The organism is Komagataeibacter saccharivorans (genome assembly GCF_004348195.1).
Lineage (GTDB): Bacteria > Pseudomonadota > Alphaproteobacteria > Acetobacterales > Acetobacteraceae > Komagataeibacter > Komagataeibacter saccharivorans.
The window spans coordinates 114,447-172,117 of the sequence record NZ_CP036406.1; the positions used below are offsets into that span (position 1 = coordinate 114,447).

The window sequence follows — 57,671 nt, forward strand, 5'->3', positions numbered from 1 at the left end:
AACAATAATCTCGACATGTTTGACGAGATGAAGACGGCATCTCTACTCGCCAAGTTCTCAGCCCTAGATGCCGCGGCACTCGATGCATGGAGCATATGTCGGATGGCAACGATCGAGGGAGCTCGCGCGCTAGGCATGTCCAATGACATCGGTTCAATCGAGATTGGCAAGCAGGCCGATTTGATCGCGGTCCGTACCAGTACACCCCGTATGACCCCTTTGCTTGGGGGAAGCATGGGGAATCTTCATCACAATCTGGTACATGCCGTACAGGGCGGCGATGTTGTGATGACGATGGTACAGGGGCGTGTGGTCGTGGAGAATGGCTTGCTCGTCAACGGTATCCTAAGCGATCTGATCGCCGAAGCCAATGCTGCAGTACCTCCACTTTTTGCCCGACGCGCGCAATGGCTGGCGGATAACGATACGACGGCATCGCTAGGTCTTGTTTGAAGATCTGCGAACTTCGCTGTTCTTTGCCTTTTGCTATATTAGGGCCTGTTCCGTCTTTTTCTTCCATCCCTACAATATAGGAAGAATTTCAAGATCTAGCTGTCAGGTTGTGAGACGTCGTTGGGATGATGTAGCGTGGGCGATACCGCATTACGCTCCATGGTTTTCTTCCGTTTGCAGGGAGGACGAATGATGCTTGAGATCCACCCACAGGCCCGTACGACATCTGCAGTGCGGGCTGACTTCGCCCGCTCGTCGGAACCGACTTCCGTGCTCGCCAGACGCTACGGGATCAGCGATGAAACAGTCAGCAAGTGGGGGTCATTACATAAAACGGGCACAGATATACGCTAAGAGTTGATGCTGGGTATCGATGACGGAAAACATGTGTTTTCCGTCATTCTTTTCATGCCCGGAAACGATAGCCGCCAAAGTTACAAAAACTGCACGACAAACTCTGTCTGTTGATTTTCACTGAGAACTGGGCTCTTCCGCAAAGTATGTGGTGCGAGGACTTGTACTGCGGGAAAGAAGCTGAGAAATCCTGAAAATATGCAAATTTTGGGGATTTTTCTGTCGTGTCACGCTTCCGGTGCCTTGATCTTCCTCCCTCTCTCGTTGTTGATCAGGTCACGCCGAGCGACAATACGGTGCAGATAGAAGCGAGTTTGCGTGATCGCAGTGCTGTCTGTCCCGACTGTCATATCCGGACGCAACGGATCCATAGTCTTTATCGCCGCACATTGTCGGATCTGCCCTGGCAGGGCCGTCGTGTCACACTTCGGGTTTCCTCGTTCCGTCTTTACTGCAACACTGCTGGTTGTCGTCGCCGGACGTTTGTCATCCCGCTTTCTGATATGACCGTGCCTTATGGGCGGCATACCATGCGCCTGACAGACCTTCACCATTATGTGGCCCATGCCCTGGGTGGGTCTGCAGGCGAAAGAATGGCAGAACGCCTGCGTTGCCCGGTCAGCGCAGACACTCTGATCCGTAGGCTCCTTTCCAGAATGTCAGGGAAGCCCTCTGCGCGGTCTCCCCGTGTTCTGGGTGTGGATGACTGGGCCTGGCGTCGCGGGCATCATTACGGCACCATCCTGGTCGATCTGGAAAAAAAATGATGTGGTCAATCTGCTGCCAGACCGGCAGGCGGATACCCTTGCTGCATGGCTTGTGCAAAATCCCGGTATTGAGATCATTGCCAGAGACCGGGCTGGAGCATACGCGGATGCCTGTTACAGAGGCGCACCATCGGCCGTTCAGGTCACAGACAGATGGCATCTGCTCAGAAACCTCTCGGATGCCTTTGTGGCGGTTGTGGACCTACAGCCACGAAGATCTCGCAGAAACTCTGTCAGTCAGTCTCCACGGATACCGGGATGCGTGCCCAGCCATCATGCCTGCAAAAAGCGCAGGCGCCCACACGGAATGCGAGCCAGGCCGCACAGTCAAGGCGTGAAACCCGATTCAATGAAGCCCTTGCCCTGAAAGCCGAAGGGCATGGCCTTCAGGCCATAGCTGACATGATCGGTGTCGAGCGCAAGACCCTGCGGCGCTGGTTCAGGCTGGGGCACGCCCCGACATGGAAGCGTACCACGACAAAGCCCGGTATCCTCGCGCCTTATACGGATTATCTGGACAGGCGATGGCATGAAGGATGCCATACCGCCGCGACATTGTGGCGGGAGCTGGTCAGTCAGGGCTTTACCGGGAAATATGGGATTGTGTGGAAATGGTTGACGATACGACAGGCTACGTCTCCACAACAGCGCTCCCGACGCCATGCTGTGCCTCCCCTCGGACGGAAACTGGCACGCCTCCTGTTGACGGATCCTGGAACACTTGCCGATCAGCAGACCCTGTTTGTCAGAGAACTTCTTGCAGCAGAACCCCAACTGGAAAAAACGACCAGCTGGGTGAGGAAAATGCAAAATCTGCTCTGCAGGAAATCAGAAGATAACCTCAGGCTTTTACTGAAAGCAGGAAGGGATACGCTGCTCTCCCGTCTGGTTCCAGCCCTTGAACGGGATGCCGCAGCCATTCAGGCTTCTCTTGTGACATCGTGGACAACCAGCCCTGTCGAGGGGCAGATCAGTCGATTGAAAATGATAAAGCGCACCATGTTCGGGAGAGCAGGCTTCGAACTCCTCAGGGCACGTGTACTTCCAATCTCATAGCGCAAAAATCACCACACACTTTGCGGAAGAGCCCAGTTCTCAGTGAAAATCAACAGCCGGGCTTCAAGGTGTTGCCCCGGCGCTGGGTCTCGAGCGCACTTTCGGTTGGATGATGCGCTGGAAGCGCCTCGTTCGGGATTACGAGCAGAGGATCGACGTCTCGGAGGCAATGATCCATGTCGCTCTCGGTAGCCTCATGCTCCGCAGAATTGTCCACCCATGACCATTCTCAAACGGACTCTCAGCGCTGCATCGCTGTCTTCAGCGTCACGGGATTTCACGCCTGCCTGATATCGCAGGAGACAAGTATCCGTTGTGGTCAAGCGGCTTTTGGCATCCAAAGCCGCTTGACCACAACGGATACTCTTAGGGTGCAATAGGGTTGCAACGCCACCGCATGAAAGTTGGCGCTTACCCTAATTGTAGGCAGTTTTGAGGATTTTTAGGGCGTTCCCTCAATCTTTCTTCAAATCTGGAACATGCAATCCGTTGATAAACAATAATTTCTATTTTTGGCTTTTTCTCAAACTTTTCACACACTCACAATGGCATTACGCATCCTATGCGGGTGCCACATGCCGGACGGAGCACGCCCTTCCCGTCCGGCATGGCGACCCGGCAATTAACGATTTAATATGTTATTATATTTTTATTACATTAATTATTGACATAAATATGTCGCCATTATACGTGTTTGGCATAGTAAGAAAGATAAACCAAAACACGACAGAGCTTCACGTGTTATAAAATGAGTCATTTCGTGTTTTTTGCGCATATTGAACACTTATAAATAGTGAAAATAGTCCTGCACGATCCTGTTTCCCCGCAATAGATGACATCGCCCTCCAAGGACCGCTCATGCCCATAATGATGCAAATAAGACATACAACACTATTCATGTTGCATAAAACGCAAAAAAGATTGCGCCTGAACATAGGTACGATATCGTAACTAAGATCACACCTCTCGAGCGTAAGGCGCACGCGCGAAACATCCTTGAACATCAAGGCATCAATCAAAAAGGATTTCTGATGTCTGTATCCGTAGCAATCAGAATGGCGCCTCCATCCGACAGGCGTGTTCCCATTCCACTACGTCCGGACATGCCCCATCGGTATATGCAGGTGCTGTTCCTCGGGGCCATCTTTGTCCTGCCCGCAGGTGCGTTTGCGGCCCAGCCCGACCGGCCGGCACACCTGAAGAATGTCCACGGCAACGCGGCCCCGAAGCGCCCCCCCACCCATGAGACGGACATACCGCAGCAGCAGGAACACCTCAGTGTCAGCACATCGCGCCATACGGCAACGGGGGGCGGGCTTTTACCTCCCCAGACCGTGGCACGCGCCCAGAGCAGTGTAACGTCCGAATTCATCCAAAAGCAGTCACCCACCAGTAATACGCTCGGGCTGGTTACCATGCTGCCGGGCGCGGTCGTCGCTGATTCCGATCCACTTGGTATTTCCGACCGCAGCACGATCAGCCTGCGCGGCATGAATGGAAACGAAATTGGCTTCCTGTTTGAAGGCATGCCCGCGGCAGATGCCTTCTATAATCTGCCCGATACATCCGAATGGGCAGATTCCGAAAACATCGGCCGCATCGATGTAGCCCAGGGCAGTGCGTCCATTGCCGCTCCGGTCTATAACGCCGTGGGCGGAACAATAACCCAGCAGTTACGCGATCCCTCCGACAAAATGGGCGGGCAGTTCGGCTTCTCCATGGGGAACCACCTTACGAACAAGGATTTCCTGCGCTTTGATACCGGATCAATCGGTAATACGGGCATCCGTACGTTCACCTCGTTTTCCTATACGACCAACAATAACTGGCGCGGTCCCGGCACCAATAACCGCTACCATGTTGACTTCAAGGCAGTGAAGAACTGGGGAGCAGGCAATTCGGCAACTGTTGTCGTGACCTACAACCGCGCCTTTGCCGACAGGCTGACAAACCCGACCCTGGCGCAATGGCAGGAATACGGCAAATCGTACAACTATTCCGGAACCTATACCAACGGCGCGACCAATTACTATGGCCTGTATGGGCAGGACCGTTCCACCATGCGTATCTCCGCCCCGGTGCATCTGGTCGCGTCAAGGCAGGTCTCGTTTGATATCACGCCCTATTACATGTGGATGAGCGGTGCCGTTGACAGCGGCACCTCCCTCTCCAATACCGCAAGTTATAACGGCACGCAGCCTGCGGGCAATCTGGGCCTGACCAATCTGGTCAATGGAAAGGAGACCGTTGCTTCGGTGGCCGGGTATTCCCAGTATACCGCCGGCGTCTATGCGGCGCTGAACTACAGGACACATTACAATGACCTGTCGGTTGGTTACTGGTACAGCAACCTTACACAGTCATCCCTTACGTCCTATGTGCCCGTCTATGATGACGGCACCGTTACAAGCATGACCGGACGTGATCCCATCACCACCGCATCGGGTGACGTACTGGCCAGCAAGGACCTGCACTTCCACCAGAACCTGCACAGCTTTTTCATTCGCGATACCCTCAAGCTGCTGCATGACCGCCTGGAAATTACAGGGGGGTTCAAGCTTGTTTATCTCGACAGGACCGGAACCAATGAACTGATCGGTGCCCCTTACCGCATCCAGAGCAGTTCGACGACATATCTGCCGCGGCTGGAGATGATCTATCACATTGATCCTGACAATTCCGTTTTCTTTGATGCCAACACGAACTTCTCGGCCCCGACCACCGATGCGGCCTATTTCAGTTCCTATAATATTTCCACGGGCAAGATTGCTGTCACCGGCACGTCGAACCTCAAGAACGAATATTCGATTTCCGAGGAACTGGGTTTCCGGCACAGGGGATTTGTTACGGCATCCGTCTCCCTGTTCAACTACAACTTCACCAACCGCCAGATCTCGACCAGCACCTATCTTTCAGGTGCGCTGACAACCGCCTATCTCAATGCCGGCGGGCAGACCACACGTGGCATCTCGGCAGAGATCGGCCTGCGCCCGTGGCATCACTTTACGCCATACCTGTCTGGCCAGTACCTGCATGCCGTGCTGAACAACAACATCAACGTGGGCGGATACGACCTACCGACCGCAGGGAAAATCGCACCACTCAGCCCCAAATTCGTGGCCTCCGTGGGGCTGGCCTATGATGACGGGCACTTCTTCGGGAACATGAATTTTTCCTACATAGATTCACAGTATTCCACCTTCATGGATGATGAGAGCATCCCCGCACGCAAGACCGCCAACATCACACTGGGCTACAGGCTGAAAGATTACGCACGCCTTCATAACACCACCTTCCAGGTCAACCTGCTCAATGTGGGAGACAGCAATTATCTCTCGGGTGTGTACAGCATGAAGACGAACGCAAAGGCCGTTGTGGTCAATGGCCATACCGTTGCCGGTTCCGCGCCCACCTATTACCTTGGCGGGGCATTTGCCGTGGTCGCCAATTTCTCAACCGGTTTCTGATCCGGGGATCATGCCCCTATGCGCATCAGCAGGAGAATGTTCATGACAGGGTCCATTGTAACTGCGGCAGGTGCGACGCCTGCAATGCCCACACCGCCGGGCCATGCAGGTGGCCCATGGAAGCCGGAAACCATGCGTGTCAGGATCAATGGCGCCCTGCTGGCCATGTCATCCATCGGCCCACATGATGGCATGCCGCTAATTGTGCTGCATGGGGGGCGTGGTTTTGGAACGCATGATGGCGTGTTCAAAACCTATGCCCCTCTTGCCGGTCCCTTTCGTATCATCGGCTTTGACATGCGCGGGCATGGGGAATCCGAAGCCGTGCCCCCCTTCACCTTTGCCCAGATGGTAAGGGATATAGAAACCATCCGTCAGGAGTTGTGTGGGGGCAGGCGGATTGTCCTGCTTGGCGGCTCCTTTGGCGGGATGATCGCGCTGAGTTATGCCATTACCCATCCCGACCATCTGGCCGCCCTGATCCTGCGCGGTACCGCACCAAGCTGGCATCATGAAACCGAGGCGCTGGGAAGCTTCCGGGCCCGTGCTTCCAGGGCGCCAATGGCAACGGAAGGCATGCTGGACAGGCTGTTCACCCCGACCATTGAAAATGATGAGGAATTCCGCCTGATCATGTTCGCCCTCGCTCCCCTTTATGCCGAAGACCCGAAAACCGTTGATCTGGACAGGCTGCTTTCGCATGTCTCACGGGTGCGGTACAATGCCCGCGTACATAATGACCTGTTTGCCGATCATTCATACGATGTTGTTGATAGGCTGGGTTCCATCCCCTGCCCTACGCTTGTGTTCTGCGGGGCACAGGACTGGATCTGCCCGCCTGACCAGTCACGCCTGATCGCCAGCCGCATCCCGCATGCCATGCTAGAGATCGTAACCGACGCCAACCATGGCGTACCCGATCCTGTCGCGCTGCAACTGGTATCCGGTTTTCTGAAAAGGCAGGGACTGCCGGCCTGATTACGCCATCAGGTATCGAGCGGGCGGAGCACGGGATCCGTATCCTCGGACTCCCCATCGGGCAGGATGGTGCTGTCCCCGTCATGGAAGCGCACGTCGGGCAACATGGCCTGCGCTTCCTGCCGCAGCAGGCTGGTCAGTTCGGTGATGCCAGCGGATGACGCCACGCCGCCTGGTGTGACGACGGAAAAGAAATAAGGAATACGGACATTCAGAGGCCTGATGACAATGCCGGGATCCTTATGGCTCCTTGCCGTAACCGGATCGAGGATCGCAACACCCAGCCCCTCGCACGCGAAGCGGAACAGGATGATCGCCATGTTGGAATCCATGATGCCCGCGGGTACCACATTGCTCCGGGCCAGTGCGCGCTCTATGCGGCTGCGGATGCGGAACGGATCGGCCATCGTCAGTATCCGCCGCCCCGAAAGGCTAGCGACGTCTATTGTCTCGCACGCGGCCAGTTCATCATGGGCCGACAGCGCCACCACGCAGTCCGCCTCCCCTATCCATCCAAGTTCCACCCCGAGATTGTTGAATGGGAAACTCACAATCCCGAGGTTGGCTTCCTTGCGCGCCACCATGTGTATGACTTCCTGGGCGGATGCCGACTGGACATGCAGCGTGCCGGGCAGCAACGCCCTGGGCAGCCGGCCGATCGCCTGCGGGTACAGTCCGGCCGCCAGCGCGAATGTTCCGGCAATCAGCAGGGAACTTTCGGCATTGCGGGCTATGGCACGGGCATTTTCCTGCAACCTGTTGACCGTGCCCAGCAGCACCTGCGCTTCACGGTGAAAGCGGATTCCCTGATCGGTTGCCGTGATCCGTGGCCCGTTGCGATGGAACAGGGCAAAACCAAGGGAAATTTCCAGGTCCTGTATCAGGCGCGTGATCATTGACTGGGAACGCCCGAGCAGGTGCGCCCCCCCTGTCATGCTGCCTGACGTCATTACAGCGCAGTAGGCTTCAATCTGCCGCAAATCAGGGACATCTGCTACCATCGGAAAACGGTAGACCGGAAACAGGGCGCAGTAAAGACAGCACGTGTGCGGTAGGGCCGGGGCATGAAGGACTGTTCTCCCTTCTCCATGATGAGTTATATGCAACATAACTCTTTTATAATGATATATATGAATTATCATGTCTGTAGAAAACAGGCAGCACAGCACCATGCCTGGTGTGACCATCCACCCACCGTGTCCGGGGCCAGGTTTTGATAAAGGAATGAGAATGTCGATCCGTGAACCTGCAAAAAATCCTGCCGGGCTGGCGCAACTGAAAGATCGGGTCCGGCAGGACCTGTCATGGCTTGACCAGCCCTGCCGCTCCTGGGTGGTGCCCCACAGCGCCGATGGCGGGCGGGTCATGGATGTTGTCGTTATTGGCGGCGGCATGGCGGGACTGACCGTTTCAGGCTACCTGCGCCGTTATGGCGTGGACAACCATGTCGTCCTTGACCGTGCCCCTGCAGGGAGGGAGGGACCATGGCGCACCTATGCCCGCATGGAAACGCTCCGTTCACCCAAGACACTGGCAGGCCCGTGCATGGGCCTGGCCAGCCTGACGTTCCGCGCCTGGTACGAAGCCTGTTTTGGCGCCGCCGCGTGGGAAACGCTGGACCGGATTCCAACCGGCATGTGGATGGACTATCTGGTCTGGCTACGCGACATACTGGCGCTGCCGGTCCGCAATGGGGTTACACTCGATAATATTTCCCTGCGCGATGACGGACTTGTCTCCCTGCAACTGACAGCGGACGGCAGGCCCGAAACCCTTATATGTAGGCATGTTGTCCTGGCCACCGGCCGTGACGGACTAGGCGGGGGCTATGTGCCGCCGGTCATCGCGGCACTTCCACGCAACCTGTGGTCTCACTCCGCCGGCATGATCGATTTTGAAGCACTGAAGGGAAAGCGCATTGCTGTCGTGGGCGCGGGCGCCTCCGCCATGGACAATGCCGCCGTTGCGCTGGAAAGTGGTGCAGGCCGCGTGGACATGCTGATACGGCGCAGGGACCTGCCCCGGGTCAACAAATTCACCGGTATCGGCAGCATGGGCGTGGTGCTGGGGTTTGAAAGCCTGCCCGACGGGTGGAAGTGGCGGTTTCTGGACTGTGTCCTGTCCGCCCAGACCCCGCCGCCACGCTCCAGCGTGCTGCGTGTCTCGCGCCATCCCAACGGTTTCTTCCACCTCGGCTGCGAAATCCGCTCCCTTGCCGCTACGGCAGGGGGTGTAAGCATAAACACGTCACGCGGCACGATGGAGGCCGATTTCATCATCGCCGCGACAGGTTTCTGCATTGACCTGGCCAGACGGCCGGAACTGTTCGGTATCGCCAGATATATCCGCTTCTGGAAGGACCGCTTCACGCCAGAACCACAGGACATGCCATCTGGCACCCTCAATGCGGAACTGCAATATTCCCCTGACCTGGGAAAGGGATTTGAATTCCTTGAAAAAAATCCCGGTGAATGCCCGTCCCTGCGTTTCATTCACTGTTTCTGTTTCCCCGCAACGCTTTCCCATGGAAAGGTCAGCGGTGACATCCCCGCCATAAGCGACGGTGCCGAACGCCTGGTCAGGCATATCATCGGCTCCCTGTTCGTGGATGACCGCGCGACCTACTACAACAGCCTTGTCACGTTTGAGGATGCAGAACTGTCTGGTGATGAGTGGGTGGATTCCCCACTGCCGGTCTCCTGATGCGTCCGCCCCCCTCGCGCCATCGCCACGCAGGCCGTATGGGCCGTTTCATCTTCAGGAAGGTGGCGGAATCCCTGTTCTCGATATGGGGCGTGGTGACGGTCGTGTTTTTTGTCACCCGCATCATTGGGGACCCGGCAACGCTTTTCGTGCCCGTGGGCGCCAGCGATGCACAGGTCGCGGCCCTGAACCACCAGTTCGGCCTCGACCTGCCGCTATGGGCGCAGTACTTCCATTATATCGGCAGCATCATGCATGGTGATTTCGGCAACAGTTTCATCTTCAACCGCTCCGCCATGCAGGTTGTCATGGAGCGACTACCTGCAACCGTGCTGCTGGCGCTGTGTGCAATGGCGGCAGGCATGACACTGGGATGCACGGCAGGCGCCATTGCCGCCCTGCGCAAGGGCAGCATGACGGAACTCGTCATCATGACGCTTGCGCTGCTGGGACAGGCCACACCGGTCTTCTGGCTCGGGATCATGCTGATCCTGTGGTTCGCTGCCGACCTGCACTGGCTGCCTGCGGGGGGATACGGGCATCTTGCCAATCTGGTCCTGCCATGCGCCACGCTGGCGGTGTTTGTCAGCGCCTCGATCGCGCGCCTGCTGCGCTCTTCCATTCTGGACATCCTGAAGGAAGACTATATCCGCACGGCCCGCGCCAAGGGGCTTTATCCCGGCACGATCTTCCTGTGGCATATCGCGCGCAATGCGCTGATCCCTGTCGCGACAATGACCGCAATCCTTTCGGGAGAGTTGCTGGGCGGTTCCGTCGTGACGGAAACCGTGTTCGGCTGGCCAGGCATCGGGCGCCTTACCATCCAGGCGATCGAGGGCAATGATTTCCCGGTTATCCAGGCCGCCGTTTTTGTCGAGGCCACGATTTTCGTCCTTATCAACCTAGCGATCGAACTGCAGTATCGCCTGCTTGATCCACGCATCGGCCAGCAGCGCCAGGGGGCATGATGAAGACCTTCTTTTCCGCCCTCATCCGCTCACGCCCGGGCTTTGTTGGGTTCGGGCTCGTCTCCCTTTTCATCATGGTGTCCGTGCTGGCGCCGTGGAGCACGCTGCCAGACCCCACCCTGGTCGTGCTACGCGCACGCCTGACGCCACCGGACTGGATCGGGGCGCACCCTCTTGGCACGGATGCCGTGGGACGCGATATCCTCTCGCGCATCGCCTATGGCGGGCGCACGACCCTGATGGTGGCGATGGCCGCCGTCATGCTGGGTTCGGTCATGGGCACGACAGCGGGAATCATGTCCGGGTTCATGGGCGGTCTCATCGACCAGGCCATCATGCGGATCGTGGACATGCAACTGGCCTTCCCGCTCATGATGCTGGCACTCCTGATCGTGGCGGTGCTTGGCCCCTCGACGGGCAATGTCATCGTGGTCCTCGCCCTGACATCATGGACACGCTACGCCCGGATCATCCGCGCACAGGTAATCAGCCTGCGTGAGCGGGAATTCGTGCTGTCCGCGCGCGCGGTGGGTGCCTCGTCATGGTGGATCATGTCCCGGCACATCCTGCCCAATGTCCTGACCCCGGCCCTGGTGGTCGCAACGCTGGAACTGGCACGGCTCATCATCATGATCGCCGCCCTGTCCTTCCTCGGGCTAGGCGTGCAGCCCCCTGCCCCTGACTGGGGCCAGATCCTGGCCGAAGGGCGCGTCTACATTTCCACCGCCTGGTGGGTCGTCACCTTTCCCGGGCTTGCGATCGTGCTGAGCGTGCTGGGGATCAACCTTTTTGGTGACTGGCTGCGTGATTACCTCGACCCCAAGACATGGAGCAACCGATGACCGACCTGCATCCCCGCATCACGCGGCTCAAGACCGCCATGGCCGAAGCCGGCGTTGACGCCCTGATCTGTTTCAAGCCCGAGAATACGTTCTTCCTGACAGGCTTCAACCCGATCATCTATTCCCATCCGGTCGTGGTGCTCCTGCCACGCGACGGTGAACCGGTCCTCCTTGTCCATGCCCTGCGCGATGACCATGGACGCCGCGAGAGCTTTGTCAGCGATATCCGCCTTTATGGCGCATGGTCGACAAAGGTCACGATGGGGCCAACATGGATGGCGGCACTTGGCGGCATCCTTGCCGAAAAAAAACTGTCCGCCGGCCGTATCGCCCTAGAATATGACCACATGCCCGTTGCGCGCTATCGGGTAATGGAAGACTTCCTGCCCGATGCCCGCCTTGTCGATTCCAGCGCCATGATCGACCGGGTACGGCTGGTCAAGGATCCCGACGAGATCGCTCATGCCCGCATCGCCGCAACCCTAGCGGGCCGAGGCATGGAAGCGGCAGTCAGCGCCATGGCCGCGCGCGGGAATGAGCGCGAGGTTTCCACCGCCTCAATGGCCGCCATGAACAGGCTGTGGTGCGGAATGCCGGATGTGGAGGTAGCCGATTTCGGCACGCTGGAAGGGGGCGCGCAGAACGGCCTGTGGACATGGACGCTCTATGGCGAGCGCATGTTTGTCAATTGCGACAACCCCACCCTGCGCATGCCGGTCGAAGGGGAGGTCGGGGCGGTTTTCATCTGGGCTGTCGCCAACGGGGTCCATGCCGAAATCGAACGCACGGTGGCCTTTGGCCCGGTGCCTCCGGCGCAGCGCAGGGCCATCGATACCATTCTGGGCATCCGCGCAGAAATTGAAGGCGTGCTGAAACCCGGCATTCCCCTGTCCGAACTGTTCCACATTACAAAAAAGCGGCTTTCCAGCGCGGGGTACGCCGCCAACATTCCCGGGCGCATCGGTCATACCATCGGCCTGGGTGCACATGAGCATACCTCGCTCGATGCGCGAACGGACATCATACTCGAACCCGGCATGCTCTTTACGCTTGAACCCAACCTCCGCGTCCCGGCACAGGGCGTTGCAACTCAGATTTCCGATACCATCCTCATTACCGAAAACGGGCATGAATATCTGACACGCTATCCCGGCGGCTACCTGGAGGTCTGAGGTCACGACCATGATGTCTCCCCTGATCGAGATCCGCAACCTCAGCGTGGTGTTCGACACGCCGGCCGGCACGCTGCATGCGGTCAATGACCTGTCTTACAGCGTGATGCCGGGCGAGACACTCGGAATCGTGGGAGAGAGCGGGTCGGGCAAAAGCGTGCATGTCATGGCCATGCTGGGGCTGCTCTCCCCGCCTGCAGCCCGTGTCACATCGGGCGAGGTGCTGTTCCGCGGGCACGACCTGCTGCGCCTGCCAGAACGGGCGCTGCGCGACATACGGGGGCGGGACATCGGCATGGTCTTCCAGGACCCGATGTCCTCGCTCAACCCGGTCCTGACTGTAGGCCGCCAGATCAGGGAAGTTCTGCAGCGCCACACCGGCATAAACCGCCCGCAGGCCAACGCCCGTGCCGCCGAACTGCTGGAACTGGTCGGCATACCCGATCCTGCGGGCCGGCTGTCGCATTATCCGCATGAATTTTCAGGCGGCATGCGCCAGAGGGTCATGATTGCAATCGGCCTTGCCTGCAATCCCGCCCTTCTGATCGCCGATGAAGCGACCACGGCCCTTGATGTCACGATGCAGGCACAGGTGATTGATCTCATCCGCGACATCAGGCAACGCTTTGGCACGACCGTCATATGGATCACCCATGACATGGGCGTGGTGGCCGAACTCGCTGACACGATCCAGGTCATGTACGCCGGGCGCATCATGGAACGGGGACCGATCTCGCCCGTCTTTCATGATCCCCGTTCGGCCTATACCTGGGGACTCCTGCGCTGCATGCCCGGAGCGCTACCTGACAACGGGAGGCAACGCCTCTACCAGATCCCCGGCAGCCCCCCCAACATGGTCTATCCCCCCTCAGGGGACCCCTTTGCCCCGCGCAACCGGTTCGCGACCGAACGCTGCCACCGGACGGTGCCACCGCTGCGTCAGACTCCCGGCGGCGCGCCCGGCCATATGGTGGCGGCGTGGTACGACCTGCCGGAAATCCTGGCCACCCATCCGGAGTTGCACTGATGGCCTTCCCTGCACCGGTTGAAGCCGCTGCCCCCCTAGTTGAAGTCCGTGACCTTGTGCGCCGCTACACGAAGGGCTGGCTGGAGCGTAACAGCATTACGGCGCTCAATGGTGTCTCCCTGTGTGTCAGCAGGGGGGAGACCGTGGGGCTGGTAGGCGAGAGCGGCTCGGGCAAGAGCACGACGGGGCGCGTCCTGCTGGGTCTGGAACGCGCGGATGAAGGCGAGGTCTTCTTTGACGGCACAAGGATTTCCGGCCTGTCCGACCGTGAGATGAAACCATGGCGGCGGCGCATGCAGGCCATCTTCCAGGACCCGTACGGTGCCCTCAACCCGCGCCGACAGGTTGGCGGTTTTATTGCCGAACCCCTGCTGGTACAGGGGATATGCCGCAACAGGTCAGAAATACATGACCGGGTCGCAGCACTGTTGCGGCAGGTGGGGCTCGATCCTTCCTTCATGCGCCGTTACCCGCATGAGTTTTCCGGCGGGCAGCGGCAGCGCCTGTGCATTGCACGCGCACTGGCGCCGGAGCCGGAGTTCATCGTGGCCGATGAACCGATTACCGCACTTGACGTGTCCATCCAGGCGCAGATCGTCAACCTGTTCCAGGATCTCAGGCAAGAAATGGGCCTGTCCTATCTGTTCATTTCCCATGACCTTTCGATGATCCGCTACCTGTGCCACCGCGTGGCGGTCATGCTGCGGGGGCGGATTGTGGAACTTGCGCCCACGGAAGAGATTTTTTCCGATCCACGGCATCCCTACACCCGCTCCCTGCTGAGCGCGATCCCCATACCCGACCCTGATCACCCCCATGTCAGGCCCACCCGTTTCAACGCCGATGCGAACATACCGGACCGGATGGCGGAAATGGTCGAGGTCACGGCTGGTCATTTCGTGCTCGAACACTGATGCGCCCTGCAACAAACACGCCCCGGAACCGCCGCATGATCCGCCCCTCCTGCCTCTGGCTGCTTCTCGCAGGCGGCATGACAGCCCTCCCGCATCCGGCGTGCGCCAGCACGGTCACGATTGCCCTTGCGGGGGAAATCAATACCTTTGACCCCGACCAGACCAATTCGATCGGGACCGACCTGTCGGTCATGAGCAACATCTACCCCTCGCTCCTGCTGCGCGCACCGGATGGTGCGCTGGTCCCCGCGCTCGCGAGGGAATGGCATACCAGCAGTGATACGGTATGGCATTTCACCCTGCGCCCCGGCGCGCGGTTCATTGATGGGGAACCGATTGATGCGCATACCGTGAAATGGAACATCCAGCGCATCCTGAACCGACAGAAGGTTACGCCGGTTGCATCGTGGTACGCACAGATTGCCGATGTACAGGTCATTTCGCCAACACAGTTGGATATCAGGACATCATCGCCCTATCCGGCCCTGCCAGCACAACTGTCCATGATGTTCCTCCTGCCGCCGGAATGGGCGCGCACGCATGATCCGGCGCATGAGGTTTCATCCGGCGGTCCCTATATCGTGGATGAAATCGTTCCTGGCGACCATGTCAGCCTGCATGCCAATCCTGGTTATTACGGGCCACGCCCGGCATTCGACCGGGCCATCTATCGCATCATTCCCGAAACGAATACTGCATTGTATGCCCTGCAGGCGGGAGAGGTGGATTACGTTTCAAAATTTCCCACCAACCAGATCGGGCAGATTAACGGCCATGGTGTTGCCACTGCTGGGGCCGTACCCTCCAGCAGGACCGTGTTCATAAAACTGAATACGGAAAAACCACCTTTCAACAACGCAAAATTCAGGCAGGCCCTGAATTATGCCATTGATAAGCAGACAATTGCCGACACCATATTTGATGGCCACGCCACGCCCTCAGGCTGCGAGGTCCTGACGCCCGATTATTTTGGCTACAACAGGGACCTGCCGGGATATGGATATGACCCGGAACGGGCAAGGCGACTGATTGCCGAAAGCGGCGTGGACCTCTCCCGGTCCTTTGAATTCGACATCCCGCGCGGCAGCTACCTTCAGGGCGAGGAAGTGGCCCTTGCCATACAGGCCATGTTCCACGCCGTGGGGGTCAGCACACAGATCAGAATGATTGATTTCGCGACCTACCTAGCCCACTACAGGAAAGCGCATGACCTCTCCCCCGTCTCGTTGCTGGGACAGGCCTGGCCCACACTTGATGCCGCGGGTTTCCTAAAGCTGTTCCAGGGCGGGAATGCCTATTCCTACTGGAGCGACCCTGCATTCGACGCAGCGCTGAAGGCGGGAGAGTCCACACTCGACCAGACTATGCGCGAACAGGCCTATGCAACGGCAACCCGTACCATGTGCGCGCAGGCCCCGGCTGTCTTCCTCTATGTCGAACCGGCAACCTATGCCTATTCCAGGCGGATTTCCCTTGTTCCGCGCGGGGATGGCTGGGTACGCGCCTTTGACATGAAACCCGCCCGATAGGGCTCCTTCCTTACCCGGTTCATGGAGGCATACGATATGCAGGACACGATCGACATAGCGGCGGGCTTGGCATCGGACAGCAGGCTTTTTACCTTACGCCATGAACAGGCGGAGCTTGTTGCGGGCACACAGGCCTGCCAGCAGGCCGTGCTTGCGCCAGCGGACTGTCATGGCCTCGATACGGCTGTGCGCCTGGCGCTGGCGCACAGGATTGCCGTCCTGAACGATGATGAAGCACTGGCCCGCCTTTATGCCGACAGCCTGCACGCCCTTGCGCCGGACAGTCCTGTCCTTGCCCTGGCAGAGGGGCGCTCGGACATGGCCGAACCCTTTGCGGGCATGGCGCGGCAAGCCGATCTTGCCACGATGGACAATGCCGCGGCATCCGAAAGGCAACTCGCGGCCCTGGAAGCGGCGGGGCTGGACAGGCCACAGATCGTGGCCCTGTCGGAACTGATTGCCTTCGTCAATTACCAGTGCCGGATCACCGCCGGCCTGCGCCTACTCAAGGAGTGATGCCTGCCATGCTACCCAGAATTCGCATCAGGCCCCTGCAGTGGGAGCCTCATCTCGAACCCGTCAGGCTGGAAGAGGCGAGTGCGGCCCAACTGGAGGCGATGAAGGTCACCCCGTCCTCCACCAGGATCTCCCCCTATGTCCGCACGCTTGCGCATGACCCGGAAAGCTACAGGGCCAGAACGGAACTGTTCAATTCCATCATGTACGCCAGGGATGGCATTCCCCGCACGGAGCGCGAACTGGGCGCACTGGCGGCATCGGTGACCAATGGCTGCCGCTACTGCGCCATGATCCATGGCCGGCGCCTGGCCGAACTCATGAAAAGTGATGATGTCATCACGGCATTATGGCACAACCGCCCCGATCTCCTTTCCGCGCGTGAACAGGCGATATGGGCGTTTTCCTGCGCGCTCTCCCGCACGCCCCCGGCTGCAACGGGCGCACATGTATCAGCCTTGCGCAGGGCCGGCCTGTCGGATGGCGACATTCTCGACCTGATCCACGTCATCGCGATTTTTGGCTGGGCAAACCGGCTCATGCATCCGCTCGGTCGTGCCGTGCCCGGTGGCGCCCGGTCCTGACATGGCGCATGGGGCGGCCGCTTGCCAGCCGCCCGTGCCGGGCGCGCGTTCGGCCCGGAAGCATGCCGTCTTCGTATCACACATGTAGGCCCGCATCATGGTATCCGGGTTGCGGGCCAGTTCATCAACCGAACGGATGATGAAATCCGCTTTGTCATCTGTCATCAGCGCGCAGAAATTCAGGCGCGTCCAGCCCGGTTTGCGGATCTCCTCACCACTCAGGATCGCCTGGCGCAGGGTATCGGAATGCTCCTGACTGATATCAAGCAGGCTATGGGCATAGGGCCCGGTACAGGCACATCCGCCGCGGGCCTGGATTCCGTAAATATCGGACAGCATGCGGGTGAACAGTTGCTGGTGCACCGTCTCGCCCGCCCCGTTTGCATGGACACGGAAGGAGAAGATTGGCAGAGCGTGCCGTGCCTGCGCGTTGTCCATGATCTCGATATGCGGGTTGTGCCGCCAGACCCGGTCGGACCAGGCGCGCAGGGCGTTGTGGCGCGCATAGAGCCAGTCCTGCCCCATGGCCTCCTTGACCATAAAGGCCAGCGCGGCACGGATGTCACCAATGACATCGGGTGTGCCCGCTTCTTCCCGGCTTTCCAGAGAGGTGGAATAATCATGCCGCCAGGGCGAGACGAACCGCACCGTGCCACTGCCGGTAAAGACCGGGCGCGTGTGTACGGCCACCGCATTGCGTACGATCATGATGCCCGATGACGCAGGCCCGCCCACGAATTTATGCGCCGAGAGGACAACGGCGTCCTTCTCATACGGCGTGCCCGCCCGCATGCTGATGGGCAGGTAAGGCCCGCCGCCCGCGTAATCCCACACGGCCAGCGCGCCATGGGATCTGAGCACTGCTGTCACCGCATCCACATCGGTCACGATACCCGTAACATTTGATGCCGCCGAGAAGGCGCCGATCCGCAGGCGCGCCGGGTCGATTCCGGCCAGTGCCCAGTTGAGCTGCCCAAGGTCCGGGCCACCGCGTGCCGCCTCCATGTGACTCAGTGTCGCAGCCTGATCGGCAGACATGAAGACGCATATCAGGCAGGACAGGCGGCCAAACCCGAACTGATAGGGAAGCGGCGGAATCACGCCATGCCGGCACAGGATCTGCCAGACAGCCGCTTCACTCCAGGCATGTACCGGCCACTAGTGATCGATATGCCGTCGGACCCGACCATCACGACAGTCTGTCCGGTGCCGCTCAAAGACGGCGTAACGGGCACGGTTCGCGGATTCTATGCAGATCAGAGCAGACTTGATATCGCAGCCTGAGCGCTGAACAAATCGCTCTCCGGTAAACCCGGGGCAGTTCAGTCTGGGGGCCAGCGCAAAACCGAAGGCTTTTCCATGTCCATCAGCGATCACGCAGACTTTTGTGCCATAGCCGCCGCGAGAGCGGTCAGGTGCTTCACGATGGTCTCGCTCTTCGAAAGAGGCCCCTTTTTTTGGGCTCCCGCCGCTTTGTGGTGACCCTGATGCTCGTACCATCCAGAAAAGTCATTCCGAGTGCCACGCCCTGTTGGTCCTGAACCCGTTCGAGCAGGCGCTCCCACACACCCGGTTTCGCCCAGCGGATGAAAAGCTGTGCCACCCGCCACCATGGACCCAGTTTAGCGAAGATACTCCGCCATTTCGCACCATTCTCATGACGCCAGAAAATCGCGGATATCGTCCGCCGCAGATCATGTGGCGGCGTCATACCCCTCAGGCGAACCTCCTCGATCAGAGGTTCCCAGATCGCCCACGTCTCATCCGTAAAAGTGCCTGTTCCGTCTCCTTCTTCCATCCCTACAATATGGAAAGAATTTCAAGATCTAATAGGCCCTAGAACTCGGCCTTGATAGAGCCAAAAAACTGGCGTGGCGCACCTAACAAAATGGACTGGTTATTAAATGCATTCCCATTTGTATTGTCCATGGTAAAGCCGTTCTGTCCCATGGTGGAGACATAATGCGTATTGGCCAGATTGTAGATGTTGAAGGATAGTACGATCCTATGCACGGAATAGCCTTGACGCGCAAGACGCACGTTGCGGAAGGTGTAAGACATGCCGAGATCACTCATCCAGTAAGGGGCGATCTTGTAGTCGCCTACATAATCGAAACTGCGGCTACTGTAATATTGAGCATCGATATATGTCTGAAAATCATGCCAGTCATAGGACAGGCGTGATTTGTACATGAATTTGGGGTAGGCTACGACCTGACGGTTACGGGTATGATAGGTTACGCCGCCACTACTGATGTTCTGGTCATAGACTGAATGATTGTAACTGACACTGTTCAACAGGGCCAGGCCACGCACCGGCGTAAGTGTAAGACCGGCATCTACGCCATTCATGGTGACACCACCCACATTTTGTACCGTTGCCGTGGTGTTGGACAGGATCGCACCTGCGCCGGTATTGGCCAGTATCTGTTGCAGGCGGTTATTGAAATTGGTCCGGTACAGGTAAAGGCTACCTTGTACAAGTCGGTCGGTATAGCGATAGCCCATGGCATAGGTCCATGCTGTTTCAGGGCGCAGGGTATTCTTTACGGAGTCATAGGCTGCCTGCGAGACCGCCATCGGCGCATTGCTCGAGTTATAGCCCGATTGCGGGTAGGTATGCGCGTTCTCCGATATGTCCACAAAGACCTGATGGTGTCTGCCCAGGGTCCAGTCTGCACTGATATGGGGCAGGAAAGCCTTGGCTGTGGTCAGGCTGGCATTGGTGGTTAGCGTGGGGAAACGCAGTGACCAGTTTTGTGCATCGCCCACACGGGTCGTGCTGAGGATGGATTTGAACCCGAAATGCAGCGCGAGCGCGCGCACCGGGTGCCATGTATCCTGCACAAAGGCGGTAAAGGTATTGGTATTGTATTCCTGTCCCCATAACGTGCGGTGCGGCACGCCATTAAAGCTGCCAAACGGGTCGAGTGGCGCGCCCTCGCCGGGCAGGGGCTCCTGGTAAGCATAGGCATAAGTGGAATAATGGTTGTTCTCGTACCATACGCCTGTCGACAGCGCATGATGTCCTATATTGTAGCTGAATGACGATACGCCGCCAAAGCGCTCTACGGTGGGCTTGCGCACCTGTTCGAATATGCGCCCGCCATTCAGGCGGATCGTGTCATCTGCCACGGGGCAGGGGCTGGTGGTCGCATCCGTGCAGGCATAGGGACTGGCATAAGTGCCATGGCCAGTTTCCTCATGTCCATACAGCGTTGTTTTCCACCGTAGCCGGTTGGTCAGGGCAAGGTCTGCGGTTATGCCACCAAAGTAATCGCCCGATGTGGCTGTGCTTTCGTAATAGGAGGCATCCTTTGCATCCTGCACATTGCCGTAGGAGGCGGGGTATTTCCCCTCCGATGCCGCATAGGCATTGTTCCAGGCATTGGGCAGGCCATAAAAATTATCCAGATCATAGCCGTTATTCTGTAGCCAGTTGGGCGTGTAGTCCTGATAGTTGACCATCTGGAGCTGGTCCCAGTCGAAAAAGGCGGTGATTTCGCTCTGCGTGCCGATGGGCTGGACTAGCTTGGCGTTGACCTGTTGCATGAACTGGTCGCCGCCGCCCTTCCATTTATCGGTATCATTGCGCATGTAGGATACGAAAAATTTGGTGCCTGTACGGTTCAGCCTGCCCGAATCAAACCGGAAGAAGGAATGGAACAGGGCATTGCTGCCAAAGGTCTGGTTGATCTGGCCGCCGGTCTGGTCTCGTGGGTTGGTCGAGACATAATTGATGGTACCACCAAGGTTGTTGGTACTGGCCGTCGCTTCCGTGCCCGCGCTCTGGGTGACATCAAGCCGCTCGACATTTTCAGCCGAGATAGCCTGCAGGGGGTTAAGGCCATTATAATTACGGAATGTCGGTTCACCCAGCGGTATGCCATCAAGCGTCATGCCGATCTCGTTCTGAACAAAACCATGCATATAAAGCTGGGTTGAATAGGTATCGAGCCCCTGCGGGTCATCGGACTGGAATTGCACGCCGGGAAGCTGGGCCAGAACTTTCAAAGGGTTGGTGCCCGGCACCTGCTGTTCCATGACCTTGCGTGAAAGTGTAACCTGCGGGCCACGCAGCAGGTGATGGCTGCGGACTTCCAGCGTCTCGACCGGGTTGGCATGTCCCGCATGTCCGTGCGCCGGATGTTCGGGCTGTTTTTTCGGATCGGGAGAGAGAGAGGTGGCTCCCGCCGGTGATATGGCAATGACCGGCAGGGCTGCCAGCCCCAGCCAGAAAAGAGAATAGGTCGGTTTCATCGGGTCGCTCTTGGTCAGGGCTGAGATATGCATAATTAACTAACAAAAATAGTTATTTATCAATCAATTACAAAAAACACGTCTATATTCGACGTAAAATAATTTCAACATATCAAATCGTGCTAGAAAAGTTTACCCACGCGAATTTCAGGAACAGAACGCGAATATTTTTGCTATCTAATTGTTATATAACGATAACGTAAATATTCATAAAATTGGTATAATATTTGACTTACGATAAAAATTGTAATTATGCATGGGGACGATGCCCGGATAGCCGAAGGAGCCCAGAGTCATGTCCCCACCATCTTCCGCTAATATATTGGAAAAATTATCTTCTTCGTCATTCCCGCCATATTCGGAGGATATGACTTTCACTAATAGTGATTTAAGGTCCTATCGCCACAACCGGCAGGACTGGGTGGTGGAATGCCTGTCCCCCCATATAGGGGCGGTGGTGCATGGCCTTGATCTTGCAGCACCTCTCTCAGTCCCCGCGACGCAGGATATCAGGGAACTGCTGCTACGCCATCAGGTACTGTTCATGCGTGAACAGATGCTGACGCCACATCAGCATCGTGATTTTGCAAGCCACTTCGGCGCGCTGCATATCCACCCGGTCTTTCCCACCGTGCCGGAAGTACCTCAGGCAATCGTGCTCGATACGGCGCATAACGACCTGAGGGATAATGCGCTGTGGCATACGGATGTCACCTTCTCCCCAACACCGCCGCTGGGGGCTGTTCTGGTGGCGCGGGACCTGCCACGGGCGGGTGGTGGAGATACACTGTGGGCCAGCGCCACTGCGGCTTATGAGGCCCTTTCCGCCCCCATGAAGCAGCATCTTGAAGGTCTGACCGCCCTGCATGATTTCACCCGTTCCTTTCCCCTGTCGCGTTTTGGCCGGACGGAAGGCGAGCGTGCCCACTGGATGGAAACCCGCAACAGCCATCCGCCGGTAGAGCATCCTGTCATCCGCGTGCATCCCGAAACGGGGCAGCGTGCCATCTTTGTCAATGAAGGGTTCACGGTGGAAATCTGCGATGTGGAACCCGAGGAAAGCGCGGCCCTGCTGGCGTTTCTTTTCCGGCACGTGGCGCGGCCAGAATTTCATATGCGCTGGTCGTGGCGGGAAGGGGATGTGGCGTTTTGGGATAATCGTATTACACAGCATTATGCCGTTGATGATTATCGCCCTCACAGGCGCGTGATGCACCGGGTGACCATTATGGGTGACAGGCCGTTCGGCCCAGCCGGAATCACGGCTTCATGACCACGTCCACACCGGACAGGTCACCTGTCATACAGGGCGCGCGCAGGCTGGCGGGCTGGCATGTCTCGATGATTTCGGTGGGTGGGATTATCGGGGCCGGGCTGTTCGTCGGCACTTCCGCCACGATTGCAGCTTCTGGGCCTGCGGTGCTGCTGTCCTATCTGGGTGCGGGAGCGATCGTGTGGTGCGTCATGCTGGTGCTGGGTGACCTAACCCTGCGACATGATACGCGTGGTTCCTTCATTTCCCACATAGGTGCGGTGCTTGGGCAGAGCAGCGGTTTTGTAACCGGGTGGAGTTATGTCTTTTTATGGGTGGTGACGGGCGGCGCGCAGGCGGTTGCCGGTGGAATGATAATAAGTGACCTGTATGGCATTCATCCGTTGTCGGGTTCGATGGGGCTGGTCGCCGTGGCCCTGCTGCTCAACATGCTGCCGGTGCGCGCCTACGGCCGGAGCGAGGCTGTCCTGTCCATTCTCAAGCTGGTGGCGCTGGCGGCTTTCATGGTGCTGGGCGTTGCGTGGATGGTGCGTGCTCCGCACGCGGGCGGGCAGATACGTGAGAACCTGCTTGGGCATGGCGGCTTCTTTCCGCTTGGCACATGGGCAGTTCCGGCGGTCATCCCCATGATCGTGCAGACCTTTACCGGCTGTGAGATCGCCTTCGTGGCCTCGGTAGATAGCGCGGACCCGGCGCGCAACATCCGGCGTGCCATTACACGGCTACCCTTTATCGTGTTGCTGTTCTATCTGGGGTCCGTTCTCATGATCGTATGCCTGCGACCGTGGACGCAGATCGTGCCGGGTCATTCACCTTTCCTTCTGGTCATGCGTTATCTGGATATTCCCTTTGCGGAAAGTGTTGCCATTGGCATGACGCTGATGGCCGTCATGTCATGCCTTAATTCATCGAAATATGTTGTCTCGCGCATATTGCGAGAACTGGCCGGCCTTGGCTGTGCCCCGGCCCGGCTTGCGCGCGCAACGCCCGGCGGTGCGCCGGTCATGGCCGTTATCCTGACCACGTCACTGGAAGTCCTGATTATCCTGTCGGCCGCATGGTCGCCCTCACATGTTTACACGGTTTTGCTGGGGGCTTCGGGAAACCTGATCCTGTTCTGTTACTTCATGGCCTCACTGGCCTGCATGCGTATAGATCCTATGTGGCGAAGGACTCAAATTCTGGCGGCGTTGTGCATCATTATTATGGCATCACTATTCATATCTATTCCATTTTATCCAAACCTACGTTTTGAGGGCCTGATTGCGTTGATGATTATATTAATGATTTATGCTTCAGGATTTATTTTTAAATTAAAGCGAAAAAGAACGTATAGGCACAGCAATCATGACGCATTGTGAAACGATGCTAGGGCCTGTTAGGGCTTGATCCAGTCTGTTGCGGCAGCAATGTGGATGATGGATGACTGCAAGAAACGACGTTGCTGTTTTTTCATATCTGGTTGCGACAGCGCGCCACTCCTTGAGGCGAGCCTAGAGGTTCTCAACGAGATGCCGACACCGATAGGCCCATTTGGGGCAGACGACCGGGCCATCGCGTCGTTTCGCGGGAATGGCCGGCCGGGCGCCCATGTCCCATATCCTTTCACGAAAGGCGTTCGACGCGTAGCCCTTGTCCGCTACGACCCACAGGGGAATGGCGGGAGGCTGTCGAGCATGGGTGGTGCCAGAGGCAGTTCGTGAGCCTGTCCGAGAGCCAGTGCAAAACCGAAGGCTTTTCCATGTCCATCAGTGATCACGCAGACTTTTGTGCCATAGCCGTCGCGAGAACGGCCAGGTGCTTCACGATGGTCACGCTCTTCGAAATAGGCCCCTTTTTTGGGGGAGTGTCCTGAAGTCTGTGTATCTGGCCTGGCCCATGCGTTTTCAGATACTCAAGCGGCGAAGCGCTCGCCGAACATTATGGCGAGCTGGTTGCGGGCTGCAAACCATTCCCGAACATTGCGGCCATCTTGCTCGAAGCTGCGGATCGCCGGATCGGAAGCAGATTCAAGATCAGAAAGTTGATGACATCACCCGGGAATGGGACGCATTTATCCAGCGCGCAACAGGTTTCGATATCGAACACTTCGTCCTGTTTGCCTGCTTCCTGTTCGACGATGCTGATCTGGATCCTGTAGAGCATGCCACGCGGTTGGCATGCCGCAGTTTACTGATCTCGGACACCATTGATGGCGATGTCATCATTGGTTTTGCAACGAGACAGGGGATGGAAGATTTTATCGCCTGGGGAAACGAGGTTCTCTGTACACACCGTCTGGAATCCCCGAACGGCACAGACCCGGCGTCGGGCGAGAGATATTGAATAAATGGACAGATACTATTCAACTGAAGCACTTCTTCAGTTTCAGATAGAAATCATGGCCGCTGCCGCAGTGATATTCTGTCTTGCAGGGCTTGTTCCGAGAAAGCGCAGGACATGGCTGTCTGTTACCGCTGTTTCGTGGATAGCACTCCTTATCTATTATTGCGCATTTGAGCCATGGGGTATCCCAATATAGGCATTGCGCCAGAAAGTAAGCTCGGGCACGGTATTCGAAATTCCAGAGCTTAAAGAACAGGAGAATATTTCAGTGGATCAATCTGAAGGGGCCGATCATACCATCGTCACCGCCATGACGAGCATCGTTTCGGCGTATCTCGGCAATCCCCAGACAGTACTGACCCCGGATGCCATTCCAACTCTAATCCGTAATGTGATGGCTGCCGTGAGGGAAGATACTGCCAGTGGGACAGAAGTAAGCGTGTCTGCTTCCACCACGACGGCCACAAAGCCGGTGACCACCGTTCCTATCTCCGATTCCGTCTTCCCCGATTACATTGTCTGTCTTGAAGACGGGAAGAAATACAAGATGCTGAAGGGCCATCTCAAGCGGGCCTACCAGATGACACCCGAACAGTATCGCCGGAAATGGGGCCTGCCGCCGGACTACCCGATGACCGCGCCCGCCTATGCGGAACAACGCGCGAAACTGGCACGGAAAATGGGACTGGGACGCCAGCGGACGGAAAACACCGGACAGGTTTCAAAAACGCAGCGCAAGGGAGACGCTGCAGTCGCACTGACGGCTATAGGGAAAAGTGGTGCCATAATTCCGGAAGCCGGGAAGAGCGATCTCCGCAAAAAACCTGAAACATGGGCACGGGACAGATTCCAGCCCAAACGCGACCGGGAGCCTCGGAGGAATTCTGGCGTGGAAGAAGCAGACAAACCGCCTCAGCCCCGGAAAACCCGCCGCAAGGCAACGACCGACACGCAGGCCTGATCCCCCCTCACGCATTTTCCGCTTTACAAGATCATTTCGCGTTCTCTAAGTGTTCCCTTAAGGGAGGAGAACATGGCGCGAACACAGGACAACGATACCGTCGCCGTTCTCCGGGCGCAGATCCTGCGGATTGAACGGCGGTCAGGCGTGCTGGCGCATGATGCCGCACGACTGGCCTGCGGCGCCACCAAAATCGACGCCCATCTTTGTGGTGGTCTGGAGCAGGGCACGACCCACGAAGTGATGGGCCGGGGGGCGGACACGTCTCTTGGGTATTACCCGACCCGCTGGATCGCCACCATCCTGTCGCGCACGACCGGCCCTGTCGCATGGATTTATACCGGGTGCCTGAACCTACTGGCCGAAGGGCTGTTTCAGGCCGGACTTTCGCCCGATCGCCTGATCTGCCTTCACGCCGCTCCCGACCGGGTTCTCGGCATGACCGAGGATATTTTGCGTGAGACGGGTCTGGCCGCGGTCGTCACCGATTTCGACCGGTCGCTTGGCCTGACGGCGTCACGCCGCCTGCGGCTGGCGGCGGAAGGTTCCGGGCAGACCGCTTTCCTGCTGCGTCGCGCCTCGCGGATGGATGATACTGCCCTCCTGCACCCCACAGCCAGTTCCACGCGCTGGCGGGTAGGGCCTGCTCCCTATCCGGCCGGGGCTGCTCCGGTTGCTTTTCGACCCGGACGACCATGCATGCGTATCGAACTGCTGCGCCATCGGGGTGGCAGGGCAGGGGAATGGATCGTGGAGACGGAACATGCGCCGGATCATCTCGCTGTGGCTTCCTCACTGGCCGACCGACCGGTTGCGCCGACATGGATTGCGCCACCTGCCAGCCTCCCGGCCGCTGGTGACGCGCGTCCATGACGGGCGACGCTACATGATCGCTGCGGTCGACCGGGCAGCGATGGAGGCCGGAATCGGCCCCGGCACCCCACTGGCGCATGCGCAGGCCCTTGTGCCGGATCTCGCTGTCGCGCCCGCTGACCGGGATGGCGACGCGCAGGCGTTATCGCGGCTGGCGGAATGGTGCCTGTGGTGTGCGCCGCTGACATCCGCAACCGATCCTGATGGCATCTGGATTGACGCCACGGGGTGCGCACATCTTCATGGCGGCGAAACATCCATGCTCACGACCCTGCTTGAGCGTCTGTCCGGCATGGGCCTGACAGTGCGGGGTGCAATGGCGGATACGCCGGGCTGCGCCTGGGCGCTCGCGCATGCGGGCGGCCAGGCGGCGGAAGTCATCCCCGAACACGGGCAGGCGGCTGCGCTCGATCCTCTGCCGGTCGCGGCCCTGCGTCTGGACGCCGTAATCGTGAAGGGTCTGCTCCAGCTTGGTCTGGAACATATCGGGCTGCTACGGACTGCACCACGGGCGCCGCTGGTTCGTCGCTTTGGCCCGGATCTCATGCGACGCCTGGATCAGGCGCTTGGACTGCTACCGGAACCGGTCCGCCCTGTCCTGCCGCGCGATGCAGTACAGGACCGTCGCTCTTTTCTGGAACCGGTCTCCACGGCGGACGCCATCGCCACGGTTATCGGGGTGCTGGTGGAAACGGTATGCATGGAACTGGTAAAGCGGGGGGAGGGCGCAAGGCAGGCCGACCTTCTGTGTGAGCGGGTGGATGGCAGTGTGCAGGCAGTCCGGATCGGAACAGCCTCTCCGGTCTGCGACCCCGATCATATGGGGCGTCTGTTACGGGCGCGGATCGAGACAATCGAACCGGGGTTCGGCATCGAGGCGATGCAGCTCATTGTCAGGCAGTCGGAACGGCGCGCCGCACGACAGGTGACGGGCATGCCTGCAGACATGTCCCCGCAGGAGACGGGCGATGCAGAGCTGCTTGACCGGCTTGGCAACCGGGCTGCACTCGACGGCGTGCCGGTACGCATGGCACGGGCTGAAAGCCACATGCCGGAACGCAGGCAGGTGATGATGCCTGCGACACCCTCCATGAAATCCACGGACTGGTCATGCCAATGGCCACGTCCCGCGCGGCTGTTCGACCCGCCCGAACCGCTGGTGATGATCCGGCAGGATGCGGCTGGCGTGCCGCTGCAGGTGGTGTGGCGCGGTCATGCCTACGGAATCGTTGCATGCGACGGCCCCGAGCGCGTGCATGGTGAATGGTGGCACGATGCAAGCGAATACGGGCGCATCCGGAATTACTGGATCGCGGCGGAAAAAGGCGGCCTCCAGTTCTGGCTGTTCCAGTCCGTCCGCTGCGCGGGGACGCCTGATGCGGCCAGCCCGTGGTTTCTGCATGGTCTTTTCTGAGGAACGCGCAATGGTACAGGACAGCCCCCCCGATCTGCGCCCGGCCAGCCTGGAGGAAATCGAAGCCTCCCTGTCGCATGGCCTGCGCTATGACGGGCGCCGGAAGGTGCATACGGCCGACGAGATGATGGCGCGGATTACGGCCGAACGTCTTGTCGTCTATCTCCAGAGCTGCGGTTACGTCATCCTGCGGCGGGCCGGATCGCCCGCGCCCAGCACCAGCACGCACCGTCATCCGCACACGGATGCGGGGTAGGTGATGCCCGGCTATGTCCCGCTCCAGGTCGCGACAAACTATTCCTTCCTGCGGGGCGCAAGCCATCCCGACGAACTGTTCGGACGGGCAAAGGCGCTGGGGCTGCGGGCGATCGGCATCACGGATCACAACAGCCTCGCCGGGATCGTTCGGGCGCACCGGGCCGCGGGCGAACATGGCCTTCGCCTTGTCGTCGGCTGCCGTCTGGATCTGGAGGACATGCCGCCGGTTCTCGTCTATCCCACTGACCGCGAGGCCTATGGCCGTCTGTGCCGTCTCCTGACGCTGGGCAAGAAACGGGCGGGGAAGGGTGGCTTTTCCCTGACATGGCGCGATCTGGAACGTGAGGGTGCGGGCCTGCTCCTGATCCTGTTGCCGGATGCACCCGATACGACGCTTTCCGCTGCCCTGGCCCGCATGGAAGCGCATGCCCGCATGAATGGCCTGCCCGGTTATGTTGCCCTTGTCCGGCGCTACCGGCCGGGAGATGCAGCCCGTCTCGCCCGCATGGCCGACATGGCGATGACGGCGGGCCTGCGTCCCGTCGTAACCGGCGATGTCCTGTATCACAGCGCAGGGCGGCATATCCTGCAGGATGTGCTGGGCTGCATCCGTCATGGCTGCACGGTCGATCAGCTGGGCGACCGGCGTGAAACCTGTTCGGGACGGCATCTTGTCACGGAACGCGAGATCCGTGAGGACTATGCCGGACATGAGGCCGCGATTGCGCGCAGTGCCGAGATTGCCGCGCTGTGCCGCTTCTCGCTCGATGATCTGGCCTACCAGTATCCCGATGAAACCGACGCATCCGGGCAGACACCACAGGAAACCCTTGCAGCCCTTGTCCGGACGCATCTGAAAGACCGTTATCCAGCGAGCGCACCGGATGATGTGCTTGCCCAGTTGCGCCACGAACTCGATCTGATCGCCTCGCTGGATTACGCGCCATATTTCCTGACGGTCAACACGATCGTGCGGCATGCCCGCCAGCAGGGCATCGTCTGCCAGGGACGTGGTTCTGCCGCCAATTCCGCCGTCTGTTACGTTCTGGGCATCACTGCGATTGACCCCGTCCGGTCCGGCCTCCTGTTCGAGCGGTTTGTTTCGGCGGAACGCAGGGAGCCACCGGATATTGACGTGGACTTCGAGAGTGACCGGCGCGAGGAAGTGATCCAGTGGATCTACGCCCATTACGGGCGGGACCGGGCAGCCCTGTGCGCTACGGTAATGCGCTATCGCCGGAAGGGCGCGCTACGTGACGTGGGCAAGGCACTGGGTGTGCCCGAGGATGTCACGGCTGCCCTCTCGCGTCATCTGACCGGTCTGTCACCGGACGGCGATACGCTTGCGGACCGGGCGCGGGAACTGGGCCTGAACCTTGATGACCCGCGCCTGCGCCTGACGCTGCATCTGGCCGGGGAGCTGATCGGCTTCCCGCGCCAGCTTGGCACCCATCCGGGCGGCTTCGTACTGACGCGTGACCGGCTGGATGACCTTGTGCCCATCGAGCCCGCGGCGATGGAGGACCGCCAGATCATCGTCTGGGATAAGGACGACATCGATCAGCTGCGTTTCATGAAGGTCGATGTGCTGGGTCTGGGCATGCTGGGCTGCATGCGGCGTGCCTTCACACTGCTTGAGACCGCGCGGGGCACACGGATGGACATGGCCTCCATTCCGCCCGAAGACCCGGCCACCTACCGGATGATCGCCCGCGCGGATACGATCGGAACGTTCCAGATCGAAAGCCGCGCGCAGATGAGCATGCTGCCGCGCCTCAGGCCCCGCACCTTCTACGATCTGGTGGTGCAGGTGGCGATCGTCCGCCCCGGCCCCATACAGGGCGACATGGTGCATCCCTACCTGCTGCGTCGGGAAGGAAGACAGAAACCGGACTGCCCTTCACCGGCGCTGGAGCGCATCCTTGGCAAGACACTCGGCGTGCCGCTGTTTCAGGAACAGGCCATGCAGGTCGCCATCCACTGCGCCGGCTTCTCTCCCGGTGAAGCCGACCAGCTACGCCGCGCCATGGGAACATTCAGGGGAGAGGGAACGGTCACCTATTTCAGGGACCGTCTGGTCAATGGCATGACGGAGCGCGGCTATGACCCTGCGTTCGCCGAGCGCACCTTCGCGCAACTGGAAGGGTTTGGCTCCTACGGCTTTCCCGAAAGCCATGCGGCAAGCTTTGCCCTGATTGCCTATGCCTCGTCCTACATCAAATGCCACCATCCGGATGTCTTCTGCGCCGCCCTGCTCAATTCCCAGCCAATGGGGTTCTACGCACCGGCGCAGATTGTCGGGGATGCACGGCGGCATGGCGTTCCGGTCCGTCCGATCTGCGTCAACGCCAGCCGATGGGACTGCACGCTCGAGAAAGCTGGATCAGGGCGTCTCCTTGCCGTGCGGCTGGGGTTGCGGCTGGTGAAGGGACTATCGAACCACCAGGCGGCGAAACTGGTGGCATGCCGCTCCTCTGCCTATGAAAGCCCTGATGACGTCTGGAGGCGGGCCGGGCTGGATCAGCGCGCCCTGCAGGCGTTGGCCGAAGCCGACGCCTTTCATGCCCTCGGCAGGGACCGTCGGGGCGCCCTATGGGACATAAAAGCCATGGCGGATACCCCGATGCCACTTTTTGCAGCGGCTGACCGGCATCGCAACCGCCCGGAACCGGAGATTGTCGAGCCGGTTTTCATACTGCCGGAGATGACGGACGGGCAGAATGTCGTCGAGGACTACCACGCAGCCGGTCTGACGCTGCGCAGCCACCCTGTGGCCTTCGTGCGTGAAGAACTGGACTGTCGTGGAATTACCCGTTGTGGAGATCTCCCTGGCCTTGCTGACAGGCGGCGCGTCACCATTGCCGGCATTGTCATCATGCGCCAGCGCCCGGGCACGGCAAACGGCACCATGTTCCTCACGATCGAGGACGAAACCGGCATGGCCAACCTGATCCTGTGGCCGGACCGGATAGAGCGGCAGCGCCGTGTCGTGCTGTCGGCCAGCATGCTCGCCTGCCACGGAACCCTCCAGAAAGAAGGTGACGTCATTCACGTCGTTGTCAGGGAGCTGGATGACATGACGCAGCTGCTGGCGACGGTGGGGCAGTCCGAGAAAACGCTTGCCATTCGGTCGCGAGATTTTCACTGATTCGATATCGTGTAATTATGGAACCGCGCCGAATACTGGAATGCAACGCGCCACGTTAACCCGGACCCTATGGGAGGTACAGGCAGGAGACCCCTAGCTGGTTCCCTTTTTCCTGTTCCGCCAGCTACTCAGGGATACCACATTTCCATCCTGCACGACCTGTTCGGGTTGGGCAGGTGCGCTCACGGGCGCCTTCCCGGATTTCGTCTTCCGCACATGCCTGCCCGCCCGGAAACGTTCGAGATAGTCGATAACGACTTCCCATCCCCCGATGATCCGGCCATTCAGGATCCACGTCTCGATGACCTGCTGGGCGGCAAGCGCCCTCTGCTGCCGGTAGGACGCATCCATGAGCCTCTGTTCGACATTCGTGGCAAGGCGTATCTGCCGCTCCCGGATGATAAGGTCACGGGCTTCCGCCGTTTCGCTGATCGCGAGTGTCACGGCGGGCTGGAACCAGGCTCGCAGGGCATCCTCCAGTTCGGCTGCATCGGCGAAGGCGCTCAGGTCCCATTCCCTGAGACGGGAGCGGACCTCACGCGCCCCCTCCCGCTTCAATCTGGACAGGGCGTAGGGCGGCTTCTGCCCGGCCTCCTTCATCACTTCGGCCACGTCATCGCGTTCAAGGCCCAGCATCTGCATGAACTCGACCGAACGCGCCTTACGGCGTTCCAGCGGGAACCGCGAAACCGTCAGGGTATCGGCAATGGGTTCTACGGGAGCGGGCTTGTCCGTCATCACTACCTCGATCAGCGCATTTCACCGTCGCGCGACTGCCGCGCCAACGCTATCAGACCCTGCTGCGTTGCCGCCGCCCGGTCCATGGCATCCGCTACGGGCCGCACGCCGAAAACTTTTTCTACCCATCTGATATCACAGGTCCAGCCGGTGTGGCCGCTCCGCCAGTGCCACAGCGCCATGGCCTCATCCGCGCATACACGGGCCTCGGCGTATGTCCACCCATTGATCCATGCCAGCCAGCGCAGGACATGCTGTTCCTTTCCTGTCGCCATGCTGCGCCCCCAGTGCCGGACGGCGTGGCAATCGGGGCACAGGGCGATTACGCCCTTCAGGACCTGAACGAAGCGCGTGTCGTCGTAGGCCCAGCCTTCATCGGCTTCGACGGGATGGTCAGGGCCTGCACCGCCACAGATGCGGCACCGGTAGCCCGCGCGCCTGTAAGCATCGCGGCGGATCCTGTCCCAGTCTTCGCGACGCAGCATGGCGCGCAGGTTCCATCCCCACAGGGATTGCGGGACCATCCACGGTCGCACATAAGGCGGCCTGCGGTCCGGCCGGAAGCGAAATGGCAGGAACGCCCGGATCGGGGCATTTTCCGGAATGCTGGCGATACCGGAATCCCAAAAAAAGCAGCGTTGTCCCGCGTCCCATCGTGCACCGGTCCCGGCGGCCTGTTTCGCCCTGTCACGCGGGACGCACAGAGGGATGGGGCCATGGCCGCCCATCACTGCCGCAGGCCGACAGGGCATGAAGGTCGGGACGGACCGGGCGGACGTGTCATCCGGGCGCAGGCATCGCGCAGGGCATACAGGCTTCGGTCGAGATAGAGCGCACTGCGCGCCCCCCGGTCTACAAGGGAGCGAAAATAGGCATCCCGGTAGCGGATTGGTTCCCCTCGATGGAGGCGGGCGGCCATGATGATGGCGGTGATGCTCGCCTGCAGGCGGCCAAGGACCACGCAGGCCTGTCGCCATGCGTGATGGGTGATGCCGATCTGGCCGGAAAGATACTCCGCGGCATCCGTCAGCTGGGGCTGGGTCGGTTTTTCGGATGGACACAGGTCACGTAGCGGCGGGCAGATTTCGAGATAGAACGTCGATGTGGCGCGAAAACCGCGCAGGGCGGACAGGTCCGGTCCGGATGATGTGACGACTGGATCCGCTGGCGCTGCGCTCCGCATTGCTTCAATGCGATTGCGGCCTGTGGCCGCTACGTTGACTACTTTAATCTCGGATAGATTGTTTTTTGTATCTGTATAGTGGGTCCCGGAATTGGGGTCCATGGGTGCCACTTTCGGGGTCCATCGAGCATCTGGAGATGGGTTATCCACAGGGACCGGACATGCCTCCAGACGATGCCAGAGGGCTTTCATGTCGTCATGATAGACACTCAGTGTTTCGATGGATTCAGAGCGTAGCCGACGACGCATGATGCCGGATGCCTGCAGGATTGCCGCGTCATCACCCTGCTGCTCCGCGCGCTGGCGGATCACTCCGTTAAGGTCGGCGATCGCATCGCGCAGGAACCTGATCTGGCTGCGATGCCGCCGCTCCGCTTCCAGCATCTCCATGAAGCCGGGCCAGCGGTAGCGTAATGAGGCCAGACTGAACCCGACCCGGCTGGCATCCTCATCGCCCTGCCAGCGCCGTCCCCTCTGCCCGTTGCGGCCGTCATGAGCCGTCAGCATGCGCGCTTCGGCCAGATCGCGTATGGCTCGGCGCAGGGAGCTCAGGCACAGCCCCGTCCAGTTCAGCAGCGTGGTGTTATGGGCATAGATGAAGGGGGTCGCCCCTTTCTCCCAGTCTCCTGTCGCCGTGCGCTCGACCATGCACACCAGAAGCTCGAACGCGTTCCGGCTCAGGCCGAGTGGCCTGCGGAGCGCGCGCAGGACGCGCACAACGTCAAATTTGCCGGGGAAAGCCGGGGCTGGCCCGGCAAGTTCGGCCACGGCGTCGAGCATGGCGGGGGTAAGGGTCCGCTTTCCGCGCCGGCGCATCGGGCGCGCGTTATCACTGTGGTCGTGTATCACCATTCAAAAAAGTCCGGGAACCAGGAAGTTTTCAGGAGCCTCACGACCCGGACACCGGACAAACCATCCCCGTTCGCAATTTTGTCTTGCGTTCCGACGGGACTCTCATGTACGAGGAAATTGTCGCATTTCTCGTACATGAACTATGGTTTTGGGTGCCCTGGCTTTTCCGATTTGGCGATCGGGGGAGGCAGGGTTTCTCATATCTGGGCTAGGTCATCGGTGGGCCTCTGCAGTCGGGTGCCCGGTGTGCATGGCTATGCTGCCCGCGGCTCGAAAGCACCTTGCCCCGACTCATTCCGCACCACAAGCGAAACCTTGGTAAACCGCTGTTTTTCTTGCGTTTTTGTGTCCATTTTGGCACGGAAACCTGACAGTGTTTCATGTGCTGATGACCTGCTCCGAAGCCCCATTTCCCATGCGATTTGAAATGGTTGCGTAGTACTGACCCACCGTCCAGCCGCTCATGTTGTTGGCCGCAAGGGTGCTGGCGGACACAAACCTGCTCAATGGCGTGCTGCTGTCCGACTCGGTTGCGATTTCAGATCCGGCCTTTGTTCCGAACATGTAGGCGCCGTAGGTCTGCGCGGCCGTGGCACTCGTGCCGGTCGCTTTCGATACAGATGTGGCGTAATCGCTTATGACCGCGCTGGCGACTTCCGCCTGTACGGCCGGATCGCTCCTGTCGGCATCGCTGAGCCCCAGTTTCGCGGCATACTCATTCCATGTCCCGTTGGTGATCTGCCACACGCCTTCCGCCGAGGACGAGGCGTTGCCGACATTCTGGAAATGGCTCTCGATCTGTCCAAAAGCCGCCAGGGTATCGGGATTGATGCCTTCATCCTCGGCCGCAGTCACGGCATCCGAGCCGTAAGACCGGGCCAGAAGCGTGGACATTGCATCGGTCGTGCCCCATGCGCCCGTATAGGCCGTCGTGGTCGAAGACCCTCCCGAACCGGAAGATGTCCCCGCATAGACGAACTCCGGCGTACCGATCTCCGGGATGCCTGGCACGACCTGCTGGGGAACCTGCGCCATGGCTGCATGCAGCCACAGCGCGGGCGCCAGGGTGGACGCACAAAGGTAACGCCGCATCATCTGTCCGGATGGGAAAAGGCGATCATGCCGTTCGCCCTCTGCCCGGCTACCGTACAGCCTGTCGGATGGTCCGCAACAAGCGGACGGTAGGGCAGTACGTCCCGGGTCGGGATCCACGCAAGGGTATGTCCCGTCAGTTCGACCTGGGTCCAGCCGTCGTGGACAGTATCTGTTACGGCGATCTGGGGAGAGGCCACGCCAACCTGACGGGCGGTGCGCGCGGGTGCCGCGTAGAGTGGCTCGAAATCCGTGGCCGGGCTTCTGCATGTGGCCGGAACCGGCAGGGGCGAGAGAACCTGCGCCTGCGTGGGCGGATTGACCGGTGGTCCCCAGTTCCGGGAGCCGATCTCTCCCTGACGTTCCGCAGAAAGGCGGTCCAGGGCATCCGGCGGAAGATGCTGGGCACAGGCGGGCGTGGCTGCCAGCGCAAGACCGAGCATCAGGACAAAAGTGTTTCGCATGAAAGCCTCCGTGAGCGGTGCGTTCGTTACAGGCTGAAAGTGCCATGGTCGTTTGTGGGTGCGAACGCGGGGATGTAAACCGACCCACAACCGCGCATGGGATGGTGAAGGGATCACACTGGAGGACCCTTCATGCGACGCCTCATGCCCGCATTTGCCATCCTTGTCCTGCCCGGGCTCGCCCTGGCAGCACCACAATGCCCGGCCACCGCCGGCACACCTGCCGAACCCACTGCCATGCCTGTTCAACAGAAGGGCAGGCAGCCACAGCCCCGCCCCATCCTGCCCGACGAAATCACTGGAAGTCCCGCGCTCACGCGGATTGCAAGCCACGGAGCCGTCCTGTTCGATATTGGCAGGCCGGAAGATCAGCATGGCCTGCGCGCCGTCTATGCACGCAATGGGGACCATTTCCGGGTGTTTTACATCACACCCGATGGCGCGGCGGAAATTGGCGGCGTGATGTGGGATGCGTCCGGGCACAACCTGACCCGCGATGAGGTCGCCCCCATTCGGGGTACCATTCCAACGGTCGTCCTGAATGACCGGAACGGTCCCTCAAACGAAGCCACGGGAACTTCAGGGCCAGCAGTCAATCCGGTCAGACGGCTGTCAGCGGCGTCCTACGGCCTGTATGGCGGAAAGGAGGCGCCACGGGTCTATATGGTGGTTGACCCGCTCTGCCCGTATTCGACCCGGGCGTTGCAGACCCTCCAGCCCTATGTCGATGCTGGCATGCTGCAGCTCGCCATCGTGCCGATTTCCATAAACGACTATGAAAACCACGCGGCCAGCACCCCCGCGGCCATCGCCATGCTGAGTGTGCCGTCTGATGCAATGGTACCATTATGGCACCGCATCATGGCACAGGGTCACGCCCCGGCTGATGTGACGATCTCCGATAATGCACAAGCGACGCTGAAACTGAATCTCGACGCGGCTCATGCCATCGGTGTCCGTGGTACACCCACCATTGTCTGGAGTGATCGGAATGGTACGCCACATCAGGAAGCGGGGCTCCCTGACGATGTGGACCGGTTTGTCGCGGGCCTGCCCGTATGAATGACCCAAAACAGCAAGGACGTGTGGTCCGGGCAGTAAGATGGCTGTCCTTCCCGTTTCTGGTGCAGTTCGTCAGGAGCTACCAGGTCGCGCGTGACGGCATGCGCGCACTGGCCGACATGCGGCCGGATCAGGATATGCCAACCGCTGCCGCACAGTCGCAGATCGCGGACGATGCCATCCGGCGGCAGGCACGGAGCAGAACCCGGCGATACGGACGGTTCTGCGCCCTGTTGCTGAGCGTTGTGATCGCGATGTGGGGGCACGCCGTATTCTGGAACGGAGAGGGTATTCTCTCGCCTGCCAGCATCCGGTCGCTGGCGCTGACCCTCATACTGGGCACCCAGTATGTCAGCCTGTGCTTCTCAAACTGGCTGGCACGATCGCAAAGGCGAGGATCTTTCTCCGACTTTCTGCAGGGCGGACGTGAATTCTGGCCGCGATAACAGGGTTTACATTACAATGGCGGTGACTCACCCTCTGTCTATTATAAATAGAGGGTGAGAGCGGAATCCTTGTCTCCCGTGGCACGCGGCACCACATGGGATTTTCTGCTGGAAACCTTTGCATACACTTTACTGAGCACGGGTCTCCGTAAAAATTCATGGTCTTCCGCGGTGTCACATCGAATGACCGAGGGTGTCATACGTCGTTATGCATCTTTGCATAAACTGAAACTTGCCCCGTCTGGCTGATATAATCGGTGGAAGTAGTACACCGCTGTTTGAGACGACGTGCCGCATTGTGCGGCCTTATCCAAAACCATTTAAAATATATCATAGATTATATTCATATAACCTATCAATATTAACTAATTATAACAGATTTTGTTATAAAATAAAAAACCATACATCAAACGACGGAGTCACTATGATAAAAGTATTCAGTTACAATAATCGAAACATGCATATCGATTCATATGAAAAAATGCTCCGGGCACGCGCTCTCGTATTTGGAGAGCGTATGAAATGGGATGTTCAGATCGCAGATGGAAAAGAAGAAGATGAATATGACAGGAAACATAACCCACTCTATTTCATAGTAGAGCGCCCAGACGGAACACATGCGACCTCCATGCGCATCATTCCGACAACCGGACCGACAATGCTTCGTGACAAATTCCATAAATTTTTCCCAGAGTGCCCAGATATTTATAGTTCAACAATATGGGAAAGCACGCGTTACTGTGCAACATTGACCGCAGGTGAGATACATTACACTGCTGAACTTGCCCGCAACCTGTGTCAAACATGCCTTGAAAACGGGATTACCCACCTTACTGGTATCTTTTTTCACCCGATGCAAAGAATTTACGAACGTGCAGGCTGGCCACCAGAACCAATCATGAGCGCCAGGCTTGACGGAAAAATGATTACTCTGGCGACTTTTGATGTGTCGCAAGCTCGCCTTGATGAGATCAATAAGAAATTTACCTTAGCCGCTTAAAGCTCTATATACCAGCTAAGGACATCTTAGCTGGCTATGAATTAAAATGCTTCCGGATACACAAAACGCATTACTTCCACTGGGTTATACTCTTTTGGAGCGTATTCGTACATGTCAGAGTATATCCGTAATGCAGGATCTTGCGTTTGAAATTCGGGATCATGGCAACGCCGCTCATCTGACCTACCATTTTCTTTCAAACCCGTGGATTCGAGAAGGTGGAGAGCTAGGTGTTACGACCTACCCCATGTCATGGCAGAAATTATATACCGAGAAAAACTTGGTACATTCAGATCCGGTGGTCAGGATGGCTCATACTAGTGCTCTTCCTTTTTTATGGTCTGAAATTACGATCCTGTCTCATCAGGAGAGCCGGGTAATGCGCTTGTTTTCTGAGCAAAATCTGGGAAAAGACGGTATGTCCATTCCATTAAGAGGACTACGCGGCGAGTTGGGGCTTCTCACTATAACCAGTCGTAACATGAATGACTTCGGGCAAGGTCGACGCGGTGTTTATGCGGCAACGTTCTCGCAGATTGGTGCTTATATCCATGAATGGTTTGCCAATTATGGGGGACGTCGCGATCCCATGTCACCACCACGTCTATCAGCCCGTGAAAGAGAATGTCTTGCTTATCATGGTGAAGGGTTGATGACGCAAGAAGTATCTTACAGATTGAATATTTCTGAGGCCACAGTCAGGCTCTATCTTGCGACAGCCCGACATAAATTATGTTCGCAAACCACCTGTGGTGCGGTTGCCAAAGCAATCAAATTTGGTTTGATATGATTTCGACTTTCTTATGAAATCTGGAAAACTCAGACGAAATACCAGATAAGACGTTTTTTACATTTATGCACTGATAGTAAAACAACTGGGTTATGACTGTTGCGCCCTCACCGTTACCGGACAGCAAACGTCGAGGGCCTTCATATTCACCCTCCATTGATAGTTCACATATCCATCGTACGATAGAATTTAGAGCAATATATTTTCCAACATGGAAACCAAATGACACACAATCCGTATTGTCATTTTCTGAAGTGCCGCCGATATCGATCTCCGCGACTTCTGCGCAACCCGCATAGAGGACTATCGCATAGAGTAGCTGCCCAGCACTTATTGTTCCTATTCCCAGGTCTGGACTCAACTGGACAATATTAGCTGCAACGGCTCCCGCATCAGGGGGAGAAATTTTCTCTATCTCTTTCATCGCAAGATTCGCTATTTTTAACGCGAAGGCAGTCCGACGATTGGTGTCGCGATAGATTAAATTAATAAATTGACGTCGCCCCTGTTGATCGAGGTGTTTAACCGACGATGCGAGCACGTTAATCGCTTCACGAAGGAATGGCTTAATGTTCTGCTCGTATAAATTCTCTTTTCTCTTGAAGGAAGAATGCAACATGGCCGGCATCAGATATTCCCCACAAATTATACAAATAATTAAATGTTATTTATTTGCATATGGATACCTATCAAAATTGTTCTATCAATATCGATAGGCTGGCGCGGGAAACTTAAATATGTAAGCATTTATCAGATCTGTCTGTAATGCCTGAATGACAGCACGAGCGGCGTAGCTGCAGATGGCCAGAACTCAAGATTCTCCGTCAAGCTTTCATCCAGGCAGACACACGAACGGCCATTTGCCTATACTCTGCCTGATGATCTGTGACATCCACCGATTTATATCGTCTGCGATTGTGGGGATACCTCGCATAAATTCCGTGAGAATCTCTGGAACCGTGGACAGCGTTCTGTCATCCAGCCTGAGAACAATGCCCCAGAAATCGCCCGTTCCAGATGAGCTTACATCCACCGTCATCTGGTGAAAAACCGGTTAATAACGCCCAGGAAATAGCGGACTACGCAACACGATACAAGAAACAGATACGTCCTTTCTCGCCGTCATCCACATCTCGGCTACCGTATTACGCATTGTGTTATTCCTTAACAACGCGTATACAGTCGCGCGCGGCCTCGGTTCTGATCGACCTGACGTGCCCCCTTTTTTGTATCCACTCAAAAGGAGAGTTCCCGTTTTTTATGGCTTTGGGTTGATGGGATGACAAGTGTCTCGGGGGCATGCCCCCGAGACACTTGTCTGGCGACCTGATCCGGTGTCCTGCCACCCAGCTGGGAATGGGGGCGCACCGTATTGTAGTCTTCCCGCCAGTCAGCCAGAACCTGTCGGGCATGGCTGAGAGACGTGAACAGCGTCTCGTTGAGGCATTCATCCCTCAACCGGCCGTTGAAACTTTCGACAAAGCCGTTCTGTTGCGGTTTCCCGGGGGCGATATAGTGCCATTCAACCTTCATCTCATCCGCCCATTTCAGGATGGCATGGGATGTGAACTCCGTACCGTAGCACATCAGGAAGCGCCGGCATCGGTAATGCCGATCTGGCGACATGTCTCCATAGTGATGGTGTCCAGCCACACAGAGGAGACAACCGACCGTGACCAGATCCAATACTATACCAATGACTGCCGTCCTCGTCGCCATCGATGTCGCCAAATCCCGCAATGAGGTCCTGATCGAAATGCCCGGCAGCCGGCGGCGACGGCGCCTGACCGTGGCTAACACGCGCGTCGAGCATGACCGCTTCGTGGCAGAGCTCCAGGCTCTGGCGCCGCGACCGGTCATTGTTGGCTTCGAACCGACAGGCCATTATCATCGGCCACTGGCCTGGCGCCTGGTGCAGGCCGGGTTTGATACGCGCCTGATTTCTTCGGTCGCCCTCGCCCGCACACGAGAAGCTCTGCACAATGGCTGGGACAAGAATGATCCCAAGGATGCGCAGGTCATCCTGCACATGCTCCAGATCGGTGCGACCAAACCGTATCACGATCCGCTGGCCAACAGGATCAATGACGTCGAGGAATTGTCCGTTACGCACGAGGTGATTTCCCGTGCCAAAACTGAGGTCCAGCACCGGATCCTTACCCATTATCTGCCGCTTTATTTTCCGGAGATCGAACGTTTCAGGGGCAATACCCGCAGCGACTGGTTTTTCGCTCTGCTCGAGCAATTCCCGGTTCCCGCCAGCATCACGGTGCTCGGCAAAGATGCGTTTGTCGCGGCAGCCTGGGACGTCGTCGGTCGCAAGGTCAGCAAGTCTCGTCTGCTTGGCGACATCTGGGAAACAGCCCGGACATCCATCGCCTTGCCGATTGCCCCGGATGCTCCTGCGATCGGGATGTTCAGGCTGGTGTTGGGAGAGGCGCGGCGCCTGATTGCCCAGCGTGACGACATTGAGGCCGCGGCCATCGAACTGCTGGGCGAGCATGCTGATTTCCGGCGTCTGCAGCAGGTGCAAGGCATCGGGCCGATCCATGCCCTGACAATCCTGGCCGAGGCAGGTGATCTGAGACGTTTTCGTCATCATCGGCAATTTCTCAAATTCTGCGGTCTGGATCTGTCCACCTACCAGTCGGGTCAGTATCGCGGCAGAACGAAGCTGTCCAGGCGCGGTAATGCGCGCTTGCGTCGCACATTGTGGATGGCAGCTCAGGTCGCCATTCGTCAGCGCGAGAACAGCTTCCGTGACAAGTTCGATCGCTATGTGGCCAGGGACCGGCATGATCCGGACCTGCGCCGCAAGGCGTTCACAGCCATCACCGCAAAGATGGGACGTGTTGTGCACGCGATCATTAAACGCGGTGACGATTACCGGCCCTTCGTTGAGGGGCCGGTTCCAGGTGGAGGAACCCCTCTCACTCAGTGCCGTGAGGGCGCGTTCGCGACCCTGTAGATAATGTTTGGGTCCTCCACCTGGGTTATCGCATCCCATCTTCAGGACGGTTAGAGCCACGGCGCTGTCACGCCGCTCTGGACTCTGTGTTTGCTATGGCAGGGAGCACCTTATTTTGCGGTGGAGACCGCCTGGTTTTTGCTTGCAGTATTTTTCAACGACAGTGCAAACTGCCGATGGAGACGTGTTGCCAAATCGACCGGATGCTTCCCGATATAGGACGTTGTCGCTGACAATCATAAGGGGTTTGCCATATCGTTCCACCAGGGCCGTCAGTTCCCGCGCCACACGTCCACCTGATAATGACGTGTCGGCAACCAATGCCAGGTTCTTGCGACTGAAATCGTCGATAACAGCCAGAATGCGGAACCGGCTGGAGCCGTTTCGGCGCGCTTCAGACAGCACAACGAACGCCGCTCCATAATTTCGCAGATTGGTACAGTATTCATCACACGGCCTGAAAACCTTAGCGCCGTTGCAGCAAGAAAGAGGTTGTGGCAGCTTTTGCCCCGCATTGCTGCCGCTCAACGAACTGTCCGGCTTCTCTAATAGTGACCCATTGCCGGTTTTTCTTGACGTAGCGAGCGGGAGCGGTCAGCGGTGAGGGCATGGATACCATCAGCCTCCTCGCCCTGCTTCTGACGCTCTCGGCAGGGTTCAGTATTCTCAATCACCACACGTTTCGCCTTCCTGTGACGATCGGTGTGCTGGTCTTCTCACTGCTGGCTTCCCTGCTGGTCATGATCCTGAATCCATTGATACCGTCCTATGACCTTCAGGCTCTCCCACGGTCTGTGCTCGGAGCGATCAATCTCCCCACGGCCCTTCTGAATGGCGCGCTTTCCCTGCTTCTGTTTGCCGGGGCCATGCAGGTAAACGTCGGACATCTGCGCGCAAAGCTTGCCTCCGTGGCCGCTCTCTCTGTTTTGGGAACCGTTCTGGCCGTTGCCTTTCTGGCGATCGCGGCATGGTACGCCTTCCCCCTGTTGGGTCATACTATTCCTTTCACGTGGTGTATCGTCCTTGGGGCCATCCTCGCGCCAACTGATCCCGTTTCGGTTGTCGGTATGCTGAAACGTCTCGGACTGCCCGGCCCCCTTCAGGCCGTTTTCGCAGGGGAGAGTCTGTTCAATGACGGCGTGGGCGTGGTGATTTTCGGCGTCACGATCGGACTGGCAACCGGGGACAGTCAGGGGGTAACTGTCTCCGAGATCGCTCTCGGCCTCTGCCGCGAGGCGATCGGTGGCGGTCTGCTGGGTGCACTGACCGGATGGATCGCGCTTCGTGTGCTCAAGGGACAGCGGGATCCGAATATCGACCTGCTGACATCGCTGGCTCTGGCGACCGGAACCTTCAGTATCGCCAACCAGCGTGGCATGTCGGGTGCGATTGCCGTCGTCGTAGCGGGACTGTGCTTTGGAACAAGCTATAGCCATTCCGTTCTCGATGAGGCATCCCGAAAGGAACTCGATACCGCCTGGACACTCATTGACGAGGTGTTGAACGTCCTGCTGTTCATGCTGATCGGCTTTGAAATCCTTGAGATCACGCCGCCTCTGTTTACGGTGCTGGCGACACTTGCCGTGATCCCGCTGTCCATTGCCGTGCGGGCATTGAGCGTGCTGTTTTCAACGCTCCCGGTTCATCTCAGGCAATGGGAACGGGGCCGTGTTCTTGGGATCCTGACCTGGGGCGGTCTGCGTGGCGGCATTTCGGTTTCGCTGGCGCTTGGACTACCACCCGGAGACTTACGCGAATTGCTATTGCCGGTTTGTTATGGCGTGGTGGTGTTCACAATCATCGTACAAGGACTCACGATGGAATGGGTTGTTCGGAGACTGTTTCCCTCCACCCGCCTCTCAAACTCAGATGGGTAACTTCTCTTCGGGGGCAGATTCCTGTTTCGCGGGTATGGACTTTGGTAGTGTGGTGGGCTTGTCCATCGTTTCCAGAAATCTGTCGGCCAGGGCGGTATAAAGGGGTTGAGGACAGACAAGCCGGGAGACACCAAACGCCAGAAAGGCTGTTGCCATGAGTGCAAGTGTCACCTGCTGGTTATCGCAGATTTCCATGACGATGATCGTTGCTGTGAGAGGTGACTGTGCGACACCACAAAAATAGGCAACTGTTCCCAACAGCACAACCGCACCGGGTGTCGTATGCGGCAGGAACTGCTCGATCCATCCGCCGATGCCTGCTCCTATTGCAAGAGATGGCGCGAACATTCCCCCGGGAATTCCCGAACAGTACGAGACCAGCATTGAGAGATACTTCAGAATAAAGAACGAGGCAGGATAGTGGTCGGTCCCAGCAAAAATTGCCTGGGCCTGCACATAACCTGTTCCGTAAGTGTTGCCTTTGGAAATCAGGCCAATCACGGCGGTCAGCAGGCCGCATAGTGCTGAGAACATGACCGGACGCTGTTTGGCCAGTCGGCCGACAAACCCTGGTAAGCCTCTGGAGGCCCTAATGACGAGCGCGGCAAAGCTTCCCCCGGCCAGACCACCGACAATGCCGCAGACGAGAACGGCAATCCACGCTGTCCCAACTGGTATGTTGACATCAGCATGGCCAAAATAGGTATAGTTTCCCATCAGAGTGATAGCGGTGACACCTGAGATCACAACGATCGTCAATGTGCGACCTGAGGCTTTCTGCTCAAAGGAGTGAGAAAGCTCCTCAATCGCAAAGACGATTCCAGCCAGTGGCGTGTTGAACGCTGCTGCCATTCCAGCAGCGCCTCCCGCCAGAATCATGCTGCGCTTGGTCGCGATATTGGACTGCCCCAACAGACGGGAAAAGCCATGCATGATAGACGCCCCGATCTGCACGCTGGGACCTTCACGTCCGATGGACGCGCCGCAGACCAGGCCAAGGCAGGTCAGAATGATTTTCCCGACAGCAATCCGCAGCGTGAGGATACGGTCAACAACGTTGTAGTTCCCCATGTGGAGGATGGCGATCGTCTGCGGAATTCCTGATCCCTGTGACCCTTTGAAAAGGGTTCGCGTCATCCAGGTAGTGAAGGCGAAGCCTGCGGGCGCGAGAACGAGCATGAGCCAGGGATCCCACGTCACGAAACGCGTTCGCAGGTCCGCGCACTGATCACCGAGACGCGCGAATAAAACGGCTATCAGACCAACGAGGACAGCGCCGATCCAGTATAGACTCATCCGGCGCCAGCGTGCCGTCCTGACTCGTGCTATTCGTCTGAGAGACTGGATCCTGTCCTTGTAATGAGCAGATGGTTTCAACGGGGCAAAAGGCACATCAGACACAGAGAACGTCCATAGCAGTACTGTCAGTTTCCATAAGCGTCATGACGGCGACAGGATACCGGAATAAGAATGTCGTGCCAGATTTTTCTGGACCAGGTCAAATATCGGGATTCATCGAGAATGATCTCGACGGTCAGCTGAGGATGATACGCATGAGGACCATGTACGTGCCCCGGGCATGGTGGTCAGATACTCCTGCGGCTGAAGTCAACAAGCCAGTCACAGAACAGGTCAGCCTGACTATTACGCGGGGTACGGGCCGTCAGCACATAGCCTCGATGGCTTTTAAGTGGTTTCTCCCAGACTTTGACCAGCGCACCTTTTTCCATGCAGGTATCAACCAGCGGTCGCCACCCCAGGGCTATGCCTTCCCCCTGCATGGCGGACTGCAGCAACAGGGGATAATTGCCAAAAGCCCTAAAACGCGCCGTTTGCTGGCTACTCCGGGCTAACGGGTCCGGATTCATCCGGGCGAACCAGTCCGCCCATGTAAACCACAGGTTTTCATGTCCATTCAGGTGCAGGAGATGCGCTCGTCCCACATCGGCCAATGTGGTGAAGGGGCCATGGGTGTGCGCATAAGCGGGACTGCATACAGGATAGACTTCTTCCTCAAACAGTATCATGCGGTTTCCACCTGATTTACGGCCAGATGCTTCAAACAGAATGGAAACATCTGGTGTTATCCCCAAGGAAGGTCCGGTATGTAGCGCCTGGGTTGTCAGGATCTGGATTTTTACGTCTGGACAGATTTTTTCAAAATCCGGCAGGCGGGAGATCAGCCAGTTGGCGGCAAAACCATAATCGGTCAGCACATTCAGAACCTTTTCCCTGCTACCTGCCGTAGCCTCCTCCAGCGCGGTCCTGATGGTGGTCCGTGCTTCTGACGCTGCGGCGACCAGCGTGCGGCCAGCGTCATTCAGCGTAACTCCGCGATGCCTGCGCGTGAACAGCGGCATACCGACGACGCGTTCAATATGCCCGACCTGCTGGCTGACAGCAGGCTGGGTCATGCCCAGTTCGGCCGCAGCGGCGCTGAAACTGCCCAGGCGCCCTGCCGCTTCGAGCACCCGCACATTGCTCATAATGTAATCAACTATGATGTTTGTCATAATTATTAATTATACCATTCATAAGAACAAAATGACATCACAAATCACACTTAATATCGCATATTAAATTAATAACACAATTCACTATCGTAACACGTTATATATCCGCGAGATGAGAGCTATGCCCGTGCAGCCGTCCAATCGTCCCAATTTCCTTGTGGTCCTAGCAGATCAACTGACGGCAGCACTGCTTCCCGCCGTGCTGGGTGGCCGCGATCCATCGCCCGTCATCGCTCCCAACCTGACGGATCTGGCCGCGCAGGGGGTGGTGTTCAGTAATGCTTATACCAACAGTCCGTTATGCGGTCCGTCACGGGCCGCGTTCATGAGTGGCCTGCTGCCCACCATAAGCGGCGTATATGACAATGCTTGCGAATGGCATGCCGATACCCCGACATTCGGCCACCGGCTACGGCTTTCAGGGTACCGAACCATTCTTTCGGGCAAGATGCATTTTGTTGGGCCGGACCAATTGCACGGGTTTGAGGAGCGCCTGACAACCGATATCTACCCCGCTGATTTCAGCTGGGTGCCTGACTGGCTGCACCCTGAAATCCGGCCTGACTGGTATCATTCCATGGATTCAGTTCACCTGGCCGGTCCGGTCGTACGCAGCAACCAGATTGATTATGATGAGGAAGTCGCCTTCACCACCCGGCGTAAGCTGTATGATCTGGCCCGTGTGCGCGACGGGCGTCCGTTTTGCATGCTGGTATCCTTCACCCACCCGCATGATCCATTCAATATCGGGCAGGAATGGTGGGACCGGTATGCTGATGTTCCCATTCCATCGCCCCGGGTGGATATGATCCCCGATGATCACCCCTCAGTCACCCGCATACGCGAGACCTGCGGCATTGCCGCCGACCCCGCAACACCACAGGCCGTCGCGCGTGCGCGGCGGGCCTATTTCGGCGCGATTTCCTATATAGACCATCAGGTAGGACGGCTGCGTGCAGTGCTGCGGGAAACGGGGCTCGACCGCAACACGGTAATCGTATTCACCAGCGATCATGGTGAAATGCTGGGCGAGCATGGTCTGTGGTACAAGATGTCCTTTTATGAAGGGGCGTCACGCGTACCGCTTATATTCAGCGGCCCGGATTTTTTCCGTCCCCGTATCGTGCGCGACGCAGTTTCTCTGGTGGATGTGGGAGAAACGCTGTGCGGACTGTCAGGAGCCCCTCCTGCACCCCGCACTGATGGCCGCAGCCTGGTCCTCCATCTGAATGGATCAGGCGGCCATGATGGCGTGTTTGGTGAATATTGCGGAGAAGGTACGACAGCACCTGTGAGCATGATCCGCCGAGGGCGGTGGAAGTTCATCCATAGTCCTGGCGAACCCGATCAGCTTTTCGATCTCAGCGGTGATCCGGATGAAACCCACAACCTGAACGGCAGCAACGCTACGGCAGCCATACTGACCGCATTCAGCGAGGAAGCGCACAGGAAATGGGATTACGCCCGCATTACCCGTGCTGTCATCGCCAGCCAGCAACGACGGCGACTGGTCAGTCGCGCGCTGGCGATCGGGACCTGTACGCATTGGGACTATCAGCCCCCGCCCAATGCCCACAACGCATACATCCGCAATCACAAGCCTCTGGAAACACTTGAGGCTGAAGCGCGCCTTTATTCCCCCGGCGCCCGGTGAGACAATCGCTATGAACCGCATTCCCGCCCTGTCATACGTGACGACATTCGCCTTCGCCCTTTCGGCTGGTACGCTGTCCTGCGTCTGCGCGTCCTTTGCAGCAGACCTGACTGATACCCAACCCGCCGCAAAACGAGAAAAATTTCCGCGCCATGTGCCCGGCGCACCTTCGGCACGCGACAAAGCGGCGAGACCAGTAAAAGACGCTGGCGAGGTGGAGGAAATAACCGTTCGCTCCACGCGGCGGACCCAGCGGTCTAGCACCATTCCTGCCTCCATCGTTGCCCTGTCCGGCAGTGCGTTGCAGAGCACCGGCGTGCGGGACGCCCTGACCCTGGCCCACGACGTACCGGGGCTTATGGCCGAAACCACATCAGGCTCCGCCAATCCGCGCTACCGCCTGCGCGGTATCGGGACCAATGACTTCTCGGCCAACATGACCACGGCGGTCGGCGTGTCGGAAGATGACGTGTTTCTGGATAGTGGGGCCTCGCAGGGGGTGCCGATCTATGATCTGGACCATGTCGAAATATTTCGTGGCCCGCAGGGCACATTACAGGGCAAGAACACCACGGCGGGTACCGTCAACTACTATACCAAGCGGCCGACCAATCATCTGGATGGCTACGTTCGGGGCACGGCTGGCAATTACGGACGTCTGGGGGAAGAAGGAGCGATTGGCGGTCCCATCGTCAAGGATCGCCTGATGGCGCGCTTTGCCATTACCAACCAGGATTTTTCCGGCCAGTACCATGATAGTTACCGGAAGGAAGATGCCAACGGTTACCAGTATTACGACATGCGTGGCGAGATACTGGCCAAACCCGTTGATAACCTGAGCATACTGGTCAAAGGCCATATCGGGCGTAACAAGACCGATGTGGAACTGGACCATGTGGGCCTGCTGGCCGGGGGAAAGGACGATCAGGGCTATGCCCAGACATCCGCCCGCAACCTGCAGAACAATGGCCGCAGTGATGCGACAACACGGCGGTCTGGCCTGTCGGTCAATGCGCAGTATGCCTTTGCCCACGGCTGGACACTGACGGATATTTTCGGACTGGAATGGAATCATTTCAATGTCTTTTCCGATGATGATGCCAGTCCGGCTCCGATCGATTATCAGGAAAACATTGGCGGCGTCGCCCGCGTACTGAGCAACGAAATCCGGGTTGCATCGCCCCAGAACAAAAAAGTCCGCTACATCGGCGGTGTCTATTACATGCGCAACCTGACACAGTCCTACAGCCAGCAGCCGCTTTACAGCCCGGTTGCTTTTGGCGCGGGTGGCAATGCATCCAGTTTCAACATCAACACGCAGGATGCAGCCGTATTTTCCGCCATCTCGGTTGACCTGTTGCCCAGACTGACGCTTGATGTCGGTGCGCGTTTCACATCGGAAACCCGTCAGGCCAATGGCGAGGCATGGGCTTATGCCACGCAGGCTGGCAGTCCCTATAATACATCCGACCGCGTACTGACCTACATCAATACCAGCACGAACACCTATATCGATCCTGCGACCGGCAGCGCCATCAGCGGGCCGACACTGAAAAAGACATTCAACAGGGATAGCGAGGACGCCAGCCTCAAATACCGCTTCAACAGCAACATCATGGGCTATCTGCGCTATGCGCGGGGGTTCCGTACCGGCAATTACAATACCTATGTCGCCACGGCGTCGGATTTCAGCCTGTATAACCCGGAAACGCTGACAGATTACGAAGGCGGGGTCAAAGCCCGGCTGTGGAAAGGACGCGCCCAGATCAACCTGAGCGGCTTCCATTACGACTACGACAACATGCAGGTCACGATCCTGCAGAATACCGGCACACACACTACCAATGCGGCCAGCGCCGTATCCAACGGCTTCGAATTCGAGGGACAGGTGCGGCCCCTGGACAATTTCCTCGCAACATTTGGCGTGACCTATCAGGACGCCCATTACACCAGCTTTACCAACGCCAGTGCGCCGACGCCGTTCAATGGCGGTAATGCGGTCAACCTGTCCGGACAACCACTGGAGCGCGCACCGCGTGTCACCGCCAATCTGCTGCTCAGTTACACGTTGCCCGTCTCATTCGGTGACTTCGCTTTCCAGACAGACTGGCGCTACACCAGCCGTTACCGTTTTCAGGCATGGTCAGACGCCAGGCCCACGACACCGGGCGCACTGCTTTCATCCGCGCAGGCGCAGGCACTTGTCCGCAATGCCTTTTCACAGAAACCCATCCTGATGGGCAATGTGCGCGTGGCCTGGCATTCGCTGGACAAGAAAACGGAAGTGGCCTTCTGGATGCACAATCTGACCAACCAGTTGACCTATACCAATGCATTTGGAGAATTTTTTAACGGCAATATCAGCCGTTACCCCGGTGAGCTGCGCAGCTTTGGCTTCGAGGTCTCCCGTTCCCTATGACCAGTACCAACAAGCCCTGCGCGTTAGAAGGGAATGTCGGACGGTGGGAATGGGTCGGCATCAGCGCCGCCGACTGCGCGGCTCACAGCATGAACTCGCTTGGGCCCTTTGCGGTCAGCGCACTCATGGCCGATCTGCATCTTAACACCTTTCAGGCAGGAGTCTGGAGCACGTTCGAAATGCTGGCCTATGCCGGGGCTATGTTCGGTATTTCGCCATGGGCCGCACGTCTGCGTCTGCGGCGGGTGGCGCTTGTGGCTGGTGTCATGGTTGTCATAGCGCAGGGCGCTTCAGCCATTATGACCAGCTATGCCGGACTGCTGGCGCTGCGCCTGCTGGCGGGTTCGGGCCTGGGCATGCTGAACGCGGTGGTCAATATCGGCTCGGCACGCTCGCGTTCACCCACGCGTAGCCTGTCGCTGGTCATGATTGTGCAGACGGCGGTATTTACTACTTCCAGCCTCCTTCTGCCGCAGGCTGCGGCATTCGGGGGCAGGACAGGGGTATTCGGCTTTCTGGCGTTGCTGGTCATGCTACTCCTACCCCTTATGAGGTTTATGACGTCCAGATCGGACATCCTCCCATCCCGTCCTGTTCCCGTGACCCAATCTGGGGAAAGGTCGTGTCATCATCCCCGGTTTATCATTGCCGTCGTTGTTTTTTATACTAGTGGTAGTTTAGCCATATGGCCGTTTTCCGCTTATGTGGGCCATGTGGCTGGATTGACGGACACGGCGTTTGGCTGGCTTGCGGCGATTGCCAACATAGGTGGCCTTGCAGTATGCATTGCAGGTTCGCTGCTAGGCGATGGCAGGATAGCTTTCCGTTTACTGGTGCCCGCTATCTTCCTGACTGCGCTGGCATGTGTCGGACAAGCAGTTCCGTGGAACATTCTCGCGTTCTGTGCAGCTTTCCTGATCAATTATGCATTATGGTTTTTCATCTATCCCAATCTGATCGGTATCGCCTGTCGTATGGACCCGACGGGCAGGCTGGCAACCCTGTGCAGTGGAGCATGGATGATATCACAGGCTAGCGTAACCCCGCTTTCCGGGCTTCTTGGACGCAATGGGCATTTCTTTGATGTTGGGCTGGTGAGCATGGGTAACTGCCTTGTGGCTGCTCTGCTGGTGACCTGTCTGGATGTCACCTACGGCGTGTCGTCAGTTAAGCTCTGAATGTGGCATGTGAGGGTTGTACTCTGTGTCTGCGTGTGCTGACTGTTTTCCCGTTTTTTGAGGGAGACAGACAGATGCGGCGCTATAGTTTACGCGATGACCAGTGGGAGCGGATAAAGGATCTTCTTCCCGGTCGAGAAGGCTATGTCGGCGGCACTGCGGTGGACAACCGTCTGTTCGTGGAGGCGGTGCTGTATCGCTGTCGCGCGGGCATTCCATGGCGCGACCTTCCTGCCCGTTTTGGGGACTGGAAAAACGTGCACCGGCGTCTGCGCCGCTGGTGTGAAAAACGAATACATGATGATCGACAGCACAATTGTCCGGGCGCATCAGCATAGTGCCGGAGCTCTCAAAAAAGGGGCACGGATCAGGCCATCGGACGATCACGAGGCGGGCTGACTACAAAGATCCATGCCATCTGCGACGCTCTGGGCAATCCGGTGGAACTCGGCATCACACCGGGACAGGTTGATCGATTGGCTGATACAGCGCGGGATGACCCCGGTCATCCCGCCAAAACGCAACAGAACGACACGACGGAAAACCGATTTTTCTCTCTACCGCGAACGGAACCCTGTTGAGAGGTTCTTCAATAAACTCAAGCAGTTTCGCGCTATCGCAACCTGAATATCCCCTAGATTTCTGGACGCCTTGGCTCCTAAAAATGAGGACAGGAGGCGTTGATGGGAAAGCCCAATTTCAGTGATGAGTTCAAGCGTGATGCGGTGGCGCAGATTACCGAGCGGGGATATGCGGTAGCGGAAGTTTCGCAGCGGCTTGGGGTCAGCACACATTCGCTGTATGCGTGGAAGCGGCAATTCGCGAGAGTAGTATCGGGCGATGCCGGCAAGGATGCCGAGATCCGGCAGTTGAAGCGCGAACTGGCCCGAGTGACCGAGGAGCGCGACATCTTAAAAAAAGTCACCGCGTATTTCGCCAGGGATGCAAAGTGAGATACGCCTTCATTGCCGAGCATCGCGATCATTTTGGAATTCGGGCGATGTGCCGCTGTCTGGCCGTGCAGCCCAGTGGCTATTATGCTTGGCGGAAGGAGCCGCTGAGCCGACGGGCTTGCGAGGACGTCCGACAGACCACGTTGATCCGTCAGGCCTGGAACGACAGTGGCAGGGTTTATGGCTACCGTAAGCTGCACGATGATCTGCTCGATCAGGGCGAGACCTGCTGTCCGAACCGCGTGGCACGGCTGACAAAATTGGCGGGTATCGAGGCACAAATTGGCTACAGGCGACGGCCAGGTAGCCATAGTGGCAGGCCATCCCTCATAATCGACAACACGCTGGCCCGGCAGTTTGATGTCGAGGCGCCCGACAGGGTATGGATCACAGACATCACTTATATCCGTACCATGGAAGGGTTTGCCTACCTTGCAGTTGTGCTCGACCTCTATTCGCGTCGTGTCGTGGGCTGGTCGATGCAGAGCCGCCAGACCACGGATGTGGTGCTGCAGGCGCTCCATATGGCCATCTGGCGACGAAAGCCCAAAAGCCGGGTGCTGATCCACTCGGATCAGGGCAGTCAGTTTACTAGCATGGACTGGATTGCCTTCATATGGGCTCACAATCTGGAACACTCGATGAGCCGCCGCGGCAATTGCCACGACAATGCTGTAGCGGAAAGTTTTTTCTCATCGCTCAAGCGCGAGCGCATCCGGCGTCGAACTTATAAAACGCGCCAGAAAGCCCGACAGAACGTGTTTGACTACATCGAAATGTTCTATAACCCGGTGCGCAAGCAGGTCAGGAACGGGATGCTGTCACCCGTGCCGTTCGAACAACAGCAGATTTTGAATGCTCAAGGCGTCTAGAAAACTAGGGGCTATTCATTGTACCGGAACGTCACGCCCCTTTCGTCGAACGCGAGGAGGCGGCGGTTCGAGATGGCGACGCGGTGGGTATAGCGTGACAGATAGGCCAGCACCGCTTTTGGACCGGCAAACGGTGGCTTGGCGTAGACGACCCAACGCCTGCTGCGCACAGGGGCGAGATACCGCAGGAAGGCACGGCGGTCTGCCAGAGGGGCAAGCTGCCCCCGGAAGACCAGCCGGTCGGCGTCGAAAAGTGCCAGCAGCCGGGTCAGGAACAGGCGGCGGAACAGCTTGCCCAGCACCCGGACGGGCAGCAGGAAGGCCGGGCGCGATGAGATCCAGCGTTGGCCATCGGGTGAGAGACCGCCACCCGGCACGATCATGTGCACATGGGGATGATGGGTCAGCGCTGAGCCCCAGCTGTGCAGCACGGCGGTGATGCCGATGCGGGCACCTAGGTTCTGTTGACAAAAGGTCTTTTCAGACTGGCCTGGACGTGATTCAACGCTGGTCTTTACGGAGACCTGTGGATGCGTGGCGACCTGACGGACGAGGAATGGGCGATCATTGGCGGCCTGCTGCCGCCTGAACGTGGCCGCTGGTCACGACCGGCACAGGATAACCGTCTGTTTCTCAATGGAATGCTTTATGTCCTGCGTGTCGGTTGCCCATGGCGGGACATGCATGAGCGCTACGGTAAATGGAACTCGGTCTATGTGCGGTTCCGTCGGTGGGCAGAGCAAGGTGTCTGGGACGCTCTGCTGGAAACGCTGGTCGAACTTGGTCTGACCGATGACTGGCAGCACATGATCGACAGCACGGTCGTTCGGGCTCACAGCCAGGCGGCTGGCGCAAAAGGGGGACGCATAAGGAAGGCTTTGGTCGAAGCCGCGGTGGCTTTACGAGCAAGATCCACGCCCGTGCGGATGGTCAGGGACGCCCTCTTGGCTTCGACCTGACGGGGGGTGAAGTTTCTGATTATTCCGGCTCTGATGCCCTATTGGACCTGCCGGTCGTGACACCGCGCCGATTTCTGGCCGATAAGGGGTATGATAGTGACAGGATACGGGAGAACCTGCTTTTTCGAGGCATTCTTCCCGTAATCCCACCGCGTTCAAATCGCACAGCGGATATTCCCTGCGACTTCCGTCGTTATCGGGATCGAAACCGTATCGAGCGGATGTTCAACAAACTGAAGCAGTTCCGACGTATCGCCACACGATATGACAAGACAAGAAAATCGTTCCTCGCCTTTCTTAACCTCGCAGCCGTAAAATTGTGGCTACCATCTTTTGTCAACAGAACCTAGAGGCCGGGGATCGGCGGCGATCGTCATCATCGTCTCCGAGGCGGCCCGAAAGATATCGCCAAGTTCGAGCGAGGCGGACATGACCGTACCACCGACGCTCGGGGATCAGCTGTCGGGCCTCGCCTGCGCCGTCGCCAGGGCTCCCAATGTGTCAGGCGGGCTGGGCATCGCCCGCACAGTGCGGGTGGCGGCCCTGATATAGAGCGCCGTACTGTCGAGACGGGCGTGACCCAGCAGGGCCTGGATCACGCGGACATCGACGCCATCCTCCAGCAGATGCGTCGCAAAACTATACCGCAATGTATGGGGACCGACCCGTTTTCTGATCGACGCGGCATGGGCCGCGGTGACGGCTACACGATGCAGTTGCCGGGTACAGATGGACCTCATCGCATTCTGGCCGGGAAACAGCCAGCCCTGCGGATGCATCACGCCCCGCTGGCGGCCGAGAGCGCCACCTGGTGCTTGAGGCAAGGTGGTCGCATTGAGCAGGCGGGCAACCTCATCGCGGCTCAGCACGACGGGCAGGTTGCGGGGATGTCTGGTGCGAACCAGCTTGCGCGCAAGATCAGGTCGGTCGAGCGTGTAGGTGAAGCAAAATCGCAGCGCCGACACGATGCTGTTCATCGTCGGTATCGGCAGACCGGCCCCGTGCTGCTCGATCTGGAACTGGCGTACCTCCTCGGATGTTGCCGTATGGGGTGACCGGCCCAGATGGGTCACAAAACGACCGACGTCACGGATATAATTGCGCTGCGTCTCCTGGGAGAACCGCTGCACCGCCATGTCATCAGGCAGGCGCTGGCGAAGGGTACTGATTGCGGCAATGCACAGGGAATCTATCATCATCGGGCTCCTTCGGTGGGAAGAAGTCAGAGTGCTTGCTCCAATCAGGACAGTTCCAAATGAAACAGATCGTTCACGCCGTGGTGACAGACTTACACACCGCACCAATCCCGCGCAGCGGATTCGTTCCTCCCCCCCAAAACCGCCTGTCCGCCACGTATTAACCGGACAGGCTGCCTCCGGGAATTAAAGTGAAAATTTCAGCAATACGGAATTTTGATCGGATCATATGACAATCACGTTCTTGTATCCTTGCTATACTACCCCATAGTATGACAAGGATACTCAAGGGTAGTATGTTCGGAGCAAGCGTTTCGTGCCGCACACACCAGTTGAGAAAAAGCACGTTCTGACCCGCGTGCGCCGCATTCGCGGGCAACTTGATGCGTTGGAACAGGCTCTGGAGAAAGGGGCTGATTGCGGTCCGGTACTGCAACAGGTTGCGGCTATCCGAGGAGCAATCAACGGGTTAATGGCAGGTGTTCTTGAGAGCCACCTGCGGGAAGAATTTGTTGAGTGCGCCGGTGATCATGATGCTGCCAGTGGTTCGATCGAGAATGTGGTGTCACTCGTTCGATCCTATCTCCGGTAATGCCTACGACGCTAACTGACAGGTCATTTGGAGAAAAATCATGAAATCACGGGCCGCAGTTGCTTTCGAGGCGGGTAAGCCCCTTGAAATTGTCGAGATCGACGTAGCGCCTCCTCGTGCGGGTGAGGTGCTCGTGCAGATCACGCATACGGGTGTGTGCCACACCGATGCGTTTACCCTGTCAGGGGATGATCCCGAAGGACTGTTCCCGGCCGTTTTGGGTCACGAAGGCGCGGGAATTGTGATCGAGGTCGGGAAAGGCGTAACCAGTGTTGCCCCCGGCGACCATGTCATTCCGCTTTACACGGCGGAATGTGGTGAATGTCTGTTCTGCAAGTCGGGAAAAACCAATCTCTGCATTTCAGTGCGTGCCACACAGGGTAAGGGTGTGATGCCGGATGGTACAACACGTTTTTCCTACAAAGGTCAGCCGATCTATCATTACATGGGGTGCTCGACGTTTAGCGAATACACGGTTGTCGCCGAGGTTTCTCTGGCAAAAATCAACCCCGCATCCAATCCAGGACATGTCTGCCTTCTCGGATGTGGCGTTACAACCGGCATCGGTGCGGTACACAACACGGCTAGGGTACAGCCGGGAGACACGGTTGCCGTCTTTGGATTGGGCGGGATCGGCCTGGCGGTGATTCAGGGAGCGCGACAGGCAAAGGCTGGCCGGATTTTCGCTATTGATACCAATCCGGAAAAGTTCGAACTTGCCAAGGCGTTCGGTGCCACGGAGTTCCTTAATCCCAAGGACTATGACAAACCGATCCAGCAGGTTCTGGTGGAAATGACTGGCTGGGGCATTGATCATACCTTTGAATGTATCGGCAACGTCAATGTCATGCGCGCGGCGTTGGAAGCCGCGCATCGTGGGTGGGGGCAGTCGATCGTCATCGGTGTGGCAGGGGCAGGTCAGGAAATCTCAACTCGCCCCTTCCAGCTTGTGACGGGTCGTTCGTGGCGGGGCACGGCGTTCGGCGGTGTGAAGGGGCGTAGCCAACTCCCGGGTATGGTC

The 57,671-nt window shown here is 58.2% G+C and carries 48 protein-coding genes and 10 pseudogenes (2 of these 58 cut by a window edge); 41 read left to right on the forward strand and 17 right to left on the reverse strand.

The window, feature by feature from the left end; translation table 11 throughout:
- The 9 genes and pseudogenes from KSAC_RS15740 to KSAC_RS15765 form a co-directional block, all read left to right on the forward strand.
- A protein-coding gene (locus KSAC_RS15740; RefSeq protein ID WP_132306719.1) for an amidohydrolase family protein crosses the window boundary here: on the forward strand, positions 1-453 show its 3' portion. 921 nt of this gene lie to the left of the window's left edge; only the last 453 of its 1,374 coding nucleotides appear in the window; its start codon lies off the left edge, out of view; it ends in the stop codon at positions 451-453.
- Positions 454-645: 192 nt separating this feature from the next.
- Positions 646-771 (forward strand): annotated as a pseudogene (locus KSAC_RS15745) (IS481 family transposase); the annotation flags it as partial.
- Positions 772-1,103: 332 nt separating this feature from the next.
- Positions 1,104-1,574: a transposase family protein gene (locus KSAC_RS17635; protein WP_243705429.1), complete on the forward strand. Its 471-nt coding sequence runs from the start codon at positions 1,104-1,106 to the stop codon at positions 1,572-1,574.
- Positions 1,510-1,941 (forward strand): transposase, encoded by a 432-nt coding sequence (locus KSAC_RS17640; protein ID WP_243705413.1) that lies wholly within the window; start codon positions 1,510-1,512, stop codon positions 1,939-1,941. Before KSAC_RS17635 ends, KSAC_RS17640 begins: the two co-directional genes overlap by 65 nt.
- Before the next feature lie 35 nt (positions 1,942-1,976).
- Positions 1,977-2,630 carry a transposase gene (locus KSAC_RS17645; RefSeq protein WP_408884764.1) on the forward strand — a complete coding sequence of 218 codons (654 nt, stop codon included), beginning with the start codon at positions 1,977-1,979 and terminating at the stop codon, positions 2,628-2,630.
- Between the two features lie 50 nt (positions 2,631-2,680).
- Positions 2,681-2,853, forward strand: a pseudogene (locus tag KSAC_RS15755) (transposase); the annotation flags it as partial.
- 18 nt (positions 2,854-2,871) lie between these two features.
- Positions 2,872-2,967 (forward strand): annotated as a pseudogene (locus KSAC_RS17875) (IS481 family transposase); the annotation flags it as partial.
- Positions 2,968-3,685: 718 nt separating this feature from the next.
- Positions 3,686-6,097 (forward strand): TonB-dependent receptor, encoded by a 2,412-nt coding sequence (locus KSAC_RS15760; protein ID WP_243705414.1) that lies wholly within the window; start codon positions 3,686-3,688, stop codon positions 6,095-6,097.
- A 42-nt stretch (positions 6,098-6,139) separates the two neighbouring features.
- Positions 6,140-7,075: an alpha/beta fold hydrolase gene (locus tag KSAC_RS15765; RefSeq protein ID WP_243705415.1), complete on the forward strand. Its 936-nt coding sequence runs from the start codon at positions 6,140-6,142 to the stop codon at positions 7,073-7,075.
- An 8-nt stretch (positions 7,076-7,083) separates the two neighbouring features.
- Here the strand turns inward: KSAC_RS15765 and KSAC_RS15770 are convergent, their stop codons facing one another.
- Positions 7,084-8,262 (reverse strand): LysR family transcriptional regulator, encoded by a 1,179-nt coding sequence (locus KSAC_RS15770; RefSeq protein WP_132306721.1) that lies wholly within the window; start codon positions 8,260-8,262, stop codon positions 7,084-7,086.
- A gap of 43 nt (positions 8,263-8,305) precedes the next feature.
- On the opposite strand from KSAC_RS15770, the gene KSAC_RS15775 reads away from it, so the two are divergent.
- From KSAC_RS15775 to KSAC_RS15815, 9 genes are read left to right on the forward strand one after another with little or no spacing between them, the layout of a single operon-like run.
- Complete coding sequence (locus tag KSAC_RS15775; RefSeq protein ID WP_132306723.1) at positions 8,306-9,778, forward strand: NAD(P)-binding domain-containing protein; 1,473 nt, start codon at positions 8,306-8,308, stop codon at positions 9,776-9,778.
- Complete coding sequence (locus KSAC_RS15780; protein WP_341812915.1) at positions 9,778-10,746, forward strand: ABC transporter permease; 969 nt, start codon at positions 9,778-9,780, stop codon at positions 10,744-10,746. Before KSAC_RS15775 ends, KSAC_RS15780 begins: the two co-directional genes overlap by 1 nt.
- Positions 10,743-11,588, forward strand: coding sequence for an ABC transporter permease subunit (locus tag KSAC_RS15785; RefSeq protein ID WP_132306725.1), 846 nt, complete (start codon positions 10,743-10,745; stop codon positions 11,586-11,588). The genes KSAC_RS15780 and KSAC_RS15785 overlap by 4 nt, the downstream gene beginning before the upstream one ends.
- Positions 11,585-12,760: a M24 family metallopeptidase gene (locus KSAC_RS15790; protein WP_132306727.1), complete on the forward strand. Its 1,176-nt coding sequence runs from the start codon at positions 11,585-11,587 to the stop codon at positions 12,758-12,760. The genes KSAC_RS15785 and KSAC_RS15790 overlap by 4 nt, the downstream gene beginning before the upstream one ends.
- Positions 12,761-12,773: 13 nt before the next feature.
- Positions 12,774-13,787, forward strand: coding sequence for an ABC transporter ATP-binding protein (locus tag KSAC_RS15795; RefSeq protein ID WP_132306784.1), 1,014 nt, complete (start codon positions 12,774-12,776; stop codon positions 13,785-13,787).
- Positions 13,787-14,701, forward strand: a complete 915-nt coding sequence (locus KSAC_RS15800; RefSeq protein ID WP_243705417.1) for an ABC transporter ATP-binding protein — start codon at positions 13,787-13,789, stop codon at positions 14,699-14,701. The genes KSAC_RS15795 and KSAC_RS15800 overlap by 1 nt, the downstream gene beginning before the upstream one ends.
- Before the next feature lie 35 nt (positions 14,702-14,736).
- On the forward strand, positions 14,737-16,230 hold the full coding sequence (locus tag KSAC_RS15805) for an ABC transporter substrate-binding protein (RefSeq protein WP_243705418.1): 1,494 nt from the start codon (positions 14,737-14,739) through the stop codon (positions 16,228-16,230).
- Positions 16,231-16,266: 36 nt separating this feature from the next.
- Positions 16,267-16,746 carry a hypothetical protein gene (locus tag KSAC_RS15810; RefSeq protein ID WP_132306731.1) on the forward strand — a complete coding sequence of 160 codons (480 nt, stop codon included), beginning with the start codon at positions 16,267-16,269 and terminating at the stop codon, positions 16,744-16,746.
- Positions 16,747-16,754: 8 nt separating this feature from the next.
- Positions 16,755-17,330, forward strand: a complete 576-nt coding sequence (locus KSAC_RS15815) for a peroxidase-related enzyme (RefSeq protein WP_132306733.1) — start codon at positions 16,755-16,757, stop codon at positions 17,328-17,330.
- 45 nt (positions 17,331-17,375) lie between these two features.
- On the opposite strand, the pseudogene KSAC_RS17740 reads toward KSAC_RS15815, so the two are convergent.
- The 3 genes and pseudogenes from KSAC_RS17740 to KSAC_RS15830 all read right to left on the reverse strand — a co-directional run.
- Positions 17,376-18,368: pseudogene (locus tag KSAC_RS17740) on the reverse strand (aminotransferase class V-fold PLP-dependent enzyme); the annotation flags it as partial.
- 291 nt (positions 18,369-18,659) lie between these two features.
- Positions 18,660-19,128, reverse strand: a pseudogene (locus KSAC_RS15825) (IS5 family transposase); the annotation flags it as partial.
- Positions 19,129-19,166: 38 nt separating this feature from the next.
- Positions 19,167-21,623 (reverse strand): TonB-dependent receptor, encoded by a 2,457-nt coding sequence (locus KSAC_RS15830; protein WP_243705419.1) that lies wholly within the window; start codon positions 21,621-21,623, stop codon positions 19,167-19,169.
- Between the two features lie 334 nt (positions 21,624-21,957).
- Between KSAC_RS15830 and tauD the strand changes: the two genes are divergently transcribed.
- Both tauD and KSAC_RS15840 read left to right on the forward strand, forming a co-directional pair.
- A complete protein-coding gene (gene tauD, locus KSAC_RS15835) occupies positions 21,958-22,863 on the forward strand; it encodes a taurine dioxygenase (protein ID WP_132306735.1) in 906 nt (301 codons plus the stop codon).
- Positions 22,860-24,224: an amino acid permease gene (locus KSAC_RS15840; RefSeq protein ID WP_243705420.1), complete on the forward strand. Its 1,365-nt coding sequence runs from the start codon at positions 22,860-22,862 to the stop codon at positions 24,222-24,224. The genes tauD and KSAC_RS15840 overlap by 4 nt, the downstream gene beginning before the upstream one ends.
- A gap of 17 nt (positions 24,225-24,241) precedes the next feature.
- On the opposite strand, the pseudogene KSAC_RS17650 reads toward KSAC_RS15840, so the two are convergent.
- Positions 24,242-24,724: pseudogene (locus KSAC_RS17650) on the reverse strand (IS5 family transposase); the annotation flags it as partial.
- Between the two features lie 17 nt (positions 24,725-24,741).
- On the opposite strand from KSAC_RS17650, the gene KSAC_RS15850 reads away from it, so the two are divergent.
- The 6 genes from KSAC_RS15850 (at position 24,742) to KSAC_RS15875 (ending at position 31,842) form a co-directional block, all read left to right on the forward strand.
- A complete protein-coding gene (locus KSAC_RS15850) occupies positions 24,742-25,188 on the forward strand; it encodes a hypothetical protein (protein ID WP_132306737.1) in 447 nt (148 codons plus the stop codon).
- A gap of 199 nt (positions 25,189-25,387) precedes the next feature.
- Complete coding sequence (locus KSAC_RS17745; RefSeq protein ID WP_279433737.1) at positions 25,388-26,149, forward strand: MucR family transcriptional regulator; 762 nt, start codon at positions 25,388-25,390, stop codon at positions 26,147-26,149.
- Positions 26,150-26,221: 72 nt separating this feature from the next.
- Positions 26,222-27,022, forward strand: a complete 801-nt coding sequence (locus tag KSAC_RS15860; RefSeq protein ID WP_132306739.1) for an ImuA family protein — start codon at positions 26,222-26,224, stop codon at positions 27,020-27,022.
- Positions 26,913-28,436: a Y-family DNA polymerase gene (locus KSAC_RS15865; RefSeq protein ID WP_132306741.1), complete on the forward strand. Its 1,524-nt coding sequence runs from the start codon at positions 26,913-26,915 to the stop codon at positions 28,434-28,436. The genes KSAC_RS15860 and KSAC_RS15865 overlap by 110 nt, the downstream gene beginning before the upstream one ends.
- 10 nt (positions 28,437-28,446) lie before the next feature.
- Positions 28,447-28,692, forward strand: coding sequence for a hypothetical protein (locus tag KSAC_RS15870; protein ID WP_132306743.1), 246 nt, complete (start codon positions 28,447-28,449; stop codon positions 28,690-28,692).
- A gap of 3 nt (positions 28,693-28,695) precedes the next feature.
- On the forward strand, positions 28,696-31,842 hold the full coding sequence (locus KSAC_RS15875; protein ID WP_132306745.1) for an error-prone DNA polymerase: 3,147 nt from the start codon (positions 28,696-28,698) through the stop codon (positions 31,840-31,842).
- Between the two features lie 93 nt (positions 31,843-31,935).
- Here KSAC_RS15875 and KSAC_RS15880 read toward each other — a convergent pair whose 3' ends face one another.
- The 5 genes from KSAC_RS15880 to KSAC_RS15900 form a co-directional block, all read right to left on the reverse strand.
- Positions 31,936-32,580: a hypothetical protein gene (locus KSAC_RS15880; RefSeq protein ID WP_102326117.1), complete on the reverse strand. Its 645-nt coding sequence runs from the start codon at positions 32,578-32,580 to the stop codon at positions 31,936-31,938.
- An 11-nt stretch (positions 32,581-32,591) separates the two neighbouring features.
- Entirely contained in the window at positions 32,592-33,104 is a 513-nt protein-coding gene (locus KSAC_RS15885) for an HNH endonuclease (RefSeq protein ID WP_132306747.1), read from the reverse strand.
- A gap of 203 nt (positions 33,105-33,307) precedes the next feature.
- On the reverse strand, positions 33,308-34,615 hold the full coding sequence (gene repC, locus KSAC_RS15890) for a replication initiation protein RepC (protein ID WP_102326113.1): 1,308 nt from the start codon (positions 34,613-34,615) through the stop codon (positions 33,308-33,310).
- A gap of 378 nt (positions 34,616-34,993) precedes the next feature.
- A complete protein-coding gene (locus KSAC_RS15895) occupies positions 34,994-35,707 on the reverse strand; it encodes a transglycosylase SLT domain-containing protein (protein WP_243705421.1) in 714 nt (237 codons plus the stop codon).
- Positions 35,707-36,171: an SH3 domain-containing protein gene (locus tag KSAC_RS15900; protein WP_102326111.1), complete on the reverse strand. Its 465-nt coding sequence runs from the start codon at positions 36,169-36,171 to the stop codon at positions 35,707-35,709. Before KSAC_RS15900 ends, KSAC_RS15895 begins: the two co-directional genes overlap by 1 nt.
- 132 nt (positions 36,172-36,303) lie before the next feature.
- Between KSAC_RS15900 and KSAC_RS15905 the strand changes: the two genes are divergently transcribed.
- The 4 genes from KSAC_RS15905 to KSAC_RS15920 all read left to right on the forward strand — a co-directional run bounded on the left by KSAC_RS15905 (position 36,304) and on the right by KSAC_RS15920 (position 39,469).
- Positions 36,304-37,233, forward strand: a complete 930-nt coding sequence (locus tag KSAC_RS15905) for a hypothetical protein (protein WP_102326109.1) — start codon at positions 36,304-36,306, stop codon at positions 37,231-37,233.
- A complete protein-coding gene (locus KSAC_RS15910) occupies positions 37,230-37,679 on the forward strand; it encodes a hypothetical protein (protein WP_132306749.1) in 450 nt (149 codons plus the stop codon). Before KSAC_RS15905 ends, KSAC_RS15910 begins: the two co-directional genes overlap by 4 nt.
- Positions 37,680-38,103: 424 nt before the next feature.
- Positions 38,104-38,679 carry an acyl-homoserine-lactone synthase gene (locus KSAC_RS15915; protein ID WP_102326105.1) on the forward strand — a complete coding sequence of 192 codons (576 nt, stop codon included), beginning with the start codon at positions 38,104-38,106 and terminating at the stop codon, positions 38,677-38,679.
- Between the two features lie 46 nt (positions 38,680-38,725).
- Entirely contained in the window at positions 38,726-39,469 is a 744-nt protein-coding gene (locus KSAC_RS15920) for a helix-turn-helix transcriptional regulator (protein WP_132306751.1), read from the forward strand.
- On the opposite strand, the gene KSAC_RS15925 is transcribed toward KSAC_RS15920, so the two are convergent.
- Both KSAC_RS15925 and KSAC_RS15930 read right to left on the reverse strand, forming a co-directional pair.
- Positions 39,450-40,097 (reverse strand): hypothetical protein, encoded by a 648-nt coding sequence (locus KSAC_RS15925; protein ID WP_132306753.1) that lies wholly within the window; start codon positions 40,095-40,097, stop codon positions 39,450-39,452. The two genes, KSAC_RS15920 and KSAC_RS15925, sit on opposite strands and share 20 nt — an antisense overlap.
- A gap of 608 nt (positions 40,098-40,705) precedes the next feature.
- Positions 40,706-41,047 (reverse strand): annotated as a pseudogene (locus tag KSAC_RS15930) (integrase core domain-containing protein); the annotation flags it as partial.
- A 118-nt stretch (positions 41,048-41,165) separates the two neighbouring features.
- On the opposite strand from KSAC_RS15930, the gene KSAC_RS15935 reads away from it, so the two are divergent.
- On the forward strand, positions 41,166-42,437 hold the full coding sequence (locus KSAC_RS15935; RefSeq protein ID WP_132306794.1) for an IS110 family RNA-guided transposase: 1,272 nt from the start codon (positions 41,166-41,168) through the stop codon (positions 42,435-42,437).
- 222 nt (positions 42,438-42,659) lie between these two features.
- On the opposite strand, the pseudogene KSAC_RS15940 reads toward KSAC_RS15935, so the two are convergent.
- Positions 42,660-42,809: pseudogene (locus KSAC_RS15940) on the reverse strand (IS3 family transposase); the annotation flags it as partial.
- 236 nt (positions 42,810-43,045) lie between these two features.
- Here KSAC_RS15940 and KSAC_RS15945 point away from each other — a divergent pair.
- Positions 43,046-44,314 (forward strand): cation:proton antiporter, encoded by a 1,269-nt coding sequence (locus KSAC_RS15945; protein ID WP_132306760.1) that lies wholly within the window; start codon positions 43,046-43,048, stop codon positions 44,312-44,314.
- Here KSAC_RS15945 and KSAC_RS15950 read toward each other — a convergent pair.
- Together KSAC_RS15950 and KSAC_RS15955 are read right to left on the reverse strand one after the other, a co-directional pair.
- Positions 44,303-45,610: a chloride channel protein gene (locus tag KSAC_RS15950; protein WP_102326097.1), complete on the reverse strand. Its 1,308-nt coding sequence runs from the start codon at positions 45,608-45,610 to the stop codon at positions 44,303-44,305. The two genes, KSAC_RS15945 and KSAC_RS15950, sit on opposite strands and share 12 nt — an antisense overlap.
- Positions 45,611-45,900: 290 nt before the next feature.
- Positions 45,901-46,734 carry a LysR substrate-binding domain-containing protein gene (locus KSAC_RS15955; RefSeq protein WP_408884765.1) on the reverse strand — a complete coding sequence of 278 codons (834 nt, stop codon included), beginning with the start codon at positions 46,732-46,734 and terminating at the stop codon, positions 45,901-45,903.
- On the opposite strand from KSAC_RS15955, the gene KSAC_RS17660 reads away from it, so the two are divergent.
- The 6 genes and pseudogenes from KSAC_RS17660 to KSAC_RS15980 all read left to right on the forward strand — a co-directional run bounded on the left by KSAC_RS17660 (position 46,651) and on the right by KSAC_RS15980 (position 53,903).
- Entirely contained in the window at positions 46,651-46,836 is a 186-nt protein-coding gene (locus KSAC_RS17660) for a hypothetical protein (RefSeq protein ID WP_243705423.1), read from the forward strand. The two genes, KSAC_RS15955 and KSAC_RS17660, sit on opposite strands and share 84 nt — an antisense overlap.
- 118 nt (positions 46,837-46,954) lie before the next feature.
- Positions 46,955-48,481, forward strand: a complete 1,527-nt coding sequence (gene betC / locus KSAC_RS15960) for a choline-sulfatase (RefSeq protein ID WP_257997696.1) — start codon at positions 46,955-46,957, stop codon at positions 48,479-48,481.
- A gap of 10 nt (positions 48,482-48,491) precedes the next feature.
- Positions 48,492-50,900, forward strand: a complete 2,409-nt coding sequence (locus KSAC_RS15965) for a TonB-dependent receptor (protein WP_102326091.1) — start codon at positions 48,492-48,494, stop codon at positions 50,898-50,900.
- The gene (locus KSAC_RS15970) at positions 50,897-52,078 is read left to right on the forward strand and encodes an MFS transporter (protein ID WP_102326089.1); all 1,182 of its coding nucleotides are present in this window, start codon (positions 50,897-50,899) and stop codon (positions 52,076-52,078) included. The genes KSAC_RS15965 and KSAC_RS15970 overlap by 4 nt, the downstream gene beginning before the upstream one ends.
- Positions 52,079-52,152: 74 nt before the next feature.
- Positions 52,153-52,702, forward strand: a pseudogene (locus tag KSAC_RS15975) (transposase); the annotation flags it as partial.
- 59 nt (positions 52,703-52,761) lie between these two features.
- Positions 52,762-53,903 (forward strand): IS3 family transposase gene (locus KSAC_RS15980; RefSeq protein ID WP_102326086.1). Its coding sequence is split into 2 segments (ribosomal slippage): positions 52,762-52,987 and positions 52,987-53,903, totalling 1,143 coding nucleotides; the frame shifts between segments, so codons are not numbered across the junction.
- A 14-nt stretch (positions 53,904-53,917) separates the two neighbouring features.
- Here KSAC_RS15980 and KSAC_RS15985 read toward each other — a convergent pair.
- Positions 53,918-54,367: pseudogene (locus KSAC_RS15985) on the reverse strand (IS91 family transposase); the annotation flags it as partial.
- Between the two features lie 66 nt (positions 54,368-54,433).
- On the opposite strand from KSAC_RS15985, the gene KSAC_RS15990 reads away from it, so the two are divergent.
- Positions 54,434-55,212 (forward strand): IS5 family transposase gene (locus tag KSAC_RS15990; RefSeq protein ID WP_243705424.1). Its coding sequence is split into 2 segments (ribosomal slippage): positions 54,434-54,761 and positions 54,761-55,212, totalling 780 coding nucleotides; the frame shifts between segments, so codons are not numbered across the junction.
- 105 nt (positions 55,213-55,317) lie between these two features.
- On the opposite strand, the gene KSAC_RS15995 is transcribed toward KSAC_RS15990, so the two are convergent.
- A complete protein-coding gene (locus tag KSAC_RS15995) occupies positions 55,318-56,061 on the reverse strand; it encodes a tyrosine-type recombinase/integrase (RefSeq protein ID WP_102326084.1) in 744 nt (247 codons plus the stop codon).
- 313 nt (positions 56,062-56,374) lie between these two features.
- Between KSAC_RS15995 and frmR the strand changes: the two genes are divergently transcribed.
- Positions 56,375-56,650: a formaldehyde-responsive transcriptional repressor FrmR gene (gene frmR, locus KSAC_RS16000; RefSeq protein ID WP_102326082.1), complete on the forward strand. Its 276-nt coding sequence runs from the start codon at positions 56,375-56,377 to the stop codon at positions 56,648-56,650.
- A 40-nt stretch (positions 56,651-56,690) separates the two neighbouring features.
- A protein-coding gene (locus tag KSAC_RS16005; protein WP_102326080.1) for an S-(hydroxymethyl)glutathione dehydrogenase/class III alcohol dehydrogenase crosses the window boundary here: on the forward strand, positions 56,691-57,671 show its 5' portion. It continues 129 nt past the right edge of the window; the window shows 981 of its 1,110 coding nt (coding positions 1-981); its start codon is at positions 56,691-56,693; its stop codon lies beyond the right edge, outside the window.

Coding starts and splice junctions, on each gene's coding strand:
- KSAC_RS15935 (WP_132306794.1), top strand. CDS start 41,166: ATGACTGCCGTCCTCGTCGCCATCGATGTCGCCAAATCCCGCAATGAG.
- KSAC_RS15995 (WP_102326084.1), bottom strand. CDS start 56,061: ATGATGATAGATTCCCTGTGCATTGCCGCAATCAGTACCCTTCGCCAG.
- KSAC_RS17660 (WP_243705423.1), top strand. CDS start 46,651: ATGCCTGCGCGTGAACAGCGGCATACCGACGACGCGTTCAATATGCCC.
- KSAC_RS15800 (WP_243705417.1), top strand. CDS start 13,787: ATGGCCTTCCCTGCACCGGTTGAAGCCGCTGCCCCCCTAGTTGAAGTC.
- KSAC_RS15875 (WP_132306745.1), top strand. CDS start 28,696: ATGCCCGGCTATGTCCCGCTCCAGGTCGCGACAAACTATTCCTTCCTG.
- KSAC_RS15790 (WP_132306727.1), top strand. CDS start 11,585: ATGACCGACCTGCATCCCCGCATCACGCGGCTCAAGACCGCCATGGCC.
- KSAC_RS15970 (WP_102326089.1), top strand. CDS start 50,897: ATGACCAGTACCAACAAGCCCTGCGCGTTAGAAGGGAATGTCGGACGG.
- KSAC_RS15830 (WP_243705419.1), bottom strand. CDS start 21,623: ATGCATATCTCAGCCCTGACCAAGAGCGACCCGATGAAACCGACCTAT.
- KSAC_RS15950 (WP_102326097.1), bottom strand. CDS start 45,610: ATGAGTCTATACTGGATCGGCGCTGTCCTCGTTGGTCTGATAGCCGTT.
- KSAC_RS15760 (WP_243705414.1), top strand. CDS start 3,686: ATGGCGCCTCCATCCGACAGGCGTGTTCCCATTCCACTACGTCCGGAC.
- KSAC_RS15865 (WP_132306741.1), top strand. CDS start 26,913: ATGCGCCGGATCATCTCGCTGTGGCTTCCTCACTGGCCGACCGACCGG.
- KSAC_RS15915 (WP_102326105.1), top strand. CDS start 38,104: ATGATAAAAGTATTCAGTTACAATAATCGAAACATGCATATCGATTCA.
- KSAC_RS15775 (WP_132306723.1), top strand. CDS start 8,306: ATGTCGATCCGTGAACCTGCAAAAAATCCTGCCGGGCTGGCGCAACTG.
- KSAC_RS15850 (WP_132306737.1), top strand. CDS start 24,742: ATGCGTTTTCAGATACTCAAGCGGCGAAGCGCTCGCCGAACATTATGG.
- KSAC_RS15810 (WP_132306731.1), top strand. CDS start 16,267: ATGCAGGACACGATCGACATAGCGGCGGGCTTGGCATCGGACAGCAGG.
- KSAC_RS15795 (WP_132306784.1), top strand. CDS start 12,774: ATGTCTCCCCTGATCGAGATCCGCAACCTCAGCGTGGTGTTCGACACG.
- repC (WP_102326113.1), bottom strand. CDS start 34,615: ATGGTGATACACGACCACAGTGATAACGCGCGCCCGATGCGCCGGCGC.
- KSAC_RS15880 (WP_102326117.1), bottom strand. CDS start 32,580: ATGACGGACAAGCCCGCTCCCGTAGAACCCATTGCCGATACCCTGACG.
- KSAC_RS15900 (WP_102326111.1), bottom strand. CDS start 36,171: ATGCGAAACACTTTTGTCCTGATGCTCGGTCTTGCGCTGGCAGCCACG.
- tauD (WP_132306735.1), top strand. CDS start 21,958: ATGACTTTCACTAATAGTGATTTAAGGTCCTATCGCCACAACCGGCAG.
- KSAC_RS17645 (WP_408884764.1), top strand. CDS start 1,977: ATGATCGGTGTCGAGCGCAAGACCCTGCGGCGCTGGTTCAGGCTGGGG.
- KSAC_RS15895 (WP_243705421.1), bottom strand. CDS start 35,707: ATGCGGCGTTACCTTTGTGCGTCCACCCTGGCGCCCGCGCTGTGGCTG.
- KSAC_RS15920 (WP_132306751.1), top strand. CDS start 38,726: ATGCTTCCGGATACACAAAACGCATTACTTCCACTGGGTTATACTCTT.
- KSAC_RS15815 (WP_132306733.1), top strand. CDS start 16,755: ATGCTACCCAGAATTCGCATCAGGCCCCTGCAGTGGGAGCCTCATCTC.
- KSAC_RS15945 (WP_132306760.1), top strand. CDS start 43,046: ATGGATACCATCAGCCTCCTCGCCCTGCTTCTGACGCTCTCGGCAGGG.
- KSAC_RS17640 (WP_243705413.1), top strand. CDS start 1,510: ATGACTGGGCCTGGCGTCGCGGGCATCATTACGGCACCATCCTGGTCG.
- KSAC_RS15870 (WP_132306743.1), top strand. CDS start 28,447: ATGGTACAGGACAGCCCCCCCGATCTGCGCCCGGCCAGCCTGGAGGAA.
- KSAC_RS15840 (WP_243705420.1), top strand. CDS start 22,860: ATGACCACGTCCACACCGGACAGGTCACCTGTCATACAGGGCGCGCGC.
- KSAC_RS15765 (WP_243705415.1), top strand. CDS start 6,140: ATGACAGGGTCCATTGTAACTGCGGCAGGTGCGACGCCTGCAATGCCC.
- KSAC_RS15770 (WP_132306721.1), bottom strand. CDS start 8,262: ATGGTCACACCAGGCATGGTGCTGTGCTGCCTGTTTTCTACAGACATG.
- KSAC_RS15910 (WP_132306749.1), top strand. CDS start 37,230: ATGAATGACCCAAAACAGCAAGGACGTGTGGTCCGGGCAGTAAGATGG.
- KSAC_RS15885 (WP_132306747.1), bottom strand. CDS start 33,104: ATGGTCCCGCAATCCCTGTGGGGATGGAACCTGCGCGCCATGCTGCGT.
- KSAC_RS15805 (WP_243705418.1), top strand. CDS start 14,737: ATGATCCGCCCCTCCTGCCTCTGGCTGCTTCTCGCAGGCGGCATGACA.
- KSAC_RS15905 (WP_102326109.1), top strand. CDS start 36,304: ATGCGACGCCTCATGCCCGCATTTGCCATCCTTGTCCTGCCCGGGCTC.
- KSAC_RS15785 (WP_132306725.1), top strand. CDS start 10,743: ATGATGAAGACCTTCTTTTCCGCCCTCATCCGCTCACGCCCGGGCTTT.
- KSAC_RS15780 (WP_341812915.1), top strand. CDS start 9,778: ATGCGTCCGCCCCCCTCGCGCCATCGCCACGCAGGCCGTATGGGCCGT.
- KSAC_RS15925 (WP_132306753.1), bottom strand. CDS start 40,097: ATGCCGGCCATGTTGCATTCTTCCTTCAAGAGAAAAGAGAATTTATAC.
- KSAC_RS15860 (WP_132306739.1), top strand. CDS start 26,222: ATGGCGCGAACACAGGACAACGATACCGTCGCCGTTCTCCGGGCGCAG.
- KSAC_RS15965 (WP_102326091.1), top strand. CDS start 48,492: ATGAACCGCATTCCCGCCCTGTCATACGTGACGACATTCGCCTTCGCC.